At 47.6% G+C, this 57,533-nt stretch carries 56 protein-coding genes and 1 tRNA gene (1 of these 57 running past the window's edge); 24 read left to right on the top strand and 33 right to left on the bottom strand.

The window, feature by feature from the left end; translation table 11 throughout:
• Positions 1-102 carry part of the coding region annotated (locus COW20_08970; protein ID PIW48623.1) for a hypothetical protein on the bottom strand (this coding region is incomplete at its 3' end). Its footprint begins 510 nt before the window's first position, so 102 of the 612 annotated nt are shown.
• Between the two features lie 164 nt (positions 103-266).
• On the opposite strand from COW20_08970, the gene COW20_08965 reads away from it, so the two are divergent.
• Positions 267-3,419 carry a hypothetical protein gene (locus COW20_08965; protein PIW48622.1) on the top strand — a complete coding sequence of 1,051 codons (3,153 nt, stop codon included), beginning with the start codon at positions 267-269 and terminating at the stop codon, positions 3,417-3,419.
• 28 nt (positions 3,420-3,447) lie between these two features.
• Here COW20_08965 and COW20_08960 read toward each other — a convergent pair whose 3' ends face one another.
• On the bottom strand, positions 3,448-4,287 hold the full coding sequence (locus COW20_08960) for a GntR family transcriptional regulator (protein PIW48621.1): 840 nt from the start codon (positions 4,285-4,287) through the stop codon (positions 3,448-3,450).
• Positions 4,288-4,538: 251 nt separating this feature from the next.
• Between COW20_08960 and COW20_08955 the strand changes: the two genes are divergently transcribed.
• The 3 genes from COW20_08955 (at position 4,539) to COW20_08945 (ending at position 7,736) form a co-directional block, all read left to right on the top strand.
• Positions 4,539-4,793 (top strand): hypothetical protein, encoded by a 255-nt coding sequence (locus COW20_08955; protein PIW48620.1) that lies wholly within the window; start codon positions 4,539-4,541, stop codon positions 4,791-4,793.
• A 384-nt stretch (positions 4,794-5,177) separates the two neighbouring features.
• Positions 5,178-7,097, top strand: coding sequence for a hypothetical protein (locus tag COW20_08950; protein ID PIW48619.1), 1,920 nt, complete (start codon positions 5,178-5,180; stop codon positions 7,095-7,097).
• 51 nt (positions 7,098-7,148) lie between these two features.
• Positions 7,149-7,736, top strand: coding sequence for a GNAT family N-acetyltransferase (locus COW20_08945; GenBank protein PIW48618.1), 588 nt, complete (start codon positions 7,149-7,151; stop codon positions 7,734-7,736).
• Between the two features lie 3 nt (positions 7,737-7,739).
• On the opposite strand, the gene COW20_08940 is transcribed toward COW20_08945, so the two are convergent.
• Entirely contained in the window at positions 7,740-9,203 is a 1,464-nt protein-coding gene (locus COW20_08940) for a hypothetical protein (protein ID PIW48617.1), read from the bottom strand.
• On the opposite strand from COW20_08940, the gene COW20_08935 reads away from it, so the two are divergent.
• Both COW20_08935 and COW20_08930 read left to right on the top strand, forming a co-directional pair.
• Positions 9,203-10,762 carry a hypothetical protein gene (locus tag COW20_08935; GenBank protein PIW48616.1) on the top strand — a complete coding sequence of 520 codons (1,560 nt, stop codon included), beginning with the start codon at positions 9,203-9,205 and terminating at the stop codon, positions 10,760-10,762. The genes COW20_08940 and COW20_08935 overlap by 1 nt on opposite strands.
• A gap of 162 nt (positions 10,763-10,924) precedes the next feature.
• Positions 10,925-11,566, top strand: coding sequence for a hypothetical protein (locus tag COW20_08930; GenBank protein ID PIW48615.1), 642 nt, complete (start codon positions 10,925-10,927; stop codon positions 11,564-11,566).
• Between the two features lie 64 nt (positions 11,567-11,630).
• Here COW20_08930 and pdxH read toward each other — a convergent pair whose 3' ends face one another.
• The 9 genes from pdxH to COW20_08885 form a co-directional block, all read right to left on the bottom strand.
• Positions 11,631-12,275, bottom strand: coding sequence for a pyridoxamine 5'-phosphate oxidase (pdxH, locus tag COW20_08925; GenBank protein ID PIW48614.1), 645 nt, complete (start codon positions 12,273-12,275; stop codon positions 11,631-11,633).
• A gap of 13 nt (positions 12,276-12,288) precedes the next feature.
• Positions 12,289-13,284: a hypothetical protein gene (locus COW20_08920; GenBank protein PIW48613.1), complete on the bottom strand. Its 996-nt coding sequence runs from the start codon at positions 13,282-13,284 to the stop codon at positions 12,289-12,291.
• Positions 13,285-13,352: 68 nt separating this feature from the next.
• Entirely contained in the window at positions 13,353-14,009 is a 657-nt protein-coding gene (locus COW20_08915) for a transferase (GenBank protein ID PIW48612.1), read from the bottom strand.
• A gap of 9 nt (positions 14,010-14,018) precedes the next feature.
• A complete protein-coding gene (locus COW20_08910) occupies positions 14,019-14,516 on the bottom strand; it encodes a hypothetical protein (GenBank protein PIW48611.1) in 498 nt (165 codons plus the stop codon).
• Positions 14,513-15,412 (bottom strand): rod shape-determining protein MreC, encoded by a 900-nt coding sequence (mreC, locus tag COW20_08905; GenBank protein ID PIW48610.1) that lies wholly within the window; start codon positions 15,410-15,412, stop codon positions 14,513-14,515. The genes COW20_08910 and mreC overlap by 4 nt, the downstream gene beginning before the upstream one ends.
• Positions 15,319-16,383 carry a rod shape-determining protein gene (locus COW20_08900; GenBank protein ID PIW48609.1) on the bottom strand — a complete coding sequence of 355 codons (1,065 nt, stop codon included), beginning with the start codon at positions 16,381-16,383 and terminating at the stop codon, positions 15,319-15,321. Before COW20_08900 ends, mreC begins: the two co-directional genes overlap by 94 nt.
• Positions 16,371-17,087, bottom strand: coding sequence for a hypothetical protein (locus COW20_08895; protein ID PIW48608.1), 717 nt, complete (start codon positions 17,085-17,087; stop codon positions 16,371-16,373). The genes COW20_08900 and COW20_08895 overlap by 13 nt, the downstream gene beginning before the upstream one ends.
• Positions 17,088-17,135: 48 nt before the next feature.
• Positions 17,136-18,839 carry a DNA repair protein RecN gene (gene recN / locus COW20_08890; GenBank protein PIW48607.1) on the bottom strand — a complete coding sequence of 568 codons (1,704 nt, stop codon included), beginning with the start codon at positions 18,837-18,839 and terminating at the stop codon, positions 17,136-17,138.
• Between the two features lie 8 nt (positions 18,840-18,847).
• Complete coding sequence (locus tag COW20_08885) at positions 18,848-19,270, bottom strand: hypothetical protein (protein PIW48626.1); 423 nt, start codon at positions 19,268-19,270, stop codon at positions 18,848-18,850.
• Between the two features lie 28 nt (positions 19,271-19,298).
• Here COW20_08885 and COW20_08880 point away from each other — a divergent pair, with 28 nt between their 5' ends.
• Both COW20_08880 and COW20_08875 read left to right on the top strand, forming a co-directional pair.
• A complete protein-coding gene (locus COW20_08880) occupies positions 19,299-19,523 on the top strand; it encodes a hypothetical protein (protein PIW48606.1) in 225 nt (74 codons plus the stop codon).
• A gap of 180 nt (positions 19,524-19,703) precedes the next feature.
• Positions 19,704-20,837, top strand: a complete 1,134-nt coding sequence (locus tag COW20_08875) for a hypothetical protein (GenBank protein PIW48605.1) — start codon at positions 19,704-19,706, stop codon at positions 20,835-20,837.
• Here the strand turns inward: COW20_08875 and COW20_08870 are convergent.
• Both COW20_08870 and COW20_08865 read right to left on the bottom strand, forming a co-directional pair.
• A complete protein-coding gene (locus tag COW20_08870) occupies positions 20,834-21,439 on the bottom strand; it encodes a hypothetical protein (protein ID PIW48604.1) in 606 nt (201 codons plus the stop codon). The two genes, COW20_08875 and COW20_08870, sit on opposite strands and share 4 nt — an antisense overlap.
• 73 nt (positions 21,440-21,512) lie before the next feature.
• Positions 21,513-21,584: transfer RNA gene (locus COW20_08865), tRNA-Gln, on the bottom strand.
• Positions 21,585-21,698: 114 nt separating this feature from the next.
• Between COW20_08865 and COW20_08860 the strand changes: the two genes are divergently transcribed.
• Positions 21,699-23,222, top strand: a complete 1,524-nt coding sequence (locus COW20_08860) for a mechanosensitive ion channel protein MscS (GenBank protein ID PIW48603.1) — start codon at positions 21,699-21,701, stop codon at positions 23,220-23,222.
• On the opposite strand, the gene COW20_08855 is transcribed toward COW20_08860, so the two are convergent.
• Entirely contained in the window at positions 23,219-25,831 is a 2,613-nt protein-coding gene (locus tag COW20_08855) for a hypothetical protein (protein ID PIW48602.1), read from the bottom strand. The two genes, COW20_08860 and COW20_08855, sit on opposite strands and share 4 nt — an antisense overlap.
• 147 nt (positions 25,832-25,978) lie before the next feature.
• Here COW20_08855 and COW20_08850 point away from each other — a divergent pair, with 147 nt between their 5' ends.
• A complete protein-coding gene (locus COW20_08850; GenBank protein ID PIW48601.1) occupies positions 25,979-28,198 on the top strand; it encodes a hypothetical protein in 2,220 nt (739 codons plus the stop codon).
• A gap of 2 nt (positions 28,199-28,200) precedes the next feature.
• Entirely contained in the window at positions 28,201-28,812 is a 612-nt protein-coding gene (locus COW20_08845) for a histidine phosphatase family protein (GenBank protein PIW48600.1), read from the top strand.
• A gap of 9 nt (positions 28,813-28,821) precedes the next feature.
• On the opposite strand, the gene COW20_08840 is transcribed toward COW20_08845, so the two are convergent.
• A complete protein-coding gene (locus COW20_08840; protein PIW48599.1) occupies positions 28,822-30,438 on the bottom strand; it encodes a hypothetical protein in 1,617 nt (538 codons plus the stop codon).
• A gap of 117 nt (positions 30,439-30,555) precedes the next feature.
• On the opposite strand from COW20_08840, the gene COW20_08835 reads away from it, so the two are divergent.
• From COW20_08835 to COW20_08820, 4 genes are all read left to right on the top strand, one after another.
• Positions 30,556-30,843 (top strand): hypothetical protein, encoded by a 288-nt coding sequence (locus COW20_08835; GenBank protein ID PIW48598.1) that lies wholly within the window; start codon positions 30,556-30,558, stop codon positions 30,841-30,843.
• Between the two features lie 73 nt (positions 30,844-30,916).
• The gene (locus COW20_08830) at positions 30,917-31,654 is read left to right on the top strand and encodes a hypothetical protein (GenBank protein ID PIW48597.1); all 738 of its coding nucleotides are present in this window, start codon (positions 30,917-30,919) and stop codon (positions 31,652-31,654) included.
• A 72-nt stretch (positions 31,655-31,726) separates the two neighbouring features.
• Positions 31,727-32,638 carry a hypothetical protein gene (locus tag COW20_08825; protein ID PIW48596.1) on the top strand — a complete coding sequence of 304 codons (912 nt, stop codon included), beginning with the start codon at positions 31,727-31,729 and terminating at the stop codon, positions 32,636-32,638.
• A 200-nt stretch (positions 32,639-32,838) separates the two neighbouring features.
• Positions 32,839-34,467: a hypothetical protein gene (locus COW20_08820; GenBank protein ID PIW48595.1), complete on the top strand. Its 1,629-nt coding sequence runs from the start codon at positions 32,839-32,841 to the stop codon at positions 34,465-34,467.
• Between the two features lie 4 nt (positions 34,468-34,471).
• Here the strand turns inward: COW20_08820 and COW20_08815 are convergent, their stop codons facing one another.
• From COW20_08815 to COW20_08800, 4 genes are all read right to left on the bottom strand, one after another.
• Positions 34,472-35,920, bottom strand: a complete 1,449-nt coding sequence (locus COW20_08815) for an isocitrate dehydrogenase (protein ID PIW48594.1) — start codon at positions 35,918-35,920, stop codon at positions 34,472-34,474.
• Positions 35,920-37,494: a hypothetical protein gene (locus COW20_08810; protein PIW48593.1), complete on the bottom strand. Its 1,575-nt coding sequence runs from the start codon at positions 37,492-37,494 to the stop codon at positions 35,920-35,922. The genes COW20_08815 and COW20_08810 overlap by 1 nt, the downstream gene beginning before the upstream one ends.
• A gap of 115 nt (positions 37,495-37,609) precedes the next feature.
• Positions 37,610-40,120: a hypothetical protein gene (locus COW20_08805; GenBank protein ID PIW48592.1), complete on the bottom strand. Its 2,511-nt coding sequence runs from the start codon at positions 40,118-40,120 to the stop codon at positions 37,610-37,612.
• Between the two features lie 52 nt (positions 40,121-40,172).
• Positions 40,173-40,400, bottom strand: a complete 228-nt coding sequence (locus COW20_08800) for a hypothetical protein (GenBank protein PIW48591.1) — start codon at positions 40,398-40,400, stop codon at positions 40,173-40,175.
• On the opposite strand from COW20_08800, the gene COW20_08795 reads away from it, so the two are divergent.
• Genes COW20_08795 through COW20_08785 form a run of 3 tightly spaced genes read left to right on the top strand, consistent with a single transcriptional unit; the run spans position 40,390 to position 42,601 of the window.
• Positions 40,390-41,019 carry a hypothetical protein gene (locus tag COW20_08795; GenBank protein ID PIW48590.1) on the top strand — a complete coding sequence of 210 codons (630 nt, stop codon included), beginning with the start codon at positions 40,390-40,392 and terminating at the stop codon, positions 41,017-41,019. The genes COW20_08800 and COW20_08795 overlap by 11 nt on opposite strands.
• Before the next feature lie 15 nt (positions 41,020-41,034).
• Positions 41,035-42,345 (top strand): hypothetical protein, encoded by a 1,311-nt coding sequence (locus COW20_08790; GenBank protein PIW48589.1) that lies wholly within the window; start codon positions 41,035-41,037, stop codon positions 42,343-42,345.
• Positions 42,335-42,601 carry a hypothetical protein gene (locus COW20_08785; protein ID PIW48588.1) on the top strand — a complete coding sequence of 89 codons (267 nt, stop codon included), beginning with the start codon at positions 42,335-42,337 and terminating at the stop codon, positions 42,599-42,601. The genes COW20_08790 and COW20_08785 overlap by 11 nt, the downstream gene beginning before the upstream one ends.
• Positions 42,602-42,847: 246 nt before the next feature.
• Here COW20_08785 and COW20_08780 read toward each other — a convergent pair whose 3' ends face one another.
• Positions 42,848-43,210, bottom strand: a complete 363-nt coding sequence (locus tag COW20_08780) for a hypothetical protein (GenBank protein ID PIW48625.1) — start codon at positions 43,208-43,210, stop codon at positions 42,848-42,850.
• Between the two features lie 295 nt (positions 43,211-43,505).
• Here COW20_08780 and COW20_08775 point away from each other — a divergent pair, with 295 nt between their 5' ends.
• The gene (locus tag COW20_08775) at positions 43,506-44,171 is read left to right on the top strand and encodes a hypothetical protein (GenBank protein PIW48587.1); all 666 of its coding nucleotides are present in this window, start codon (positions 43,506-43,508) and stop codon (positions 44,169-44,171) included.
• Positions 44,172-44,391: 220 nt separating this feature from the next.
• Here COW20_08775 and COW20_08770 read toward each other — a convergent pair whose 3' ends face one another.
• The 3 genes from COW20_08770 to COW20_08760 form a co-directional block, all read right to left on the bottom strand.
• Positions 44,392-44,823, bottom strand: coding sequence for a hypothetical protein (locus tag COW20_08770; protein PIW48586.1), 432 nt, complete (start codon positions 44,821-44,823; stop codon positions 44,392-44,394).
• A gap of 165 nt (positions 44,824-44,988) precedes the next feature.
• Positions 44,989-45,978: an NAD-dependent epimerase gene (locus COW20_08765; protein PIW48585.1), complete on the bottom strand. Its 990-nt coding sequence runs from the start codon at positions 45,976-45,978 to the stop codon at positions 44,989-44,991.
• Positions 45,971-46,336, bottom strand: coding sequence for a hypothetical protein (locus COW20_08760; GenBank protein ID PIW48584.1), 366 nt, complete (start codon positions 46,334-46,336; stop codon positions 45,971-45,973). The genes COW20_08765 and COW20_08760 overlap by 8 nt, the downstream gene beginning before the upstream one ends.
• 368 nt (positions 46,337-46,704) lie before the next feature.
• Here COW20_08760 and COW20_08755 point away from each other — a divergent pair, with 368 nt between their 5' ends.
• The 3 genes from COW20_08755 (at position 46,705) to COW20_08745 (ending at position 49,232) form a co-directional block, all read left to right on the top strand.
• A complete protein-coding gene (locus tag COW20_08755; protein ID PIW48583.1) occupies positions 46,705-47,226 on the top strand; it encodes a hypothetical protein in 522 nt (173 codons plus the stop codon).
• Positions 47,227-47,478: 252 nt separating this feature from the next.
• Positions 47,479-48,375 (top strand): hypothetical protein, encoded by an 897-nt coding sequence (locus COW20_08750; GenBank protein ID PIW48582.1) that lies wholly within the window; start codon positions 47,479-47,481, stop codon positions 48,373-48,375.
• The gene (locus tag COW20_08745) at positions 48,372-49,232 is read left to right on the top strand and encodes a hypothetical protein (protein ID PIW48581.1); all 861 of its coding nucleotides are present in this window, start codon (positions 48,372-48,374) and stop codon (positions 49,230-49,232) included. The genes COW20_08750 and COW20_08745 overlap by 4 nt, the downstream gene beginning before the upstream one ends.
• A gap of 100 nt (positions 49,233-49,332) precedes the next feature.
• Here COW20_08745 and COW20_08740 read toward each other — a convergent pair whose 3' ends face one another.
• The 5 genes from COW20_08740 to COW20_08720 all read right to left on the bottom strand — a co-directional run bounded on the left by COW20_08740 (position 49,333) and on the right by COW20_08720 (position 53,361).
• Entirely contained in the window at positions 49,333-50,169 is an 837-nt protein-coding gene (locus COW20_08740; protein ID PIW48580.1) for a DNA alkylation repair protein, read from the bottom strand.
• A 60-nt stretch (positions 50,170-50,229) separates the two neighbouring features.
• A complete protein-coding gene (locus COW20_08735; GenBank protein PIW48579.1) occupies positions 50,230-50,757 on the bottom strand; it encodes an FMN reductase in 528 nt (175 codons plus the stop codon).
• Positions 50,758-50,913: 156 nt separating this feature from the next.
• A complete protein-coding gene (locus tag COW20_08730) occupies positions 50,914-51,501 on the bottom strand; it encodes a hypothetical protein (GenBank protein PIW48578.1) in 588 nt (195 codons plus the stop codon).
• A 122-nt stretch (positions 51,502-51,623) separates the two neighbouring features.
• Positions 51,624-52,352, bottom strand: a complete 729-nt coding sequence (locus tag COW20_08725; protein ID PIW48577.1) for an isoprenylcysteine carboxyl methyltransferase — start codon at positions 52,350-52,352, stop codon at positions 51,624-51,626.
• Between the two features lie 709 nt (positions 52,353-53,061).
• Positions 53,062-53,361: a hypothetical protein gene (locus tag COW20_08720; GenBank protein ID PIW48576.1), complete on the bottom strand. Its 300-nt coding sequence runs from the start codon at positions 53,359-53,361 to the stop codon at positions 53,062-53,064.
• Positions 53,362-53,363: 2 nt separating this feature from the next.
• Between COW20_08720 and COW20_08715 the strand changes: the two genes are divergently transcribed.
• A complete protein-coding gene (locus tag COW20_08715; GenBank protein ID PIW48575.1) occupies positions 53,364-53,639 on the top strand; it encodes a hypothetical protein in 276 nt (91 codons plus the stop codon).
• Positions 53,640-53,708: 69 nt separating this feature from the next.
• Here COW20_08715 and COW20_08710 read toward each other — a convergent pair whose 3' ends face one another.
• Together COW20_08710 and COW20_08705 are read right to left on the bottom strand one after the other, a co-directional pair.
• Positions 53,709-54,497: an NAD(P)-dependent oxidoreductase gene (locus COW20_08710; protein ID PIW48574.1), complete on the bottom strand. Its 789-nt coding sequence runs from the start codon at positions 54,495-54,497 to the stop codon at positions 53,709-53,711.
• An 83-nt stretch (positions 54,498-54,580) separates the two neighbouring features.
• Positions 54,581-54,898 (bottom strand): hypothetical protein, encoded by a 318-nt coding sequence (locus COW20_08705; protein PIW48573.1) that lies wholly within the window; start codon positions 54,896-54,898, stop codon positions 54,581-54,583.
• A 337-nt stretch (positions 54,899-55,235) separates the two neighbouring features.
• On the opposite strand from COW20_08705, the gene COW20_08700 reads away from it, so the two are divergent.
• Complete coding sequence (locus COW20_08700) at positions 55,236-56,405, top strand: cell filamentation protein Fic (GenBank protein PIW48572.1); 1,170 nt, start codon at positions 55,236-55,238, stop codon at positions 56,403-56,405.
• 198 nt (positions 56,406-56,603) lie between these two features.
• Here the strand turns inward: COW20_08700 and COW20_08695 are convergent, their stop codons facing one another.
• Together COW20_08695 and COW20_08690 are read right to left on the bottom strand one after the other, a co-directional pair.
• The gene (locus COW20_08695; protein ID PIW48624.1) at positions 56,604-57,155 is read right to left on the bottom strand and encodes an NLI interacting domain protein; all 552 of its coding nucleotides are present in this window, start codon (positions 57,153-57,155) and stop codon (positions 56,604-56,606) included.
• 97 nt (positions 57,156-57,252) lie between these two features.
• The coding region (locus COW20_08690) for a hypothetical protein (GenBank protein PIW48571.1) at positions 57,253-57,533 on the bottom strand (281 nt) is incomplete at its 5' end.

The following is a 57,533-nucleotide window of genomic DNA, read 5'->3' as shown; positions in this document are numbered from 1 at the left end:
CCAGTTTAAATCCGAATCAATGGCCCAGCGTCTTTTTTCCATCAGACCATAATATTTTAGGTAAATATCTTTGCTGCCCGCTTGAAATGCTTTGATATCCATTGTAGTCCCCTTTTTTAAGCGGGTTGTTTCGCCAACCCTGCGTTTCTATTGTCTCAATTCCAGACTTTAAATGCCAGACCTGTTCAAGCTTTTCAGACGTTTCTTGAATAAACAGGCAGCGATGTGGGTATAGAGTGAGAGCAAAGCAAGACAAGGAAATCTGTATGACCACAATTCAATCGAATCCCTTTTTAATTCAAAAATTGGCTGATTTACCGCCTGTACGGCCCAAAGAGTTGCCGATTTCACCTGTCTCTCCTGTCGATCCTGCGCCAGAGAACCAGACTCCGAATGTACAGGATCAGGTGGCTTTGGGGGGAACGCCTGCTGAGCCTGTTGCCGCTCCCAAAAACATTGAACCTGAACCTGAACTGACCCAAGTCAAAAAAATTGCCGCTGATAATGCCTCTGCAGGGCTGACTCGACCTGTACTCGAAGCCAGTCTGGCCCGAGGGATACGCCGTTTAGATGCTGTGCCGCAATTGCGAGAAACTGCCCATGTGCTGGCACAGGATGCGGCTCCCCTGATTGAAAGCCTGCGCTATCCCCTGGCAACTCCTGCCGAGATTCAGAGTCGTTTTCAGGCTGTTTCAGCCTATCCTGAAGCGGAGTTAAAAACCTATCCGAATTTAGAAGCCGCTCTGGAAGCGGTCAATGCCAAAAACAGTGGCAGTGAATTGGTGGTTGAGGTGCAAACGCCAGAAGGTGGAAAAGCCTTTGCCGTGGTTGAACTGAAAAGCGGTATCCAACCTGAACAATTGCAGGCATCAGTTTCATATCTCAAGGGCAGTGTGTATTTTACCGATCCCAACCGTCAGATCACGGTTTTAAACTTACCAGAGTCAGAAACGACGGCAAGGCTCGATGCGGTCAGGCAATTGGCCCAGGTCGCCATTGCAGATCAGGCAAGTGGTCTGGATCAAAACAGAGCCTCTACGCTGGCAGCTGATCGCTATCCTGCGTATAAAGCCAATCTGACCACCAGCATGACCGTTTTGGTAGAAACCCGTGCCAGTCTTTTAGAGCAAAAGCAAAACTTGGAAGCTCAGTTAGAAACCGCTCGTAAGGCCGCCCCCCCCCAACTAGAAAAAATGGCAAGATTGCAAACTCAGCTTTCTGAATTGGGGGGGCAATTGACTGAATTGGATACCTATCAAACCGTACTGACAGCGCGCATGTCCATTTTGCCCAAGAGCAGCAACCTGATTCCAGGCTCTGAACAAAAAATTGGTGAAAACCGCAATTCGCCAGCCACAGCTTTGCCTCTGCTTGAAGCCCAGCTCAATCGGATCAATTCCCGTTTGGTCTTGGCGACCCATCCTGAAGAAATCAAAAATCTGGAAGCCCAAAAGGCGCTGGTCATGGCTGAACAGAAACGCAATCTGGAAAGTACGGCCCAAATTCAGCACGCGGCTTACAGTACCAAAATGCGCGTGGGTTCTTTGGCTACCCTGTATCAGGGCTTGGACGATACCCAAAAGCGCTTGGAAGGAAATATCGCCAAACTTTCAGATCTTGAAGACAAAATCCAGACCGCCAAAGGCACTGAGCTTGAATCGTATCAAAAACAAGCTCAAAGTTTGCGCACCCAGATTGAAACCGATCGCAAGCAGTTGATTGTTTTGATGAAGTCTGAAGTCAAGGTTTTTCAAGACCATGTGCGTATCAGCTCTGAGGGCGGAAAAAAATCGCTGGAATTTTTGAATCTTCAGATTCGCAAATTGGAAGCCCTGAACCCTATGAATCCCCAGGCTATTCTGGATCTGGTCAAAGAGACCCAAACCCAATTGCTGAGTGATATTCAAAATGCTGCCAAAATCTACGATGGGATTACCCCGCAAGAGGGAGAAATGCTGGCTCAGATTGGCGATAAAGCCGATCAGTATATTTCAGATTACCAGGTGGCCCGAGAAACCCAGGGGCGGATTGAAGTGGATTTAACCCGTAAGCAGCAATTGATTGAGAACCCTCCTCTTTCCGTGATTGGCAAGGAATCGCTTTCTCAAGCGGATCAGGTCTTTATGAAAAAGGTGGAAGCCCTGCTCAAAAATGCGCCTGAGGGCAGCAAGCTTGAAGAATTAAAAAAACTGTATACAGCGCTGGCCATGTCTCAAGATGAAAACATCGATGCGGACTTGCGCAAGCGCATCGATATCTCAAAAATAGAAGCAAAAATTTTGGACATCTCGCAAGAGCCTGAAGTTCAAGCAGCCTTTGGCAAGGCCCGTGAAGAAGCGATACAGGAAGTGTTTGGGCCTGAGGCCGCTCAAAAATTAGCAGATCATCTGCTCAGCCCTGAATTCAATGAGTTTCTCGGCCTGCTTTCAGAGGATGAGCAGGCCCAGTTGCTTTCAGTCGAAATTGGCAAACTGGCGCAGTTGGATCCGCAAAAAGCGCTTGCTGTGCGACAGGAACTGATCGGCAAACAACTTGAACAAAAATCAGCCCAGATTTTATCCGGTGTCAGTCTGCAAGAGCGAAAATCGGCTTTTGAAAAGGTCATGGGCACGATCAATGATCCCAATACAGCCTTGGACAAGGGGGCCAAGATTGCCGATGCCCTGGCACAGGCCCTGGATAAGCTCTCCCCCGAAGAAATGGCGCAACTCAATGACCCCAAAAAAATGTATACCTATCTGTCTGGAAAACTCGATGGAATGGGGGAAAACGGCAAAGCGGCCGCAGGCTTCCTCAAGAGCTTGCAAAAATCCGGTGGCTTGGGTGCCTTTATGGCCCTGACTGCCAGTGTGGCCGCGACCGGAAAACTCCCTGCTGTATTTGAAAATGCTGATTTTAAGAGCATTGCTGATTTCTCAAGTTCGGCTTTGGGGGTGGCAGGCAATGGCAAAAATATTGCCACCCTCTTCAACCTGACCGAAGATACTCTCAAAAGTGCCAAAGCCCTGAAAGCGTTGAGTGCACTCAAATTCATGGAGTTTTTGGGGCCGGTGGGAGATGTGATTGGCATGGGCGTGGATGCCTATGGCTCTTACCAGGATTTTTCAAACGGAGACTATATTGGCGGAACCGCCAAGGGCGTGGGGGCATTGGCAGGTGGAACGGGCGCCGTGGCCGGGGTCTTTATTCTGGCGGGTTCGACGGGCCCTGGCGCGCCGATTGTCTTGGTGGGGGCCGCGATTGTCGGGGGGCTGGCCTGGGTTGCAGATTCCATCTGGGGGGAAAGCGAAGAGGAGACCTTCCTGCGCCAGCTTGATGTGCTTAAACCTGCGCCTGAAAGGGCTCCCGATCCCGATAGGGTGGAATACGGCAGACGGCGCTATGAATTGGATCAAAGGGGGATTGGCCCCAAGTATTAAGCGCTTGGCCTTTCGCCTGAAACCAGGCTTATTTAACAGCCCTTAAGCCCTTCTCTTCAATCAGAATCCGGCGTTCTTTATACAGTTTGCCCACAGCCTGCTTGAAGTTTTTCTTGCTGACTTGAAATTCATCCTGAATCACTTCAGGGGGGCTTTTGTCTGTTAAGGGCAAAAATCCATCGAAAAGTTGAATCCTTTGATAAATTCGGCGCGCGAGCTCTTCGATCCGATCGGGGCTGTAACCCGGTTTTTCAAGGGCGACGTCAATTTTGCCGTCGTCTCTGAGCTTTTTAATATAGCCTTTGGCTTTTTGACCGATGTGCAAGGGTTGAAAAATTTCATTGCTGTAAATTAAACCCCAGTGGCTGTTGTCGACCACGGCTTTGAAACCCAAATCGGTTTCTTCGGCAATCAAGAGATCGACTTCCTGTCCATAGCTAAACTGCCCTTGATTTTCATCTTGAATAAATTTTTCAAGGCGACTTGAGCCAATAATACGCTGGTCTTCATCCAGGTGAATATAAACCAGATAGGATTGATGGGGAACCATCAGTTCAACTTGCTCCCGTATCGGCACCAAGAGGTCTTTGGTCATATTCCAGTCAAGAAAAGCGCCTATGCGATGCACTTCGACCACTTTTAACCAGGCCACCTCACCGACTTGCGCACTGGGAATCCGGGTGGTAGCTGTCAGTCGGCCTTCTGCATCATGAAAGATAAAGACATTCAGGAAATCGCCCACCTCGCAATGTTCGGGCTGGTGGCGTTTGGGCATGAGAATATCGCCATCTTCTCCCCCATCAAAGAAATAGCCTACGCTGCGCTCCTTGATGATTTCCAATTGATTAAATCTGCCAATCGCGACCATATCTCATTCCTTTTTTTGCATGTCTTTCTTTTCAGTTTACCAGTCAATTGAGATTCGGGTTGAGTTGGCGTAACCGGCTAAGAATTTACTTTTTTTCCTGTTCATTAGCCCGGTTGGTAAGCTCAGCAGGATGTTCAACTGCCAAGTGAGAGTGGAATTCCTGCGTTCAATCATGGCTGGGATCCTTCTCAAGGACAGTGTTAGAAACACATGTTAAACTACTTCAGGAATAACAGATACAGAGGTTCTGCATGGAAGGCATTTTGGCGTTGATGATTCCAATTGTAGCCATTGTGGTGTGGTCACCGATGGGCAAAGCAATTGCCCAAACCATTACTGCTGGAGCAGGTGCTCAGGCTGATCCAGCGGTTAAGGCCCTGTCCGTGCGGGTTCAAGCACTGGAATTGCGGCTGCGAGAACAAGACGAGCAAGTGCGTCTATTACAAGAAAACAGTGCCTTTTTCAAAGAGTTGCTGGCCTCCCCTCATGAGCCCCCCAATACTTAACCCCTTTTTAAAGGCAGTAAGATATTGACACAAAATAGACCCTAAGACTCTTATTTGAGCTTGTATTTGGCGGTTAGGTCGCAGATCCCCATCATAACTTCGGCCTGAATGTCTGTTAATTTGGGTCTTGCATGATTTTTACCAGACCCTGAGGTCTTGGCATTGGACATTATTGAAAACTTAGAAGCTGGTTTGGAGAGCTTTAGAGAAGTTGTTGCTTCTTTTTGAGGATAAGTAACCCTAGATTTTTGAACCACAGATAGTAAATCTCGCTGGTCATGAGAAAATAAGCCAAAGTTGGACGAAATGTGAGCCACTTTCAGTAGCGTGCTGGGGGGCTTGAAAAGCTTGAGAGCTTTGAATTTTCAGGGGATAATACATTCAGTGCGAGCATTGGAGAGAGATTTGGGCGAAGCGATGCATTCGGGAAAACTAAAAATTGGTTTGGTACAATTGAACAGTGGGGCCCGCCCCTATCTGCCCTATGTGGCAGGACTCCTTCAGGCCTATGTTCAGGCCTATGCGTCTCAACCTGAACGCTACCAGTTTCTTTTGCCTCTCTGTGAATTCAGTTCGGTGTCTGAAGCCTGTGAACAGCTTCAGGGCGCTGATCTTGTTGGTTTCAGTGCCTATGTCTGGAATATTCAGCGTTCCCTGGCGATTGCGCGCCGCTTGCGGGAGCTTTCGCCGCAGACCCTGATTGTTTTTGGTGGGCCCCAAGTACCCAACCAGGCCGAAACCTTTTTACGCGAAAATCCCTGTATAGATCTCTGTGTCCACGGCGAGGGAGAGGCCCGGTTTCTTGAAATATTGGAAGCCTTGCCGCTCAAGGATTGGTCAGGGCTTTCCAGCCTGAGTTGGCTGGATTCTGAGGGGAATTTTCAGACCCGCCCCCCCGCAGCTCGCAGCAAAGATTTGGACCGCTTGCCCTCGCCCTATCTTGCAGGTGTTTTTGAGCCCTTGATGCAGGCAGAGCCTGAGAAAAAATGGGCTATTCTCTGGGAGACGAACCGGGGCTGCCCTTTTACCTGTAGTTTTTGTGATTGGGGCTCAGCCACCCAAAGCAAAGTTTACGGCTTTGATCAGAAACGCCTGGAGTCTGAATTGAATTGGTTTGCCCAGCACCAGATTGAGTATATCTTTTGTTGTGATGCCAATTTTGGGCTATTGAAACGGGATTTGGAGCTTGCCCGTTACGCTGCAAAGGTGCGGCAGGCAACAGGCTTTCCCCGTGCTTTGGTGGTTCAGAATACCAAAAATGTGACCGATCGGGCCTTTGAAGTGCATAAAATTCTGGCTGAAGCGGGGCTGGATACCGATGTCACCCTCTCGATGCAGTCGCTCAGCCCTGTGGTTTTAAAAGAAGTCAAACGCCAGAATATTTCCTTGGATTATTACCGCGATCTGCGCCAGCGTTTGATGCGTTCGCGCATCAAAGCCTATACCGATATGATCCTGGGTTTGCCGGGTGAAACGCTGGATTCCTTTATTTCGGGCATTTGTACTTTGATTGAACATGGGCAATACCATGAGATTAAAATCTATTCTGCCAATATTCTTCCCAATGCTGAAATGGCAGATCCCGCCTACCGCGCCTTGCATGGGATGCAAACGGTGCAATCGCGTACGGTCTATCTGCATACGCCTGTCTACGCACCAGACCCTGAGCGGGATGAATATCTCGAACTGGTGATTGCCACGCAGACCCTGCCCCGCAAGGACTGGGTCAAAGCCAAAGCCTTTGGCTATCTTGTGCATTTTCTTTTCTTCACCCCAGGGGTGGCCCGTATGGCCTTGATGATGTTGCATACGCAATGGGGAATTCCCTATCGCCAGCTCTTTGAATGCTTTATGCGGCAGGATTCCCCCTGGCCCTTGCTCAATCAGATCTGGAGACAGTTCTGCGCCAAGGCTGAAGCGATCCAGTCAGGCGATCTTGAGTATTCCGAAGGGCCTGAAGCCTATCTACAGAAAAAATGGTGGCAACCCTATGAATGGGCGCTGCGGCATTTGGTCTATCAGGGTTTGCTTGCGCAATTTGGCCGTGAAGCTGAAGCTGCCTTGAGCGTGGGTTTAAGCAATCTGAAGCTTCCCCCTGATTTATTAAAGGATTGTCTGGCCTATAACCGGGTCTTTATACAATTGTTGCACCACCAGGAAGTTGCTGGTTTGGGCTTGGGGTATAATCTCTGGGAAGTCTATCAGGGGCTTTTAGTGGGGGAAACCTTGCAGCTTGAAAAAAAAACAAGTGTGTATCGCAAAAACTGGCGCGGGGCTCCCTATACGCTGGAGCGCGTCAGCTGAGCTATAATGTGCCTGATCAGCCCATTTCACGCAAAAAGGTAAACTCTATTTATGTCAAATCCCGGCCGCTTAAGTTTTGAACAGATTCCCAGCCTTTTGCACAGTTTCGCGCGAGAAAAAACACCCCGCTTGACTTTTCGTCCCCTGACCCTGTCGGATGCAGAGGGGCTGTTTGCGATCATGTCAGACCCTGAGGTCTCCCGTTATAATCGCTGGGAAACGCAAACGACGCTGGCAGAAACCCAATCCTATATTCAGGCCGTGATCGATCTCTATGATCAGGGCCAATATCTTGAATGGGGTATCTTCACCGCCGATCATACCTTGATTGGATTTTTTGGTTTTATCTGGTGGTTGCCTGAATTTGCCAGTGCTGAAATTGGTTTCAGTCTGGGGCAATCCTATTGGGGCAAGGGCTATATGCAGGAAGCCCTAAAAGCCCTGATTGACTGGGGGTTTAAAAGCATGGAACTGAATCGCTTTGAAGCCCAATGTGAAAGCCGCAATCTGCCTTCACAGAAGTGCCTGGAAAAACTGGGCTGGTTCTGTGAAGGCTTGATGCGTCAGAAAGCCTTTTTCAAAGAGGAGTATCACGATATCAAGCTATACAGCCTGCTCAAATCGGATCCTGCATTTTAAGCTTTAAACGGCAAGTGGCAGATTGAGCTCTGAGGGTTCTGTTGGCTCGATATGCAAGAGAATTTCCCTTTCCAGGTTGGCCTGTGAGAGAATTGGGGCCTGGGCAAACCCATTGAATTGTGAGGCTGCCACCATGCTGTAGGCACCAATATCGGGGCTGAAAAGGTATTCTCCCACTTCCAAATCCTCTGGCAGGGAAATATCACGGGCCATGATATCGACGCCATCACAGGTTGGGCCACAGACCACTGATTCACTTACGTTTTCTCTCAGACTCTCAATAGAACGGTTGACAGGCAAAAACAGATAGGGTTGGTGATCATAGAGTACCCCATTATAGGCTCCGTAGACCCCATCGCTCAGATAAAACCAGGGACGTCCGTTGCGGTTGGCTTTGCCAATCACGGTGCTGACCAAGGTATAAGCCCCTGCACAGATCACGCGTCCGGGTTGGGCCTGGAGTACATAGCCTTCGGCTTGGGCAAGACGTGTCATTTCACCAACGGCATTCAAGAGCTTCATAACCTGTTCTGGCCCGCTGCCATCTGCTGAGCCCCAGGGAAAGCCTCCGCCGATATCAATCAGTTTCAATTCAAGGCCTGTGCGGTAAGCAAATTCTTTTAAGACCCAGATTGCTCCTTCGAGATGGCGCGCATAATTTTCAGGGTTCCAGGACTGAGTTCCGACATGGAAACTGATGCCTTCGGCTTTCAGACCCAATTCCAGACACATTTCCAAAAGTTTGACGGCTTGAATGGGAGGGCAACCAAATTTGACTCCGAGATCGGTTTGTACCCCTTCTGAAGGCAGGGTAATTCTGATCAATACTTTGGGCTGATGGGGAGCGTTTGCAAAGGCACGTGCTAATTTTTGTAATTCTTCAGGTGAATCGGCAGTGGTCATGCACACCGCATGGTTTAAGATGCTTTCAACCGTGGGTTTGTCTTTGAAGGGATTGGCAAGAATAATACGTTCACCACTTACGCCCAATTCTGCAAGTTTATAGACTTCTGCAGCAGAGGCAGCATCAAAGCTCCAGCCCCGATGGGCGAGAAAACTGAGAATTTCAGGTCGGTCATTGGCTTTAATTGCGTAGAAAGGAGTAACGCCGGGCAGGCAGTTTTCAAAATTTTCTGCAGCTTCGGCCAAGGCGGTTTCGCTAAAAAGATAAAAACTGCTGCCATAGTATTTTTCGGGGACGGCACGCAGGTTTTCCTGTAATTGATGAATTCGGTTAAAAGTCAATGACGACGGGATTTTTTTCACTGGGATGTGGATTTCCTTCCAGAATCTTGATATTGAATCTGATAACAGATTAAGGCCTATTATTGACGCTTCTGCTCTCTGCGTCAATGGGTTAGAAATTTTAATTTTATTGGCGATTTTTTTTGATTTAGGCTGGAACTTCGTGATTCTTTTCTGCGTCTCTGTATTCAGTCTTGCCCATTGATTTAAGCTGGAGTCCAATGCGTTCTGTTTTCGTAATTAGCCTGTTCTTTTTTATGGCCCTTACCTCCCCTGTTTTAGCCCAAAATAGGGTCTTGATGGCTGAGTATCAACTGCTGAATATGGTGAACCAGTACCGGCAACGCATGAAGCTGTCCCCTGTCAAATTGGATCGCCTGGCCAGCGAGGTGGCTCGTCAGCACAGTGATGAGATGGCGGCCAAAGATTTTTTCGATTTGCGCTCACCCAACCGAGGTTCGCTTGAACACCAATTGGCCTATCAACGCGTTACGGGGCGACAGGTCAATGCCCTGATTGTCTTGGATTATTCTCTGACCGAAGTTTTTTCTCAGCTTCAAAAAAATACGCAACTCTTAGAAAAAACGGCGACCCATGCAGGTGTGGGGGTTCATCTGCGCGATCCCGAGCACCCTGAAAAAGGGATTTGGTTTACCTTGATTTATTTGCAGCACTTTGCACAGTTTGAACCGATTCCACGCCAACAAAATCCCGGCAATCTTCTGCGTATCAAAGGACGTGTCTTTGAACCCTATTTTCGCCCCCGCATGCCCGTCACCTTGCCCAATGGCCAGGTCAAAACCTTTCCAAATTTATTGAGAAGTAACCAGAGCTTTATTTTTGAGATCCCGATGAACCAAGGCAAAGGCAAATACACTTTGGAATTACTGGTGGATGATCCCATTGAGGGGCCGCGTGTGGGGAGCATCTTGCCCGTTTATGTTGGTAAAACCTACCCGCTTGCAGAACCCTCCCCCAGCCCTTTGAAAGAACAGTTTGCAACCACTTTGGAAGCTGCCCGCAAACTGGTTTTTCTGATCAATCAGGAACGGCTCAAACACAATTTACCTGAGCTGAAAGAAAATGACCTTTTGGACTATGTTTCCTGGAAACACAGCGAAGACATGGCCAAAAATCGTTTTTTTGCCCATTTGAATCCCAAAGGTGAAGATCCCAATGAGCGTTTCCACCGCGCAGGCGGAACAGGGCAGGTGGGTGAAAATATTGCCTTTGATCTCTCTGTAGAAGGGGCCCATCATCGGCTCATGAACAGTCCTGGGCACCGAGCGAATATTCTCGATTCCCGCTTTACCCATTTGGGCGTGGGGGTCTATTATAATGGAACCTATTACTTTATAACCCAATTGTTCCAGCGCAAAGCACCTTTGGTGGATGCCCAAACTTCCTCAGAAAAAATATTAAAATGGATGAACCAGCAGCGTATGAGCAAACGTCTCAGCCCCTTTATTGAAGATGCAACACTTCATGAAGCAGCCCTGCAGCACAGTTATGCCATGGCAATGGAAGATCAACTAAAATACCAGGTGGGGGGGCAAAATTTTAACCAACGCTTGTCGCAGTTGCGTTACGGAGAAGAGGTGCAGGCCATTTTGGTCTTGGCTGACTCTCTTGATGATGCACTTGAGAAATTATCGAAATACAAGCTGCAAATCGTTAAACGCAAGGTAAACGTGGCTGGTATTGGCATCTATCAGGCAAAAAGTTCAGATTATGGCGAAAATTCTCTTTGGATTACGATTGGCTTGTCTTCCAGAAATTAAGCCCCTGTGCTTTGGGTCACTTTTGAACTCGCTTAAATCTGCTAATTTAAAAAAATAATCCTGAAATTTTTAAAATATCGCAAAATATTCAGACTAAACGCTGGTAATTTATCCACTCCCAAATTAAGATCAGGACATCCAGTCTGTGTGGGAGAATGAACCATGGAAATTGAGTCCGAAGTCCAAGAGAACGCTGAGTTTAAGCGGGCCTATCGCTTGATTTTAGGCATCTTTGGGATTGGCATGTCGGGTCTTCTGATTGCTGGGTTTGCTGCCGCCATTTATTTTGTGGACAAACATGATCGCAAGTTTCAGACGGTCCAAAAAATGCAGCAGCGCAAGCATGTCGTCAGGCATGACCCGCTCGTGAATGCTGAAACCCTGCAATTTGAAATTCCCTATCTGCATGGGGGAGATCCACGTACTTTGCGTTATATTGCAGATCTCGCTACCAAAAAATCGGGCGAAGTGAAGGGTGGATTTCAAATCAAGGGGCTCTACCGTTCTCAGAATGTACAGATCCCCACAGCATTGACCCTCAGCTGTGATAAAATCTGTACGCTCAAATTTTCGGTGCCTGCACGTCTTGCGCTCTTGCCCTGGTATAACGGTGAAAAAATGATTCTTCCTGAACGTGAGTTTCAGTTGGAAACCCAGGGCTATTTTTTTCAAGTCAAACAGTCCAAACTTCAGAGTTTGCGTTTTGGAGCTGAAACGCCAGCTCCCTTTGATTTGAGTTTGAACTTACGCAAAAATTACCATGAAACCTATTTGGATGCCCAAGGCAAGAAGATCCCTTTCTGACACTGGCTCAATCTACCCATTCAGTCAAAAAGCCCCTCAAGGGGGGGCTTTTTCAGAGCGTTCTTTAAGGGCTGAGTCTGAACACTTGCCACGCCAGAGCGGCCGATTTTCGGAAACTGAGTCGATCATGCAAACGGTTGGGTCGGCCTTGCCAAAACTCGATTTCCGAAGGCTTTACTCTGTATCCCCCCCAAAATTCAGGACGGGGAATGGAGCTGTCCGCAAATTGAGTTTCCAAGCTTTTCAGACGGTCTTCAAGCGTTTCCCGCCCTGAAATCACTTCACTTTGTTTGGAAGCCCATGCGCCCAATTGGCTTCCCCGCGGACGGGAAGCAAAATAGGTATCTGATTCCTCTGTTGTCAGTTTCTCTGCCTGCCCTTGAATTCGCACCTGTCGCTCAAGTTCTGGCCAATAGAAGAGGAGTGAAACCTGTGCATTTTCTGCGATTTCTTGTCCTTTGCGACTGGCGTAATTGGTAAAAAAGACAAAGCCTTCAGTATCGAGTTCCTTCAAGAGAACGGTTCGGCTGCTTGGAATCCCTTGAAGCGAGGCTGTACTGAGAATCATGGCATTGGGTTCGGTGAGTCCGGCCTGGATACTCTGAGCAAGCCAATAATGAAATTGTTCAAAGGGATTGGCCTTGAGATCGGCTTCAGTCAAAGTTTCTTGGCGGTACTCTTTTCTTAATTCAGCAAATTTTTCCTTCATTTTATAGTCCCTCCTATATCAGAGATTCATTCCGTTCATCCAATAAATCCTGACAGGTTTCAACGGTTCCTACCAATTGTTGATAATCGTCTTCGATTTCAGCAATAGAAAAGCCATTTTCAGAAATGGCATCGAGCATATCAGCAATCCGATCGCATTCATCGAGCAGTTTTTCAAGGGATTGTTCCTGAAGCTTTGCTTCTTCGCGGGTTTGAATCGATAGGATTGTACGAAACAATTGCTGTGCAGATTTATTTGCCAGACGGGAACTGCTTTGAATTTCCTGTAATGATTTTGTGGTGCTTAAGACCTGTTCCATCCGTCTTTTCATGACATCCAAAGGACGCAATCTGACCCTTAATTCTGAGGTGTCGATCTCTTGATCGAGAATGCTTAGCTGTTGATCGAGATGCTTGTATATTTTACTGAGTTGCGTGAGGCGCACTTCTATTGGACCTAAGTTTTCTGCTTGAAGTGAGGGGCGGGCATCAAAGGGTTCATCCATTAGCTTTCTGGATTCTTCCATCAAGAGGGCTTCCAAATCGTCATAGAGTGCGTCAAAATCATGATCTGGCCCCAAGACAGGGAGGTGATCGCCAGCAAAAGCGATCGTTTCTGCAAAGGGTTGCTCCTCTGAGACCTCACCCGTCATCTCTTTTTCGATTTCTTCTTTTTCAAGAATAGAATCGAGTAAGAGTCTTGCGTTCTCATGGCTTGGTGCAACTCTGCGTGCTTCGTTCAAATAACGGATGGCTTTGTTCGTATTGTTGAGGAGCAAAAACAGGTAAGCAATACCGACATAGGGGTCAGGATTCATGCGGTTGTTTTGGATGGCTTGCATAAAGGCTTCAGACGCTTTCAAGAGCAGTTCCTTGTCTTGAAATTGCCGCTCATAGGCTTTTTCCAGCAAATTCATGCCATTGAGAAAACTTACATCCGATTCCCTGTGGCGTTTTGATGACAGTGAGCCAATTTCATCACGCATCGTCATCAGTTGTTTAAAATCCATTCAACTCACCACGCAGTTTGAAAAATTTGCTTCTTTTAAACTCAGAATACCATATCGTTCTTCGCAGTTTATTCAAAATCCTTCTCTAACCAAGCATAGGGTTTGCTATAGAAGCCGGGCCAACAGACCAGTTCGTCAATCGGTTTAAGAATCCGGGCAGGATTCCCTGCCGCAACGCAATTGTCAGGTAGATTCTCAGTCACAACCGAGCCTGCGCCAATCAAACAATTGCTGCCAATCACCAAACCGGGTACCAGCGTTGTATTTGCTCCGATGCGGGTTCTGAAACCTATCCGTGTGGGCGGCTTACAGTCCTGGTAACGCGGACAGATGGGGTGGGGATCATCGGTAAAGACCACATGGGGGCCTAAGAACACCTCATCTTCAAGCATGACTCTTTCCAGAAAACAATGGCTGTGGATACGCACCCGGTTGCCGATCCGGTTGCCATATTCCAAGACCGAGTGGGTGCCTATACTCACATCTTCGCCAATCAGATTGTCTTCACGAATCATGACACCGTGGCCCGTTTGCAAGCCTTTTCCGATTGTGCTGCCGGCATAGAGCGTGCTAAAACTGCGCAGAGTGGCATGGGGGCCGAGATAGAGGGCCGATTCTCCAGGCGCTTGATTTCGTGGCGCTTTTCCCAAAATAACCCAGGGATCGACCTGGCTGTTTTCGGGGTGCCAGTGCACATTGGGGTAAATTTCGAGTTGGGGATGCACAGGGTCTCCTTAATAGGATCGTTCACTTAATGTATTCAGAAAAGGTCTAAGACTCAAATAGAGCAGATTGATGAAAATCAGGTGATAGGCGAGCAAGGGCAAAAGCAGATGCAAAAAATGATTCCAAGCCATGGGGCCAGATTGGACAAACCAAAGGATGGCCAAAGCTTCAGAAAGCAGCGTGATTAAAAATCCGAAAAGATTGATTTGCAGGATTTTAGGCAGTGATTCTGCGACATGCTTGAGAAACCAAGCTGAACCCAGGCAAAGCGTTGCAATCACAAATTGAAAAAACGGTGTATTGCTCCAAAGATCCAAAAGGCAGGCCCCTGAGATGGCAATCATAAGCCCTGTCGGAAGGGGCAAGGTCAGGGTAAACAAGAGCCCAGCCATCAAGACCAGTTGCGGAGGGGCGTTTAGCCAGGGCAGGAGTTCACCAATTTGAAGTTGCAGCAGGGCAAAGCATCCGATCAGGGCGCCTGGGATCAAAATCAGCAGACCGATCATGGTTCAGGTACCAATACGACCAAATACTGGAGTGCCTGGTTGAAGGCTGAAAGCTTTACAAATACTTCAGGCACAGGGTGGCCGGGGTCCTGTTTGACTTCTGTAACCGTTCCCAGCAGCAGATCGGGGGGGAAATTTCCGCCCAAGCCCGAGGTTAAGATTTTTTCACCGGGAACGACTTTGGTATAGTTTTCAAGGTATTTTAATTTGGCGGGTTCGCCTGGAAAGGCCCCATTTAAAATCGCAGGGCGTCTGTCTTTTTCTGTTATACAGGCCACAGCACTGTTTTGATCGGTCAATAATTCTACCATCGCAGTGCGTGCTGACAATTCACTGATTTTTCCCACTACGCCCTCTTGGTTCAAGACAATGCGGTTGATCGAGAGACCGTCTTCAAAGCCTTTGTTGATCTGCAGGCGACTGGTCCACTGATTGGGGGAGCGTGCAATCACTTCTGCACCAATTTTGAGATAGCCTTTGGGGGTGGGTAAATTTAAGAGGCTGCGCAAACGTTGATTTTCAGCTGCAACAATTTCCATGGCCTGTTGTTGTTTGCGCAGTTGGGCCAGTTCACTTAATACGGCTTTTTGATTCAAGGCTGTTTGCCGGTAAAGCTGCCACTCTGTTTTCAGCGCAGGAAGGGTTTCCATCAGCGGTTGGAGTTTGCTCAGCAGGGGGCTGCTAAAATCTTGTACCAGTGGAACCCAGGCACTGCGCAGCCAAATCAGGCTCAAGAGCAATAAGAGGGTTAGGATTCCTCCCAGCAGTCCGAAATTTGAAAAACGACGGCTGGATCTTCTGATCATGAATATTTCATACCCAATAAGCGGGTCCAATTGGAGGTACGGGAGCGTGAAAGTTCTTCCAGTATTTTTCCTGCGCCTAGCGCAACGCATATCAAGGGTTGCTCTGCAATATGCACCGGAACTTGGGTGGTTTGACGCAACATTTCATCCAAGCCGTCGAGCATGGCACCACCCCCAGCCAGAATAATGCCCCGATCGATAATATCTGCTGCCAGTTCGGGGGGGGATTTTTCCAAGGTGCGACGCACGCATTCCCAGATTGCTTTCAGGGGTTCTTGCAGGGCTTCACGCACTTCACTGGAGGTGATTTGAATCGCGCTTGGCAAGCCGGTATTGAGATGAATGCCTTTGATGGTCATGACTTTTTCATCCAGGCCGCGCCAGGCAGAGCCAATCTGAATTTTGATCTGTTCTGCAGTTCGCTCCCCGATCATTAGACTGTGTACTTTGCGGATATATTGGGCAATGGCGTCATTCATTTCATCGCCTGCAATGCCGAGCGATTCGCTCACGACAATTTGCCCCAAAGAAATCACCGCCACTTCTGTGGTGCCTCCGCCAATATCCACAATCATGCTGCCGGTAGGTTCAAGAATGGGCAAGCCAGCACCTACCGCAGCAGCAAAGGGTTCAGGCGCAAGAATCACATCGGGTTTAAAACCGGTGGTGGCTTTTTCGGCAGCTTCCAGAACAATTCTGCGTTCTACCTGGGTCATGCCGGAAGGAACGCCAATCACCATGCGGGTGCGCATGACCATATGGTGTCTGGGTTGGGCCTTGCTGAGAAAATAGGAAATCATCATATGGGCGGCATCCAGATCGGCAATCACGCCTTTTTTTAAAGGCCGTATGGCTTGAATGCTCTCTGGGGTGCGTCCCAACATGGACTTGGCTTCTTCCCCTACGCTCAAAGGCTTTTTGGTATGTTGATCAATGGCTACCACAGAGGGCTCATTCAGGATAATGCCTTTCCCTTTCAAGTAAACAAGGGTATTGGCGGTGCCTAAATCCATGGCAATATTGAGATAAACAGGATTTAAAAGACGGGTCAGGAACGACATGGTATTCTCCAAAGCCTTGAATGGCTTTCACGCAAACTGTTATATTTCTGATTTCCCAGAATCAGGTGATCCAGCAATTCAATCTGAAGCAGGCGTCCTGCTTCAATCAGACGTTCAGTGAGCTGAAGATCCTCTGGGCTGGGGGTGGGATCCCCACTGGGATGGTTATGGGCGACAATCAGGGCATGGGCCTGGTGTAAAATGGCGTCGCGAAACAATTCTCGCGGGTGGGCCAAGGTCCCGTCTAAAAGTCCCAAGGTGACTGTTTTTTGTGCCAACAATCGGTTTTTGGTATCCAAACAGAGCACCACCAAATGTTCTTGTTTTGCATCTGCCAAGCGGGGCATGAGCAGAGCAGCAACTGCTTCTGGCTGGTTCATGGGCTGACCTTCTGGCATTTCACTCAGGGCCAAGCGTTTCGCGATTTCAAAGGCCGCCAGCAAACGGGTGGCCTTGGCTGCACCCAAGCCTGGATAACGGCAAAGTTGAGGCAATTCCTGGCTGGCCAGACCTCTTAAGCCTGCTGGAGAATTCAAAAGCAGATGACGCGCCAAATCAAGTGCTGTCTGACCCTGGGAGCCTGTACTCAGCAGGAGGGCCAGCAACTCAATTTCGCTCAGACTGGCAGGGCCTTCTTTTTGAAGACGTTCGCGGGGCTGAAGCTCTGCTGGATAAGCTTTTAATGAACGATGCAAGGTAACCATAGCTGAAGCATTGTAGCAGATCCTGAAGCTTGCCAGTGTTGGACAGCTTCAGGAGGCTTTTGCCATGACCGTACTGTACCATTGGGCATGGGCGACCATCTCCCTTGCACTTTCAAGGGTCAGATCAGTGATCTGTCCGTTGCCCATTTGGGCCAGTCGGGAAATGCGATCAGGTGTCGAGAGCGAGTGTACCTGCACAGTGGTCGTCTCCTGATCACTTCTTTTTTCAATCCAAAGCTGCTGATGGGCAGCGGCAGCCAAAACAGGGAGATGGGTAATGCAGAGAATTTGATAGTTTTGTGCAAGGCGGGAAAGTTTTTGGGCGACAGCCAAGGCGGTGATGCCACTGATGCCCGTATCAATTTCGTCGAAGATCAAGGTTCCAACAGGTTCCTGGCGTTTGAGGATCAGTTTCAAGGCCAAAAGCATGCGTGAAATTTCTCCCCCAGAGGCAATCTTGGAAAGGGGGCGCAAGGGTTCTCCTGGATTGGGACTGAGCATAAATCTGACCTGATCGAATCCATTGGGGCCCAGCATTGAAGGGTTTTGCGTGACTTGGGCTTCAAAGCAGGTTTTTTCCATGCCCAATTCCTTGAGCTCATTTTCAAGCAGGGGTTTTAATTGGGCTGCAAGCTCAAGTCGTGACTGACTGAGTTTATTGGCAAGCTGTTCAGCCTGAATTTGCAGGCCTTCCAATTCGGTTTCTAGGCTGCCCAGGGTGGTCTGACAGGATTCAAGTGTGCTTAATTCTGCCTGAAGCATTTCTGCATGGCTGAGAATCTCAGCAATACTTGAGCCATATTTGTGTTTCAGACGTCGAATCAAATCCAGTCTGGATTCAATTTTTTCAAGTTGTTGGGGGTTTAAATCCAGCGTTTCCTGGTAGTTTTGTAGTTCATGGTTGACTTCATCCAGTGCGAGTGCCACTTCATCCAGTTTGATGCACCAGGGCTCAAGCGTATTGTCGATTCTGCAGATCTGTTCAAGCTGCCGTTTTAAAAGGCTGAGCCGTTCCTGAAGATTGGGTTGATCTTCTCGCTCCTGGATTTCATAGCAGATGCTTTTGACGGTGTGCATGAGTTTTTCAGAGTGGCGCAATCTCTCTCTTTCATTCTGCAATTCAGTTTCTTCATCGGGAGAGAGTTCGGCTTCTGTAATTTCATCCAGTTGAAAGCGCAGAAAATCTTCCCGGCGTTGCAATTCGCTGGTCAATTGTTTTTTCTGATTCAGTTCACTGCGAAGTTGAGACAATTGGAGCCAGGTTTCTCGCATCCCTTGGCAGTTCTGACGGTGGCTTTCACCGCCCAATTCATCCAGCAGTTTCAGATGATCTTCCTCACGGAAGAGGGTTTGATTTTCGTGTTGCCCCACGCTGTCGAGCAGAAGTTCACCCAGCTCCTTGACCAGAGATTGGGAGACCAACTGGCCGTTTAAACGGGATTTACTGCCCGAGCGGTGTAGGGTTTTACTGATCAAAAGCAGAGGTTCCTGGCACAATTCTTCAAACCCTTGGGCCGTTAAAAATTCACGGCTCAACGCATTGAGCGCGAAACCTGCTTCTAAATAGGCAAACTCTGCTCCCTGACGTATTTGATCCGGTGAGGTTTTTCCTCCCAATACGCCTTGAAGGGCATCAATGATCATTGATTTGCCTGCACCTGTTTCTCCTGTCAAGGTGGTTAAACCCTGAGCAAACTGAAGATTGAGTTCTTGAACAAGTACAAAATTTTGAATAAAGAGTGATTTCAGCATCTTAATTCCTATCGATCAACAATATCGCCTTTCATGCTGCCCAGGGCCTGAAGGATTTCCTTTTGCTCGCGCTCAGCGACTTTGAATTTGTTCATGGATTGAATCAAATCCTCAACCAAAGCGTTGAATTGGGCTTCAGTGATATTCATGCCCGTATGTACGGTTAACATATCCCGACCAGAATATTTACAGGGGCCACCTGTGGCTTCACAAATCTGCTCGGTCAGGAGTCTGTTTATTTCTTCTGGATTTGAACCAATGAAAAAACCATTGATTCGCTCGTCTTTTGCAATATTTTTATACAAATCCTCGACAAGAGCTGTGATGGCGGGTAATTGACCTAAACGGTCATATAAACTTGCATTGGGGTCTATTTCAGGTCTTTGTTTTGCCTGTGATGCGCAACCCACTAGCAGCAGCAATGTGAGCATGCTCGATTTGAAGAATTTTTGAAAAGGCATGGCGTTTAATCACCTGTCACTGTATTTAATTCTGAGAAAAACCCTCAGAGACTTGATGAATCAAGCTCTTGGGCTTGAGTATACAGCTTTGTACAGGGAGTGGTCAAGTGGTAAATGCACATTTCAGAGGGTAATCATAAGAAATAAGCAGAGAAGACACGAATATATGGGAGGGAAATCTCTGGCTGATCTGCATACAAGAATACAGTGGATTGGGTTCTGATGGAGGGAGAAGGCCTCAGGCTCAGGAATTCTCAGGGTAAATTTGCTTTTGGGCGGGTGATTTTTCTTGATCTCCATTTTAGAATCGTGTAAGCTGGAAGTATAATTGTAAAGAAGTGTAAATTAACCTGTGCTGTGAATTCCTCCACCCAGTACATCACTTCTGAAAGAGGTTCGGGCCATGGCAGTTGTTGAAGAAAAAGACAAACGCCTGCAGCAGCATCTGCTCCGTGCAGAAAAACTTCATGAGCGTGGCGATCTTGTCAATTCACTGAAAGAACTCAGACAAGCACTTGGTTTGGCGAGAGATCAATCCGAGCGAACTGAAATTCAGGACTCTATCCGCGAAATCCGCGAAATGTTGGAATATGTTTCAGATATGACGGAACACGATGTTTCTCTTTCGGAGTTTGCGGTTTCCTTTTTTAAAGACAATGCCCGTAGAATTTATGGTGTGCTGATTGCCAGTACGGCTGTTGTGCTTCTGGCAGTCTCAATTGGCCCGCTTCAGCAAATTCTTTCCAGTCCTGCCCCAGAACCTGAACCCTCTGTTTCTGTAAACAATGGCGAAGATAAAATTGTAATGGGGGATAATAATGTACAGGATAATCCCGATTATGGTGCGCATTCAGGCAATATGAGCCCTGTTTTGAAAATGGAAGAAACAGACTCGCGGGTTACCATTACCTTGCCCGATCAATTTCTGGCTCCCTATCCTGAAAAATATATCATGCAAGCAACCGTTCTGCGCAACGAAGCCGATCTCAAAGCGGGTGCTGTGGCTCAATTGAAAGTCAATGAAAGTGTGAGTGTGCGGGGGGTGTCTCCTGATAAAAAATGGGCCCAGGTCTGGAATCAAGAAAACCGATCGGGCTGGGTTCCTGTGCTTGTGCTGGGAGATCAACGCAAATTGACGGCCCAAGAAATCGACAAGGCGATCTTTAAACAGATGGGTCAAAAATACTGGGAAATTGAAGTGCGGGGAGAACGCCCGCCCTATGCTTATTTTTTGCATGTCAATGCCCCCGATGGAAAACGAGCCGTTCAATCGCTGCAGGATGCCTATTCAGCCTATGCGGGGCGTCAATTGGTCAGCCTCGCCAATCAACAGGCCCAAATTAAAATAAAAACCTTTGAAGTGGAACCTGAGCCCGCGCGTTTTGCCATGGGGGATAAAGAAATCACGCTGAAACTCAATCTCTTCAGTATCAACGAAATGAATCTGCGCAAACAGGCAGGTCATAAAACCCTGCTGATTCGACGTGACCTCAATTCGGGCCGTTATATTTTAAAAATGCCCTTAGAGGGCACTTAAAAAATCACGCTGATGGCGTTTGCGCTGGTGTTGACTTGGCGCATTTGCCCTTCAATCACTGCATCCTTTGTGAATTTTTCGACAATCAGATGGAAGGCATTTCCCTTTTGTTCAATCCGTCCGAAACGATCTTTGAATTTGGCGAGATTTGCCAGTTCCAGCCCAAAGATATCCAGTAAACCTTTGACGGGAACCCCTACCACGCGAATATCTGTCGCTTCATAGCGAATAATATTGCCAGGACGCACACTTAAGCTTCCGGTCATTTGGAAGGGAATATTGGGTAGGTATTGGCTGGCATCCAATTTGCCTTTGGCTTGTAGAACGCCTCCGGGCAGGGTTTGTAAGACGGTGTCTTTGAGTCTTTTTTCATTGGAGAGAGCAAGAATACTTTGAAACTGCTGGTTCAATTCCTGGCTTGAAATTTCAATTTCGGCCTGTTTAATGCGCAGATGAATAGGGGGAGACTGGGGCTGAGAGGTGGCTTGAATAGATTGGGCGTTCAGCTGGGCTGGGCTGGGTAGATTGGGCAGACTGCCACAGGCGGTGAAGCTCAAAAGGGAAAGAACAAGTAAGCTTTGGCTGAAAAAGGATGCGCGCACGAGAAAACCTCTCCGAGAAAAGACTCATGCCTTAGTATAGCTGAAATAATTCAAAAAGTGGAGAGGAGAAAAGCAGGGGTGCAGGGATTCGAACCCCGGAATGTCGGATCCAGAAACCGATGCCTTACCGCTTGGCGACACCCCTGTATAAGACAATCCTTAATATAACACAGTCTTTTTTGAGATGTGTATGGTTTCTGATGAAAATTGAATTTATTTTTCTGGCAGGGGGAGAGGTGATTATGCGATAAACTAAGTTATGAATAAAATTTTAGAATTTTGGAATCCGATTTGGCTCGAGTTGGAACTCACCCATTTCCCTGTGATTTTGTTGGGAAGTTTTTTTGGGGGGGTCTTATTGCGTGGGGTTCAATACCCCAGACAACGTCTGAAACTCGTCATGCTTGCCTATTATGCAGCCTTGTTTTCAACCCTGCTGGTTAAGTTTGTTTTGCCTGGCTACCTTGCGCCACTGCGTCTTGCCACCTTGTTGATTGGCTATGCCGTTTTAGGCAGTCAGTTTACCCATCTGATTTTTGAACGTCTGATACCCCGTTTGGGAGCGGTTCCGCCCCGCATTCTTCAGGATTTATTTTTTGCAGGCCTGATGCTTTTCAGTGGCTCGATCTTTTTTTCAACTGCTGGCTATAATCTCTCAGCTTTGATTCCCACTTCAGCCGTTTTAACCGCAGTATTGGGCTTGGCACTTCAGGATACCCTGGGGAATTTTATCAGCGGCATGACCCTGCAAATGGATCATTCACTGACCGTTGGCGATTGGATTCGGGTAGAGGGGCTTGAAGGGCGCGTCAGTGAAATTCATTGGCGCTATCTTGCGCTTGAAACCCGCAATTGGGAAACCGTGATTTTGCCCAACAGTCTGCTCATGAAAAACAAGGTTTTGGTTTTGGGCAAGCGCCAGCACCAACCTCAGCAATGGCGCAGGTGGGTCTATTTTCAAGTCGATTATCAGACCCCGCCTTCGGAAGTGCTTGCAGCAGCGGGCAAAATGCTGCAGCGGGAAGCTGGATTTTTGCCTCAAGTCTCCGATGCGCCTGCTCCGAATTGTATTTTGATCAGCTATGAATTGGGCTATGCCAAATATGCGATCCGGTATTGGTTGACCGATTTGGCCCTCGATGATCCCACCGATCATGAAATTCGCACCCGCCTCTATTTTGCCCTGCAGCGGGCAGGTATTCAGATGGCGATGACCCAGCAGCAAATTTTCATGAAAGAAAAGCTTGAAAATTCAAGGCTTGAAATCACGCCTGCTGATGTGACTGAGCGCATCAACTACTTGGCTCCCCTCGAACTGTTTCAGACGCTGAAACCCCAGGAGCGGGAATGGCTCGCCCAAAAATTGGTGCTTGCCCCCTTCGGAAAAGGGGAAGTGCTGACTCGACAGGGCGCTGAAGGCCATTGGCTCTATATTATTCAGTCAGGGAATGTCTCTGTTCAGATGAAGAATGAACAGGGGCTGAGCAAAGAAGTTCGCCAGCTTGGGGCCGGTGATTTTTTTGGGGAGATGTCACTTCTGACCGGTGCACCCCGCACAGCAACCGTGATTGCCTTAAGCGAGGTGATCTGTTATCAACTTGACAAAAATACCTTTCAAATGATTCTGCAGAAGCGTCCTGAATTGGCTGAATACCTTGCCGATGTTTTGGTGCGACGCCAGAGTGAATACCGCAAGGTGAAAAAAGAACTTGCCCAGGAAAACGAGCACTCCCCCAGTCGTGAAAATCTACTTGAAAAAATATCGCGTTTTTTCAGCCTTTAGGTGAATGGGGCAGCCAGGGCCTGCATGCGCAACGCTTTCTCCCCGCCTGCGGCTTCGACAGCCTTGAGGATCTCCTCGGCATTCAATTCCCGGCTATAGTGAACCTGGTCGCGCTGAAACAAACGCTGGTTGATTTCTTCAACAAATTGAGGGTTTTCCAGCAAAAGACTCATTTCTTTATTAAACAGCGCTTGTGAAGTCTTTCCTTCGCTGTCCTGTCTGGTAAAGGGGCTGCCCAGAGAGCGGCCAATTAAATTGGCGGAGCCTACCAGGGCTCTTTTGCCATCGACAGATACGGCCTTGGCGTGAATTTGACTGCTGGCTTCTGCTGCGGGACGCGCATAGCTGAAATAGTGAACATCTCCCAAGGCTCCTGCTGCTTTGCGTTTCGCCAGGGCATGGGCCGAGAGTAGGTTGGCCGCGCTAAACACCCCACTTGCCAAAGGGGTTTCAGCGACGACAATATTGATCCTGACGCCCCGATCGATCGCAGCGCTGAGGTGTTTGAGGATCGTTTCGTCTGAGAAAAATGCCTGTTCGATATTGATTTCGCTTTGGGCTTCATCAATCAATTTGACCAAGCCCCGTTCAATATCAACCTGGCGGTCGTCGGTGACCAGGGTTTGAACCTGGGCTGTATTGCGAAAATGGCCTTGGCTTTGCAGGGTCGCTAAGCGGTTGTTTAATTCTTCAGGGCTTTTCAATTCGGCCTGCCAGTCAGTGGGCGGGGTTTCTTTGCGAAATTCGTACCAGTTTTCTAAAAATTCTCTTTGTACTTCTCTCACTTCAGGGCCGGCCATGCGAATGCTGAGATCGTGGTAGGATTTCTCGCCGAGATAGTGTTCTCCCAGATTCATGCCGCCTACACTGGCCTGTTCCCCATCGATCACCATCACTTTGCGGTGATCAGAGCGCAGTATGCCTTCTGAGAAAAAAGTCCAATTTAAATTGCGCTCCAAATTCGAAAGGGCAGCTTGTTTTTGAGGGGGGGTCAAAGCTGAAGCTTCAATCTGCTTGGCAATTTTCTTGCGGGCATTTTCCAACATGCGTGCACTGGCTTCGCCATCTGCGGCATTGCCTTTCCAGGAATTGAAGATAAAGCGCACGGCCACCCCAGTCGCTGTGGCCAGTTTTTTGCCACTGGCGTCCAGCCCTGCGGCTTTTTGAGCCAGGAGGGTGGCCAATTCATTGCCGACGGCGTCGTCTGTAAACATAAAGGTTTCAAGATCGACTGAATGCTGGGCCGATTGGATCATGGCTTTCATTTTCGGAAAAAACTCTTTGCCGTCGATAAAGAGTTCGACACCATTCTGGGTGGTATTGAGTTTCAGGGGATCATAGCTGTGATCTGCTGTTTCGAGGATCAGACCCTGGTTTTGATCAAAATGCAATTGCAGGGAGGTTTTCAGCTCCACAGGTTGTCCCTGACCGAGATCTGCATTTTTGACGCTGACTTCGCTATGAGCCGCCAATTGCGGGCTCTGCCCGGGTACTTGTTTCAGATGCAGCGAAAAGTCTGAAACCAAGGTGCCAGACTTTAAAAAATCTGAGAGACGATCGCTGCCCAATTTGACCTGGGGGGTTTCTTGGGCTGAAAGATCGAGATGGAGTTTGCCTTTTGCAAAAACTTGGCGACTTTGATCTTTGCCCAAAGCCAGATCCACATGCAATTGCATTTTATCTGCCGGCCCGGCGATTTGGCTTTCAGGCCCGTCAAGCTTTGAACTGGCTTGAAAGGGAATCTGCTTGAGGTTCACGCCCAGATTTCCGGCAGCATCAAACTTCAGGTGGGCTTGGGAGGCATTGACCCCTGTCAGGGTCAGGCCTGTTCCTTGCCCCAACGGGATTTCAAGCTTTTTGATTTCAGGTTCAAGAATCAGTCGGTTGTCTTGCTGGCGGGTGTTTAAACGCACGGTCTCCTGAACCGAGGCGGGTACCTTTTTGCGCATGGTACTGCGAATACTGGCCTCAAGCTGGTTCAGAATTTTGGCATCAGGAAACCAATTGTCTTTTAAAACGGCTTCCAGCTGGCCTTGGGAATTGGCTTTAAACTGTACTTGAAAATTATCCCAAACAGGAATTTTCAGGATTTTTTTGGTGACTTCTAAATCCAGGATATAGGCCTGGGTATGGGCATCAAAGCGGATATTTTTAATTTCAGTGCTGGTATTTGTGGCTGCGTTTTCCTGCTTTTGACCCTTTAAGGCTTGCAGCGCAGGCAAAAAACTGTCCCTGTTGAGTGTCAAACTGCCAGATTGGATTGTGCCCTGAATATCTCCCTGGCTGCGGGTTTGAAACCCATCATGATCGGTCAGTTCGAGATCCAGAGTGGCCATGAGGCTGCTGTTTTCAAGTCTGGCATCAAACTGACTGGCGGGGATTGGAGCTGGTCGCATTTCAAAGCTTGTCGAGGGAGGGGCTTTACAGACAAGTTCTTCTCCCGGATCAATAAAAGACAGTTGTGGTTTGCTTTTTCCAGGCGATGGGGGCTTGGGAAGATGATCGCGGGTTGGGGCTGGTTTGGGCGGCGGAGCAGCAGGAGCTTCACAGACCAGGGTTTCAGGGGGGGGAGCTTCACAGACCAAGGGCTCAGGGGGATAATAGGACATGGGTCCACAGCTTAAATCACTCACAGCGATTCCTCCGCGGCAGGGCTATTCTTAGTATATCGAAAAAAGGTAACAGACTTGCGCGATATTTGAGGGTTTTCATGCTATCTTGGTAAGAAACCAGTGAGGTTCTCAGCAACCAAAAGCATGAACGATCTGAAATTTATTCTCCCGGTACGTCGACTTCTGCTGCCTCTGATCTGCGCTGCCAGTTTGGGTGTTTTCGCTCCCCAGGCCGTGCTGGCTGCCCCCCCGCCTTTGGCGACACAGTCTCCTGCTGCCCAGTCTTTGCGTTTGGTGGTCATGCCCTTTCGCAATCTTTCCCAAAATCGCGAAGATGCCTGGCTCAGTGAGAGTTTATCTGAAAGTTTGACCCAGGCCCTGACAGGGGTAGAAAATCTTCAGTTGATTGAACGCAATCAAATTCAAGTGGTTTTACAGGAACAGTATTTTACACAGTCGGCCTTTGCCGATCCCCAATCTGCGCCCGAACTGGGCAAGCTCTTGGGAGCCCAGCAGATCCTCTTGGGCAATTTCCAGAAACAGGGGCAGACCCTGTTGATCAGTACCCGCGTGGTGGATGTGAAAACGGGTCAAATTTTGCCTGAATTTGCTACCCAAATCAAAGGTTCTTCAGCAGATATCTTTGCCCTGCAGGAAGAATTATCGCGCAGTGTTTTAAAAACCTTGCGCCAAAGCCCACGCCTGCAAATGGCGCGCATGACCGAATCTTCTCCGGCTTTGCAGCACTACCGGGAAGCACGTGATCGGGCCCGCAGTGAAACCCCAACAGATTTGCAAAGCGCCTTGAAACAGGTGAATCAGGCCCTGGAACAAGATCCTGATTTCGCTCGGGCCTATGGCCTGCGCGCAGAGCTTGAAGCCCGACTGGCGCTGATTGAACCGGGAACCCGACAGCAACGGCTAGAAAGCGCCTTGCAGGATGCCAATCGGGCACTGCAAAAAGGGGCTCCCCTTGATCAGGTCTATCTGGCCTTGGCACAGGTCTATTTTGCGCGTGGTGAGCGTCAAAAGGGCTTGGAGACCCTGCGGGAGATCTGGCTGCGGGATGCGAAAAATACAGATGCGATTTTGAGTTATTTACAGGCCAGCGACGAAACACCTGAGCTTCAGATTCAGGCTTTGCGTCAGGCAGGCGCAGATCTTGAAGACCCCTGGGTCGCGCTGGCTCTTGGCAATCGTTATTTGAAACAGGCTCAATATGCGCTTGAACCTGACACTTCTTCTGCACTGTTTTGGCTAAAGAAGGCCCAGAGCCAGCTTCCTGATGTGGCCTTGATTCCCTTGCGCATGGGCGAAGTCTATACCCTGGCTCAGGATTTTGAGCGAGCAGAACAGGCTTTACAGGCCGCTCTGCGCCTTGAACCCGAGAATTTTCTTTTGTATTTCCTGGCGGCCCGTGTTATTTTTGCCAGCCCCAATCCCCAACTTGCCCAGACCTGGTATGAAAAAAGTATCGCTTTGAATCCCCAATTTGGCTTCAGTCAAATGAATCTGGGCTATGTCTTTTGGCGTCAGGGTCAGACCGAACGCGCGCTTGCTCTGTTTAAGCAGGCTGAAGCGCTCTTTCCTGAAAGTGCTGCGTTCTCCTTTGTCAGGGCCAAAACCTTGTTTATGCAAAGACGCTTTGAGGAAGCGCGGGTCTATCTCTTACAGGCCCTGGAGCGCTATGAAAAGGATCCGACTGAGAATATTTCACGCGGTGCGATTTATTTTAAGCTCGGTGAGATTGAAAGCAATGCCAATGATTTCGAGGCGGCTATCCGTTATTATATGTTGGCAACGCAAGAAGAGCGCCAGTTTCAGTCCTGGTCGTATCTTAAACTGTCTAGAATCTTTGCCTTGCGCAAAGAATATCCAGAAGCCCTTGATTATTTTCGCAAACACTTACGCAGCAGTGGTTTTCGCCCTGAAGACGATCAAAAGCGCGATCAGGCCAGTCTTTATCTTTTAGAACAGGTACAGCTCAACCCGGATAATGTCTTGCTCTTGAATGAACTGGGCCGCTATTCGCTTCAGGATGGTGATTTTACCCTCGCTGACCGCTATTTTAATCAAGCCTTGAGTTCGGGCACTGAGAATCTTTCGATCCGCTATAATCTGGCCTTGAGTCAATTTTACCAACGCCGCTGGCAGCAAGCGACCCAGAATTTTCTGGCCGTGCTTGCCCAAGAACCCCAGCATGAAAAGGCGCGTTATATGTTGGGCTTGAGCCAGCTCAGAGCCGGCCAGACCGAAGCCGCGATTCAAACCTGGCAGGAACTGCTGAAAATGAATCCCCAGCATACAGAGGCGAAACTGGCTTTAGAGGGCATCAAGCAGCCAGAAGCGGGGAACCTGCCTTGAGCATGGAACTCTTGATCATTCGCCATGGCCAGTCGCAAGCGGAGCTTGAAGAGCGCCATGAGGGAAGGGCAGATTTTCTCTTAACCGAATTGGGACGCTTCCAGGCCCGCCAGGCAGCAGCCTTTATTTATGCCAAATACCCGCTCCAGCACGTGATCAGCAGCCCATTGAAGCGGGCCTTTGAAACCGCTGAAATCATCGCCAAGCCCTTGGCCTTGGAGGTGCATACTGATGCGCGCCTGATGGAGCGTGACAATGGGAAACTGGCTGGCATGCTGCGCTCTGAAGCGCTTGATAAATACCCCTATCCTGCCGAAGGGCGCAGAACCTATGAAAAATTTCAAGGGGGAGAGTCAGACATTGAATTCAGATCCCGGGTTGAAAATTTTTTTTCTGAGCTTTGCCACCACCCCCCCGCGCATCGGGTGGGGATTATTGCCCATGGAGGCAGTATCAATATGCTGTTTCGGGCCTTTATGAACCTGCCGATGGATGTGAATATCTACCTGGGTACGGGAGATACGGGGATCCATTTCTGGCATTTGAGTGAGCGTTACCGCCAAATTCTGTTCAGCAATTATCTCGGACATTTGCAAGACAAACCCACCCAATAGTCTGGGCTTTTAGCTTGATATTTTCTGCCAAAGGCGCAGGTAATGGGCTTCTGTTTCACGCACATAGCGCGGCATATCACAGAAAACAGAATTTAAGAGTTTTTGCCTGAGACTGAATTTGAGTGGGTGCAGAATTTCAGGCTGCCGGTAGATTTCAGAGGCTTTTTGAACATAGGCCTGGGTATCTGGCATGAGCCAGTCCTCAAGGCCGAGCCGAAGCAAGATACTCTCCGCACAGCGGATTCTGCCTGCCATGGCGAGCACGGGCACCCCCATCCACAGGGCCTCGCAACTGGTGACTCCGCCATGGTAGGGAAAGGGATCGAGGGCGAGATCAATGCCATTGTAAAAGTTTTCAAGGTGTTGCCGTCGCCCTTCGGTCGCCTGAAGCAGCAAACGATTAGGATTCACGCCACGGGCTGAAAAAAAATCGTGATAATACCTGCGGGTTTCGGCTGAAGCCAGTGGGGCTGCCTTCAGGCTTAAATAACTTTCAGGACAGGCCTTGAGTATCTCTGCCCAGGTGTTCAGGCATGGCTCTGAAAGCTTGTAAAGGCCATTGGCTGAACCAAAGATAAACGGGCGTTCTGCTGGCCGTGAACGGATTGGAATCTCTTCTTCTGGTGGGATCCAATGCAGGGCCGAACTGAGATAACAGACTTCTTCAGGAATCCATTCAGCCAGTTCTGCAGGAAAGATTTGCGGGTCTGTGATAAAGCCATCCATAGCCTTGAGTGCGACGGGGGTTCCAAACCCCAAGCCTGTGATTTGCAGGGGGGCAGGTTTGCCTGCAAAAAGCAGCAGACGTTCGGGATGGGTATGGCCGCCCAGATCGAGGAGAATATCTATTTTATGGCCTTTGATCAGCCGGGCCGTTTCTGAGGCCTCGCAGCCATAGACTGAAACCCAGCGATCAAACAGGGGCTTAAAATTTTTGTCACTGGCTTGAGAGTCTGGCGCATCTGAAAAGGCGATCAATTCAAAACGCTCCCGATCATGACCTGCGAGCAGCGGTGTCATCAGATAGCTTGAAGAAAAGCCGCCAAATTCCTGCGAAAAATAGCCCAGGCGAATTTTGCCTGAGTGGGTCACCGCCTGCGCAGGCGGGACAGGCAAGAGCGGATCTGCCCATTTGATCGCCCAGGCGCGCAGCAATTGTAAAAAATCCTGCTCTGAAAACTCTGCAAGGGCAAACGCGGTTTTAAGCACCCAAGATTCTGCCATCATCTGACGCTTTCTCAACTGAAGCTGTTCAGCGGCTGTCCAATTTGAAAAGGCCTGGGGATTGCCTTCTGGCAAAGTTCGCAAAACAGTTTGCAGGGATGCTTTGACTTCGCCTTGCCAATACAGGCACTCAGCCAGCAACATCGTGGCTTTCAGATGGGCTGGATTCAGCGCAAGTGTGCGCCGGAACCAATAAATGCTTTCCCCTGTCTGTTTGCGGTTGGGATAGTAACTCAGACCGAGGTTAAAACAGGCCTGAAAGAGCGAAGGTTCGAGGGCCAGGGCCTGATGGTATAAACTTCGGGCTTGTACAAGTTCGCCTTTCAGCTGTGCAGACAAGCCAGCTTCTGCGAGCGCTTGTGCTTGCAAAGGGTGATCATCAGCGGGCTTCTGTACATTCAAATTTTCTCAAATCCTCTTTTAATGTAACGGATTGTATGTTAATATTAAGTATTGTAAACAGCTTATCGGAAAAGGGTATAAATTAAAGCTATGTTATCACGTGAAGAAATCCATGGAATGATTGAATCGCTCTCAGAAACCGATCTCAAAGTGGTTGGCAGGGTATTGGAAGGGCTTTTGGCCCGCCCTGAAAAACAGTTGAGCCCGGCACAGTTTGCTCGGATGCACTCTCCGGTCAGACCTCCGCATGTTCCTTTGGCCAAACAATTTGGCGCTTTATTGCAGCAACCGGATCGGCCCACCGATTATGAGCAGCTCCTCAAGCGCAATTTATATACACGCCTCTCAGATTTAATGGCGTGGATCAACCACAGCAATTTGACCAACCATACTCCCCAGAAATAATCCCCGCTCGGCTTTTCGCTGATTGAAAGGGCCGTGCTAGAATAGGACATCCGTTTTTTGCGAGGTGTCCTTCGTGTTTTCCAGCCGCTTTGTCTTTCTCTCTCTTCTGAGTTCTTTGGTTTTTATGCTTGAGCCGGGTTGCGGAATTCGCAAACCCACCACAACGCCTTTGCCGAGTGCCAGCCCGAGCATCTCGCCCAGCAGTACACCCAGCAGTTCTCCCTCCCCTGGAAGCACTATGATTCAGGCCAAAATTCTTCCCAGCATTGAAACCAATGATGCCGTTGTTGCCGAAGCCCAAAAACTTCAGGCCCAGGGCCTGCTCACCGATCTGATTATCCTTGAATCCTATCCGGTTCAGATTTCAGCCAAAGGCACCCCCGAAGCGATTCAGAAACTTCAGAATCTGGCGAAGGGCACCACAGGAAGCTCTGCTTTAACGCTCGAAACGCTTTCTACCCGCAGCAGCCGGATTTTATCCAGTGAAAATCTTGCCGTCAGCGATGAAGCTTCCTGGCAGGAACTTTGGCTGCGTCACTATGGCTCGAACAGCGATCGTCCCATGGTCAATTTTGAAACCGAAACCGTTCTTGCTGTTTTTGCGGGTCAAAAACGAACCGGTGGCTATTCGATTCGGATCACCCAGGTGGCCATTAAGGGCAGTGAACTGGTGGTCTCCTATCAGGAAACAGCCCCTTCTTCCAGCAATCTGGTCAGCCAGAGCCTGAGTTCGCCTGCGCATCTTGTAAAAGTGCGCAGCAGCAAACTGGCAGGTGATTTTAGCTCTGTTCGCTTTGAAAAAACACTCTAAAATATTTCAAAAAAAGAAGCAAGTTTGACAGCTGCTATTGCGATAGGATAATATATTCTTAATCAAGATTTAATGAAAGTGAATCCTATGAAAAAAATCATTGCCGGTTTGTCACTCCTGAGTCTGCTCGCTGCCTGTTCGCAGGTTCCCCAAGCATTGCCCCAAATGAACGCCCAAGCCAATCTGGGTGTACGTGCAATGTCTGCTTCTGTCAGCAAAGATAACCCAGACTTTGTGAGAAAAATGCGCAATCCTGGCCAATACCGTTTTTTGGCAGATACCAATATTCAAAGTATCTGTGGCAAAGACGATATGCAAAACGTCAATGATTATGATGGCAGCCTGGGCCAACCCGTTGAATTTGTGAAAGCTCACCAAGCCGCCGTAGGTGCCTTGGCGATGGGCAACCCTGACAGCTCTTCGCGTAAATTTTGCAGTGGCACCCTGATCAGCGAAGACATGTTCCTGACTGCCAGCCATTGTGTGGATGCTTCGATCACCCAGAAATTTGCTGTCTTCAACTATGAAAAAGCAGCAGGTTCTTCTGAATTGCTTCCCCAGGAACACTTTAAAATTGCCGGTGTGGTTGAAGATCATATCAATGGCCTGGATTTCGCCATTCTCAAACTTGATGGCAAACCTGGCCTGAAATACGGCTGGACCCCTGTTCGCCCTGTCTTGCCTGAAAACAACCATCTGCTGACGATTATTCAACATCCCAAGGGCAAGGCCAAAACCGTCGAGTCTGGCCCCAAAGTGGGAGAGTCAGGCAACTATATGGAATACGCAGATTTGGATACTGAGCCCGGTAGTTCAGGTTCAGGCGTATTGGACAAAGATGGCTACCTCGTGGGTGTTCATACCAATGGCGGTTGCTATTCTTCAGGCGGTGCCAACCGTGGCGTGAAAATGAGTGAAATCGTAAAGGGTTCCAAGGTCATTCAAGCTTTGGCACAATCTGGCCGTGGCTTGGTTCGCCGTTAAACCTTTGTAAATCTTGATTTGAGAAGCCCACCTTTCGGTGGGCTTTTTTTATGGTTCTATTTGCTATCGGCTTTAATTATCAAGATCCTGTTAACTTAGATTAAGACTTCGTCAAATCAGGGAGGATTTTATTTCTCAGGGGGATAAGTCAGCTCAGATACCGCAAGATCTGTCTTGTGGGCGCAGAGAGGATAGAAACCATGACAGAACAAGCTTTTCCCCCCTTTGATTTAAAACCAGAAGAAGCTTTTTCTTTTTCGCTGATGCAATTGCTCGCAGGAAAAAAGCCCAGTCTTTCACTTTCTCCAGAGGCCCTTAAAAAAGCTGAAAATTTAGCTCAGGCCTTTCGCCAGGGCAACAAAGTGAAAGCCTTTCAATTCTCAGCTGAGCTTTTTGAAAAGATTTTGGCGCCTGAACTTTTAAAATCTGCCTATCTGCTGGTCGAAAAAACCAATCCGCAGCATCCAAGCCCTGAATACCAAATTGTGATGGACAGCTTGCGAGATGCCTGTCTTGAATCAAGTTTGCCCCTTGTTTCCTTGCCCTTGGAGCGTGCCCTTCAGTTTTTATTGCTGAGCCTGACGCGCAGCGATAAAAACTCAATCTTTTATAACCGCATAGATCCTCAAACGGGAAAACAACGCCCAACAACTTTTCCTTTGACCGAAAAGCTGATTGAAAGTTTTTTAAGTGCCTTTCCTGAGGCCTCTGCCCAGGCCCGCAAGGTTTTGATTCGCTATAAAGGGCAGGTTTTGGGCAATCCTGCTGCTTTGATCGCCTCGGATTATAAACTGCGTTTGGAAAAATATCAGCGGGAGCGCGAGAAATGGGAAGCCCAACGGCCAGTTTCTCAGACACGTGAGCTAAAAGCTGCACCCAAAAAAGAGGCCCAGCCGCAGCTGATCTCAGAAGAACTGATGAAGGTGCTCAATGGGACGCGGGAACCCGCAGAACGCGAAGCACTTGTGAATAGCTTAAAACCTGACAATTTTGCTCAGTTGCTTTCTACTGCAAGCCTGCCTGGTAAGGATTTTAACAGCCGGTTTGAAAAGATAATATCCCAGGGGCTTTCACCTGCAAAAGCGAGTTTGCTTTCAGCGCGCATGGCCCTGCGGATGAAAAACCTGATGGCTGAGATGGGGAATTGGAAAGAAGACTATTGGCAAGAATTTCAATCCAATATGCAAACCCTGGGAATTTGGGAAGGGCAGGAATGGCTTGAAAAATGGCGTTCAGATAAACAGGGCAAACAGCATCTTGAAAAATCTGGCAAAGCCTATCTGATTGAAGATCAAGGCGATCCTTTGAAAGATGCATTGGCGAAAATGGATACGATGCAAAGCAAACAAAAAGGCCAGAAAATGCTCAGTGCTTGGCAAATGCAGCCCTTAAGATCTGCATCTGAATACAAAGCGAGCCCTGAAGAAAAAAAATTGCTTTCGATTCTATCGCGTGCCGATCGCTTGGACGAATTTCTGGAGCTTGCCATTTCTGACCAGCATTTTGAAGAGATGCCAGTAGCGATGCAGGGACATTTGTATCAGGTCTTCAGTCTTTTATCGGGTACAGACTTGGATTGGATTAAAATGGAGTTTTTAGCTCCTTGGGAAGCCGATGAAGCCTCGATTGCCCGTAAACTGATTGTCAATATTGAACGTGCTTTTCAACGCTTGCTGCCGCTGTTTAAGCGGGATTTTCGCATGACCTTTCCTTTGGCACTGAAAATGATCAGAGAACAGGAAGAGTTGATTCGTCAGCAACAACGCCGCAATACCCGCGAGTTTCAGAATACGCCAGCGGCTGTTTATCAACGCTACCAGGAAGGCTAAGGCCTTAAGCTGAAAAAGCGGGATTGCCACCAAAGGCATACAGATTTTCAGTCTTAATAAAATCAAATCCCTGGGCCTGCAATTCAGTCAATAAATCGAGAATGTCTCTTTCGCTGATCGACAGGCCTGGCTCCTGGTGCATAAAGCGACAATGCCAGTGATCAGAGATACGCGTTTCTGGAATAAACTCGGGCCAGACCAAGACGCCCAGATTGCTGATCAATTCTAAATCCAAAACCCCTGCATTCAAATTTTTGAGTTTGTGTGCCAGTTTTTCAGGGTTATGGGCAGGATAATCCAGAAAGATATCCACCCCCATCAGCGTGCGTTCACCGATTTCGGTTTGAGGGGGCTTGGGTTTAAACGCAAAAAAAGCATCAGAATCACTTTGCTGGTAATTGACCGCCTGAAAATGACGGGGACGCATGCCCAAATGGGGAATAATCGCATTTGCAAATTCAAGGGTGCCCACCTGGTGCAGGCTCTGTTCCTCTCTGAAAATGTCTGGGGTATGAATGCCGGCTTCCAAGGTGGCCAGCCAGGCATTGTGAATCCGTTCAGCGGCCTCATGCTGGTGAATATGAATCAGCAGATAGATCGCTGCCAGCAGCATGCCAGAAGGGTTGGCTAGATTCTGACCCGCCAGAGCGGGGGCCGGATCATGCGCTGCTTCAAACAGCATGTGTTTTTTGCCCAGGGCGGCGTAGGCACTCATGCCCGGCTTGCTGAAACTGACTTTGGTGATCAGGGCCGAGAGAATATCCCCATACAAACTGGGAATGACAATCACGTCAAAATTTTCTGGATGATCGGTTAGCAAGGCCGTGCCCACATCCAGGCTTTGATGCTCATATTTTAATTCTGGATAAGAGGCAGCCAGTTCTTCGAGCAAGCTGTGAAAATACCCATCTGTAAATTCCATGACCTTGTCTTTGCTTAAGACCGTCACTTTTTTGCGCGAGCAACTGCGAGCGAGATCAAAGGCATAACGTAGGATTTGATAGGTACCGGGTAAACTGATCAGTTTCAGGCCCTGGCAGACATTTTTGGTTTGGCGGTACTCAAGATCCCCATAGAGTTCCTCTTCATTCTCTCGAATGACGATTACATCCATTTTTTTAAATTGGCTCGGGATATAGGGGGCATAGGAGATACAGGGCTGCAAACTGGCATAGAGCCCCAGGCGAATTTCAAGCGCCTGGGTAGAAGCCAGATAGCCTCTCCCCTCCCGAATCTGGGTGGGGCCTTTCAAGAGCACGCCCGTGCGCTCAATGCTTTCCCAAGCCTGGGCAGAAATTCCATCCAAACAGGTTTTGGAATAGGCAGCTTCGCCGATCTCCACAATTTCAGGGGAAATTTCTGCCCCTCCGGCTTCAAGCACCCGAAGAACAGCTTGGGTTATTTCTGGGCCGATCCCATCTCCAGGGGCAAGCGTGATCGGCACAGCATTCATCAGCGGCCTTCCTGGCCTTCTTTAAGTGCGAAAACAGGAATAATCCCTCCCCCAGCACTCACGTTGATCACCTTGGACTCAGAAATCCGCCCCAGGCAACCCACGTATTTGCCATCAAAGACATAGGGGTTCAGATTGAGATTTTTCTTTTCCAGAACCACTTTATTGTCTTTGATCACGGGGAATTCGTATTCAGGAATTTCAACGGCTTCCTGAATAATCCACCAGGGACAGCCCATCGCGCTTTCAATCGCATTGCTCCATTTTTCGCGGTCGGTGTATTTGCCGACATAGACCTCATACCCCCCTGCGGCCCAGGTGGGTTTGAGCACCAATTCCTCACGGTGCTTCATGACATAATTGAAGAGTGAGATATCCTGGCCTTCCTTTGAAATGGTGATGGTTTCATCCATTTTGCGGGTCCAGGGGATGTATGCTTTGACAGCCGCTGCTTCTTCAGTTGTAAAGTAGTGGTGGTTTTCTTCATTGCTGAGGAAAGAGAGCATTTCTTTTTGTGAGCCCAGGGTGGCCTTGAAACTGTTCACACAGCAGACAGCACCATCTCTCAGGGCATCGAGAAAATCTTTCATTTCACGGGGAAAGCGTTTGAAGAAGGTAAAGCGCAGACACATATTGACGATATCAAACTGCACATTGCCCGAGTAGAGTTTGCCATCGCGGTACTCAAACTCACGGGGATCGACAAAATTGGCTTCAATGCCATGTTCGATCAAATAATCCCTTACAATTTCGCTGTCAGAACCCGAAAGGAACTGTTTGAAAGAGACCAGGGCCACGCGGGGTCTTTCTTTGGTTCCTCCCCATTCGCGGTAACATTTCAGCAGTGCCTCCTTGAGGGCATGCAGCATGGGACGATCAGAGGTCTGTGCATATTCTGCAATCAAATCCTTGTAAAGCGGGGAATGAATCAGCAGGTCTTCATAGGTGTCTAACCAGCCTCTGCCGCCTGGATTGTCGGTATTGAATTCAATAAATTTGAGGGTTTTGCCATCATACAGCGCATCGTGGCGGCTTAAAACTGTCGGTTTTTTATAGCGGTAATCCCAATTGATCCACTCCAGGGGAATATCGGGATAGGGAAAATAGCTTTTGACGAAGTCATCCTGAAAATACAGTTCGATCGCTTTGTCCAAGACCTTGTCGAGGGTTTCTGCGACATTGGCAATCAATTGCAGTGAATCGTGCTTGAGAAACATGGGGGAGAGGGTGACGGGTAAAATGCCCCCTTCGCCGTAACTGCAGCGCTTTTTCAAGAGCTGTTGCATGAATTCCTGGCGATATTTGATCACGTCACGGGGATGCTCAATCATCCATTGGGTCAGTGCTTTGTCAGCCTCATTAAAATGCTGCTCAAAACTCGGTTTCATGGTGGGGGCTTCGGTGCGGGGAGGGGTGGGGTTTGCCTGTGCTTTTGCCTTCGCAGCCGTTGCGGGCTTTGCCGGGGCTTTGACAGGCGCTTTGGCACTTGCACGTGCTGTGGTTTTAGCGGCAGGTTTTAAATTGCTGCTATTGCTTGGTTTTGAAGATTCTGGAGTCTTTTTAGCCATTCCCATGCCTCATTGATTCTGAATTTGAGATCAATGTAGCACGGAACAAAGCCAGTGATAAGCAGCAAAACAGCCCCTGATTCAGATTTCTGAATCAAGGGCTGAAGAAATTGCAGGGAACTTAAGAAGTCTTACGCTGGGGGGCCGTTGGCTGAACTACCGGTGTTTCGGGTGGCTTGGCAGGAGCCGCAGGCTCTTCTTCAAGCGTGGCACTGGCGGGCGCCTGGGCTTTTACTTCAGGCTGAACGGGAGCTGTTTCTACGGCCGGTGCGGGGGTTTCAACCACTTGGGAGGCCACCGGGGCTTGGGGCTGCACCACGGGTTGAGGGGCCACTTCTTCTACGCTGGGGTTGGCGGGCGCCTGAACCTTGGGCGTTTGTGGCTGTTTCACGGGATCCAGGGGCAAAGGGCTACGTGAAAGAATTAATTCTTTGTACTCAGCGTAAGCATCCAATTTTTCAGCATGGCGATTTTGAACACCGCGCTGCTGCATTGCCAATTCCAAGCCGGGGTTCAGTTGGAAGATTTCATGCACTCTGAATTTATCGCCCAGTTCTCGCTCGGCAATGCCCAAAGGATTATCGCCCGGCTTGACCGTATAGGTATAGCGTTGCGCAGCGGCTCCTGGGGTATTGACGGGGGTGCCGGGGCCGGTTGCTGAGGGCCCTTGAATACCCCCGGCTTTTTCTTCGGCTTCTATCTCATTCAGGGTTTGAATGATTAACTGTGCTCTTTGCGCATACTCAGCAGTCATATAGCTTGAGAGATCGAGGTTTTTATAGGTGACACTGCTGGCCACTCCCGTGCTGCCTGAAGCGCTGGCTGCGGACTGTTGCTGGGCAATGGCCTGAGATTGGAGAGCTGCATATTTGCTGACAACGGCTCCTGCCAATTCTCGAATTTGAGCGCGATCTTCGCGTTTGACCAGGCGCAGGGTATCTTTGAGCTGGCGTTCATCCACTTTCATGAGAATATCAAACTGCTGTTGAATATTCAGCTGGCTAAAGTTGGAGAGGGTTAAGACTGTGCCATTAAAGGTCAGGGGTTTGCCTTTGCTAACCAGCACATCGGCTGGAAGTCCTTCTGTCACTTCGCCTAATCCAATGCCTGCACCCGGTGAAACGGGGGGGGCAGCGGCAGGTTGAGCCGGAGCTTGCGGGGCAGCGACAGGCGCTGTGGGTTGTGCGGCAGGTGTTTCTGGCGCAGGGGTTTCGGCTGCGGGCTGTTCAGCTGCTGGCACTTCAGCGGCAGGTGTTTCTGCTGCTGGGGGCTGGGCGGGCGTTTCAGGTGCCGTTGGGGCCTGTGCCAGGGCTGTCTGCAATTTTTCAAATTGTGAAACTCTGGCCTGGAGGGTGCTTTGATCCTGTTCCGTATTGGGCAGGCTGTGGGTTTCGCGTAAGTTTTGCAGGTGGTAGCTCACGCGTCTGTTGACCTGGGTTTTTTCATCGGCGCTGAGCAGGCCCAGGTATTTGCTCTGGTCGGCTTGATTCATCTCGGCCAGGGCCAGTGTTTTTTGGGCGATGTCCATTTTGGCGAAAGCTTCTTCACCCGGCCCTGTACTGGCAGCAACAGGTGTTTCGGGGGCCACGCCATCGCCATCGCCTTGATTGACAGCCGCAGGGGTCTCTGGTGCTGGTTTGGCGGGCTGCTCAGCTGCTGTGCCCTCTTTGGCCGCTGGAGTTTCCCCTTTGCGCAGGGCCGCCAGATCTGCTTTGGCTTTTTCGACCTGTTGCTCAAGGTTTTTGACCCGTGCCTGGCTGTTTTCAACTTTGGTATTCAGCTTTTCTAAATCTTCAAGCGAATAATGGGTGGTCAGAATCGGACCGTGTTTTTCTTTGAGCTTGCTCTGCAGTTCGGTTTTCTCTTTTTGCAGCCGGCTTAAGTCACCCTCTGCACCGCGAATGGCACGCTCCAACAAAGTCTGCTGCTTGGCTTTATCTGCTGCGGGCATCTCTTTGTTTTCTTTTAAAGCTGCAAGATCTGTTTTGTATTTCTTGAGGTCTTCAGTGAGAGCGGCGGTTTGCTCATCGTTTTCTTTCAGCTTGGCACGTGTTTCTTTCAGGGTGTCTTGCGCTTTGCCTCCGATTCGATCGGCTGCTGTGCCCTGTTCGTCTTTTAAATCAGCATGCGACTTCCGCAATTGCTCCAATTGCGTTTCAAGCCCTTTGAGGTCTTTTTCGGCTGCCGCGATTTTCTTTTCTTGTACCTGCACATCAAAGCTGACTGAGGTGACATCTACAAATTTAATATTGGCAGGCGAAGTGCCTTCGGGCAGATGCTTCTGTTCAGTAAGATTGAGGGTAAACGCTCCATTTAAATGACGCAGTTCAACCCCATCGCCCTTGGCTAGGCCCAGTTGGGTATCTGCCAGATCAAAGGTCATGCCTGCAATAGCTGTAGGATTTTGAGCCAGACGTTGAACAAAGGCTTTGACTTCTGCCTTGTCGAGATTTTTTCCTTCGGGGTGATTGGCGATAAATTTTTCAATGCCTGAATCGGTAAAATCGCGCAGATAGGCACTGCCCAAATGAAGTTGGATATTGTTTTGAACCAGGGGGCTGGCGGTGGCGTGGTTCAAAACTTCAGGTTTGATGGGTTGGCCTGCGCTGCTGTTGAAACGAATGCTGCTCAAGGGGTCCTCCTACTGGGACGATCTGGTTTGCTACTTTCATTTTAGCCCGGTTTTAAGAAAACTTGCCCATGCCCAGGTGATAAAAATTGGCTGCCCGGTCTGAGTTTGCTAAGGTTTTGAACGCAATACCTGCGCTTTCATATCGCTGTAACCTGTCACTGAGGAGTGGTTTTAAAGCGGATATCTGCATTTTTGGGGGGGCTTGATGTTCTAAAAGCGGAAGAGTAAACTGCTCAAATCTTCGACAGGATTTGAAAAGGTGGGCGTCTATGAACCGCATGAATTTTGGGGTTTTTGCTGCTTTACTCAGCCTTTGCGCCTTGCCTGTTTGGGCCGGTATTGAATACAGTGGCGAAGCCAAACTGGCGCATCAACACCAGCCCGCATTGCAGAAAGTCATTTGTAGCCCCCAGGTTTTTGGTCAGATTGGAAAAGACTGTCATTTAGATGCCGTTAGAGTGCTAGGAGACTGGGCCTGGGTTTCCTGGAGTGGGGGCGAAGCGGGAGGCATGAGTGTGCTCAAGTATTCTGGGGCACAATGGAAACATATTTATGGGGGCGGCGGTGCGATGGGCATTCAGGACAGCATTCAGAATGGGGTTCCCCAAGCTATTGCTGAGCGTCTGGTGCCCAGTTTGGGCATGGCCTTTAATACATCCAAATACCGTCTCACAAGTGAGGAGTTAATCAGCTTTACCCCCTGGGAACTGGTCTTAACCCGCAATGCGATTTATGCACGGCATGGGCGCATCTTTCAATCCAAAGCCTTGAACCGCTATTTTTTAACCTGGCCCTGGTACCATCCCACTCCCAAATACCACGATGGCATGTTGAATTCGATTGAATTGTACAATCTGAACCTGATTTTAAAATACGAAAAAAGCAAGGGCTATCTTTGAGCCGGGTTTGAATCAATGAAACGTCAGATTTTTCTTGTTATTTTGTGCCTGATGGGCCTGGTCTGGGCAGAAAGTCAGGCCGAAGTTTGGGCTGCTTATCCCCAGTTTGAATCTTTCCAAGGGGAGAACGGGAGTACGTTATCCGACCAACAGGCAAACTTGAGATATCGAAACCATCTGCGCCGGGCGAAGTGGCTCTCAAAGGTCCTGGATCAGCCGGCTCTGGAAGCAGAGCTGAGCAGACGTGTAGCGTTGCTGGAACAGGATTCTCTGGGTTTAGACCAAAGTGAGCAGTCGATTTCAAAGCTAAAAGATCCTGCCAAACGCGAAGCGCTTCAGCTCCTCTTGGCTGATAGCCGGGTTTGGTTGAAACAACCTGTTCAGGCACGCGGATTGTATCGCCGACTTCTGAAACAAGGCAGTTCTGAAACTGCGCGACAGGTGATTCGACGTTGGTTGCATATGGGGGAGCGTGAAGATCTCCTGTACCTGAAAGTGCTTCTCGAACAAGACGGTCGTCCCGAACTCATCACAGAACTCATCAGGGTGTATCCTTTGCTTGGAGAGCAATCGGTACTGCTTGCCCGATTAAAACAAGAAAGCAGGCCTGAGCTGCGACGTGCGATGACACAGGCCTTGATCCCGATCCTTGGAACGGCACATCAAGGGGATGTGATTTTTCAGCTCAGCTTTTTGCTCGAAGATGCTGATCCGCTTATTCGCGGGGCTGTGGCAAAAGCCATGCTGTACAGCGAAGATCCTGGCCTGATCGCACAAGCTGTTCGTCTGTTGGATGATCCCGAGCTTGCCGTGCGGCGTGAGGTTGTCTCTGGTCTCTCCAATTCAGAGGATTCTCAGCTGAAGGAACGCCTGCTCAGTTTTCTCGACAGTCCTGATGAATCCTTGCGTTTTTCAGCGCTTTACGCTGCAGGTTCTCTGCATCGACCAGAACTGCTCCCAAAAGTCCTGCCCCTGCTTCAACTTGAAAACCGAAACGAGCTGATGCTGGTGGTTGAACTGGTGAAAAAATGGGGATCGGCCAAAGAGATTCCCCGACTGGAAGCCTTGCTACCAGAACTTGGGCCGCAGGAGAGGTCTACTGTCAAGCGCGCTATAGCTTATTTACAGGGGCCTGAACAGTGGCTTGCAGAATGTATTCTTCAGTCCGAAGCTTCAACTGCAAGCGGGTCAGAATTGGGTTTAAACCTGTTTGAAGCCCTGAAAACACGTTATATCACCCAGGAAATGTTGACACCCTATTTGAATCACCCTGACCCGCGCATTCGGGATTCGGTTCGCGAGGCGCGCAGGTTTCATGTGCCTTGATGAAATTACGCTTCAAAAGGCCGATGTCTTTGACAAAAAAAATGTACTGACTGTTGAGTTCTCAAAAGGCCGTGCCAACTCAGTGATTGGTTTTTTGAGAATGTATCTGAGACCTACAGGGGTTTCAGAGATCCAAATGGTCGGCAATTTTTACAAAAATATACCTGTCGTCCTGAGCAAGCAAGAAACAGCGCAGATCTTAAAAACTGCTACGAACTATCCCCACGACTCGCTCTTAGATCAGATTTTGGGTTAAGTTTCGAGAGCCAACAGGATGGTTGGCTGCATAGCATTGCCGAAGCCCTGGGGCAATCTTCCCCAGGGCTTTAAAGCAGCAACGCGCATGATGGGGTCTGTAAGGTCTCGAATTCAGTCTCTCCTCAGCTCTGGAACCCGTGGCATTCTTTTGCGCTGAATTGAAACGCTTGCTCTGACCTCGAAACGGCGTTGGATTCGCTTTTTTGTTCTTTCCTCAACAGACCGATTGCAGGAAGAGAATTTCTTACATCTGTGGCATGGGCAGAATTTCCATGATTTCAACGGACTCACCCGGGAAAATCGAAAAATGAGGGTGATTTTCAAAAAGAGCCGCTGCAGCCTCGTGGGATTCGGCGTAAAGAATGGTATAGCCTGAAATTGCGTTGTGGGTGTCTGCTATGCCCGTTTCATTGACAACTTTGGTTTTACCAATCGGGGAGCCAGGGTCTGCAAAGGTCTTTTCATGCGCTTGCATAAATGCAAACCAGCCTTCCATGCCAGCCTTTTCTTTTGCCTTGCGCTCTTCAGGTTCCAGGGCGTTCCACTGTTCCATTTTGGCGCCAGTAGGCGTTCCAAGATAAATCGCTAAAAACTTTTTCATGATCATTACCTGCATTGTTTTAGATTGGATTCAAGTTCGAAATAAACTTTAGCATACACAAAACATACATGCAAGTAGGGGGGGGATCTCCAGTGCTTCAGACTGAAAGTGCCAAATCTGTTCTAAACAGCAAATAGGATAACCGGATTGATTTGAATTTTAAGCATTTCTTGTATTTCAATTAATTAAAATATAATCTTTTTCTGCGAATTTTGAGATAGAATCAGATCATTCAGGCCTGGGATTGAGTGTATCCCCTTGAGAAAATGTTTTCTTGAACGAGTGAAGTGGAGAATCAGAGATGTCAGAAATACGCGTGAATTTAAATCTGAGTTTGCCCCAGGTCAAATTGCCGGAGAGCAAAGCATTTAAACAAATTCAAACAGAAGCCCATAAACTGGCCCATGAGATTGATAGCGCAGCAGCCAAACATCTCAAAGCGCTCCGTCAGGAGGCTGAACATAACGGTATTGATGTCAAAGGAGCTGAAAAAACCGTCAAACACTGGCATGATGCGATAGATAAACAAACTCAAAAGCTCTTAGACCAGGTTCCTGTCAAAGGGCAATTGCATGTTAGCGCAGATCATATCAAGCTCTCAGGTCGTGTTGCTATTCCTGAACGGGAGTCCAATTCCCCCCTGTTTCTTGATTCCCCCCATGTGATTGACGGTTCAAAAGCTGAATTGGGAATTCAAGGCCTTACAGCTGGCGCAGGCTTTGTGGGAGGATTGGCCCTGGGGGCGACCATGGGGGTAAAACCCAATTCTAAACTGGCTGTTTTTATGGGCACCAGTGCCCTGGTAATGACAACGGGTGCAGCCATTTCTGGGGCCTATAAATTGGAGAGAGAAGAAGCCAAATTGGGCAATTATGCAGCTGCCGGAACAGGTTTTTGTTTTGGGATGTTGGCTGGTATGGGGATCGCCAAATTAGCACTTCACTCTATGGGTGCCTCAGGGATATAAAATACTTTAAAATCATCCGGGCCTATTTTTTTAATTAAAATAGACGCTTTCAAGCGACTTTCTCCGCATAGTTTGGCTTACAAATAAGTCTGCTGAGTGACTCCCAAATGCTTGATGATGACAGCAATTGATTGACCTTCAGCTTGACGTTTTTCTGCTCAACGCAGTTTATTGACGATTTGCTTGTCGCTGAAATTCTCATATCTTTCTTTACTGCGTATTACTTTTTATTACGCCAAGTCTCTCCGCAATTTAAGCAATTGGATTCGTGCATGCAAAGGACTTCTCCGCAATTGGGACAAGACCACCTTTGCTCTTGTTGCTGTACAAAGCGATTTAACCCATCTTTTCGAATTTCATTGAGATTTTCGAGCACACTAATGCCATATGATGCCTTGTAACGTTTGTCGAGACTGAGGATGTCTTTGCAAGGGTAAAACGAACATTCGTGACAAAATTTAACTTCTCCACTTCGAATGTGCTCACAATTTTTAATGTGGCAACTCAGGCAAGAGGGGAGTTTTTCAGCATCATCACCGCGGCATCCAGGACAAGGATTTTTCTCTCTTTTAAAACGCTGGCAAAGTTTGCAATCCAGACCGCAGGGGGCAATTAATTCAAAGCGGTCAAGCGCTTTTGACTCGTGGCTCATCCCGTTCTCATGGCTTTGGGGGTATACCAGAGGTGAAACTCTGGACTATCCGATTTTTCCTGAAGCGTTAGATTGCTGGGCCAGGGTAAATGTGCAACGGTGCGTTTCGCTTGTTTCATGTGGGCATTGTAACAAATTAAACGCCAAAAGCGGATGAACCCGTGTCTAGACTTTCAACTCCGCCAGCCCCGCCTCCACACTGATCACCGGCACATACCCCAGCTCATTGCGGGCTTTGCTGTCATTGATCGTCACTTCTTTAAAAAACAGGTTTACGGCTGTTTTGGTGATCGGCGGCTCGCCTTTTAGCCCCAAAATTTTCCATACCATTTCGCTGGTGGCTGCAATCGCATCAGCCAGCCAGATTGGTGCTACTTTATTACCTGGCTCTACGCCCTGGGTACGTATCAGAGCCGTGACAAAGTTGCGAAAATTGACCTGATCACCATCGGTGAGAAAATAGATCTGCCCACCGCGACCATGACAGGCTGCCAGAATGACACCCTGCGACACATTCCTGACATGACACGTCGACATTTGATGCTTGCCGCCGTCAAACCACAACCAGCTGCCAGTACGCGCCGCTTCAGCCAATTTGGGCAATAAGGTAGTGTCGCCTTTACCCCAGATAAAGCGGGGTCGCACGATAATTGCCGCCAGATCGCCACTGTTAGCTGCCAATACCGCCTGCTCTGCCAGTTTCTTCGATAAGGGATACATACCATTGGGCTTGCTCGGTAATGGCGTGTTTTCATCGGCATTGATGATGGCCGAACCACCAGCCAAGACCGCTTCGGTGCTGATATGCACCAGCCGTTTGATGCCCGCCTGACGGGTCGCCGCAATGACATTTTTGCTGCCCTGTACCGTCATGTGTTCAAAATCTTCCCACTTGCCCCACTGCTCGACCTTGGCGGCGGAATGAATCACCGCTGCACAACCTGCCATGCCTGCCGCCATCGCGGCGATATCATCCAGATCACCCCTCACGGGCATTGCTCCCAGACTTTTAACTGTTGCCGCAGCCTTGTCGGAACGGGCCAGGGCTTTGACCTGAAAACCTTTTGTGACTAAATCTTGAATCAATTGACGACCTAGAAAGCCCGAACCACCTGTGACGAACACCGATGATGACGCTGGCAGATAGTTAAGCATAGACATGGTATATAACCTCGGTTAATATTTCTGACGTATAAGTAACAATCAGACTTTGGCCTCTGCAAGAGCAAAACCGCTGGCCAAGTATAATTTTCACAAAGAAATCTTGCGCAAATACGGCTAACGAGTTTGTAAAAGATGCGCTGCCGATCGCATGCCCGATCAGGCCCTGTTCATTGTGGTGAAAGCCCTGTGAATTCTTGCATTTCTCAGCATATTTCAAAGGTGTTAAATAATCCATACTGGCATGTGGCCTTTGCTCATTGTAATGTCTACAGAACCGTTCAATCAAGACCTGAGTCTCGGTTAAGAAGCTGGTAAGTGCGTCTTTGTCCGATCTTACGTTTCGATTCAATGCTCAATCTCTCGTCCTGGCCTCCTCAGAGCGAAAAGCTCCTGCCTGTGCTTGAACAGACCCTGGGACTGGATTGCGGTAGGCCTGAAACCCCCTCCCGTCTGTGCTTCCCGAGCAGAGGAAATGAAGATACTTGCCGCTTTCCACAGCGCTTCGCTCGATACTCAAATTTGGCATCTCGATTTCTGGGGCGCAGGAGAGTTTGGGGCTGATCTCACTGTCAGATAATTTGGATAGACAACTTTCTTGACCTGCTTTTGGATTAGAAAAGTTGTTGGACACGAAAGTTTGATTTTTGATACTTTAAACGCATCTATTTGATTTTGTTTTTTTCTTTATCACTCTTTCCAAAGGTAGATCTCAAAGCCATGATTATTTCAACGACACCTCAGCCCAGCACCTCTGTTTCTGCATTGCCTTCTGCGCCTGTTGCCAAAGCATCTCAGGCACCAAAACCACATAACCTTGCTGCCGAAACTGCACTTTTAAGTGGGGATCAGATTAAAATCCAAAAAGGAATCTTACCGACTCTCAAAGGAGCGGGCGCAGGATTTGTGGTGGGTGGAGTTGCTGCAGGCTTATCGGCGCAGGCAGCAGCAGAAATCCTTGAATTTGTGACGGGCAATGTGGATGACAATAAATCCTTGGCCTTTTTGATGGGGGGCGGACTTGGCGCCATCGCTGGCGCTACCATTGGGGCTGTTGTGGCCAATCAAACCCTGGATCAAAAAAAGGCTGCTTTATATGGCTCTGTGGTGGGCGGCGGCGTGGGTTTATTACTGGGGGCGATGGGGGGCGGACTCCGCTCTGCCGTTACCTGGGGAGCCTTAGGCGCTGGAGCAGGAGTCGGCGGAGCCTGGGCCGGTGCTGCTGTTGCCCAACGACAATAAGGCACGGATTTTCACCTAAAAAAACATCCTCTGGCCATGATGAATGGCTGCCTGCTCCTTTTCCTTTGGGTTTGAATGCGCTTTTCCGTTCAGACGATCAATGCTATACAATGTCTGAAACAGCGTTGAATTCTTCTTCAGAGAAACCCTTGTAGAAGGATTTTCTATTTGCGTTTACTTGGGAGCGCTCAGTTGCTGAGCCAGAGGGTTATCAGGGGCATTTATCTGCCGCTTGTATGAGGAATCTGTCAGTTGAATAGGCTTAATTTTCCAGGCATCAAAAGAAAATGGTTGATCTGCTTCCTCGAAGTGAGTCAAACGCTTCATCTTTCGCAAGCGGCTGAACGGCTGCATCTCACCCCGCGTTCATTGCTTCGAAATTTACTGGCCCTTGAAAATAAACTGGCGACCCGCTTATTTATTTATACGGATCGTGACGATGTGGTCTTAATGACAGAAGGCATTGCCTTGCTGAGATTATTGAGCCCAATCAATGTACAGATGCAAAATTTGAAGGGCTTGCCTTCAGATTCGGCTCTGACCTTTTCACAAGAGCTTGCCTTGGGTTGGTGTAGCGCATGGCCGATTGAAGTTCTCCCGAAATTGTTGGAAAAACTTGATTCAGAATTTCCGGATCTCTACCCCCGTATTCATCGCTGTAGTCAGGCGCAAGATCTCGAACAACGCATTTTAAAGGGGGGCTTGACGCTTGGCTTAAGCTGCCGTCAACCGCAAGATCCCCTGTTGGCTTGGCATGCGGGCAGTGCCACCCCCTATGTCATTGCGGGTTTGCCACAGGCAATCAGGCCCTGGCATGAATTAAATTATGTTGCCAGCACACACAGTCAAGCTGGGAGTCTGCACGGCCCCTGGGATGATCTGAAATTCCCCCGACGGATAGTATTGCGAGTTGAAAGTTTTAGCGGCATTTTAGACCTGGCGAGCAGTGGCTTGGCTGCCGCCTGGTTGCCTCTGTGCCTGGTTTCTGAGTTTTTTAAATTGCAGCAAATGGCGATGCTTGCAAGTCCTCCCCAAGAGGCAGCCCTGATCCCTTATTTGATCTGGCGCGCTGATCGAGAAATTTCCCCCCTCGTTCAACGTACCCGTAGCTTATTGGTGCATTATATAGAAACTGAGTTGGCACGATGAGTGAGTTTAGCTTTGAATCCCTTTTTTATTTTTTGACGCTGGCAGAAAGTCTGCATTTTAGTGAGGCTGCGGATAAGCTATATATCACGCAGCAGGCACTGAGTAAACGTATCAAACAACTTGAAAAAAAACTTGGCTATCCACTTTTTCAGCGCAGCGGACGCAGGCAAGAACTGACCCTTGCGGGTCATCAATTCGTAGACAAAGCGAGGGCCTTATTAAGCGAACTCCAAAATATTGAAGATCATTTTCAAGGCCATTCTTTGCCGTTTTCAGAACAAAAGATCCGCATTGCAGCTCCCATCATTCCCCGTTTACCGACATTTCTGGTCATGAAACAATTTATACGTGCCAATCTGCCTGTTTGTTTTGAATACCAGCAGGAACTCTCGCTTCAGGTAGCAGAGTCTCAATTATTGAAAGGGCAACTTGACTGTGCTTTTTATTTGATGCCCCCAAACTCACCTGACCTGTGCTCTCAAATCGTGGATCTCAATCGGTTTGTGATGGTGGTTCAACCTGAACTGGCACACCGCTCCTGGGATGAATGGTCCTTGATTTTACTCAACCCTGTTTTTGCGGCTTATCGTGCTCTGTATTGGCCATCGGCGTTGCGGCATTTACCCGTCGTCGCTGAAGCGGATCAAGACACGGCATTGCATTTATGCGAGCTGGGCAAAGGCGCCATGTATTTGCCCGAGAGCAATGTTTTCAACCGCTTACGTCAAAATAAGTTGGTGGCCTTGTCCTCCCTTCCGTTTGAACACTATCTCATAAGCTACCTGATTTGGAATCCTGAAATCAGTCCAGATAATCCGGCAAGTCATTTTATCAAGCAGGTTTTGGCGCGCGTCTGAGCCCTACAGACCAACCCTTTCCTGAAACGAGGTCTTTAGAAAGGATTGTCTCCTTCAATCGAGACTTCATTGGTTTCTCTCTTTCGGAATTTTGCGCTGTTTATTTTGCGTGAGTCCGAAGCTGCAAGGCAAGCTTGTTTCCCTTTTTGCACGGATATCTCAATGCATGACGAATGACCCACCTTACTTCCTTGCTTGCATCGCCAAGCCATTTTTCACAGAGTTCAAAGACCCAATCTGGATGAGCCTTCGCAATATCGCCAAGACTATTCGCGACGCTGCGACGCACGTAGATGCTCTCATCATTTTTAAGCGCTTCCAGTATCGGTAATAGGGGGGTTGGATCTTCAATGAAAGCAGGAATTCGCTGTGCCCAGGGAAGTCGAGGCCGTGAACCTTCGGAACAGAGACGCCGAACATGAGGATCGGGATCAGAGACCCACTCCTTTAAACGCGATAGCGTACGCTCCTGATCATTTATTAAGAATGGCCGAATTGAAAATTCAGAGGTACTTCGTTTTGTTAGTTCGTACTGAGCTTTCATAGAAATTTCAAAGGGATCCTCTCCTCCGTTATATTCCTTTTCAAGGCCATATTTGGAAATAAAGCAACTGTACGGCAGATAAAATAAGACTGCGAGACCAAGCCTCTCTGTTGCAATATTTGGAGGTGGCAGAGAATCAAGAATTACTTGAATGGCTTCTTCGTATTTTGGGGGTAAATATTGTTGAAGTGCGCTGGCAATATGCCCCCCTCTTTCCATAAATTCCAGTGATTCAAGTCCCTCTAATGCGCTTTTCTTGAATTCTGCATGAGGAAAAGCTGGATAGACATAAGAGATATTTCCCGCCAAACAGTCTACTGCATCTAAACCCAAAATATTTTTTAAGGGGTATCCCTTTTGGATCGAACTTGGGGCGGCTGGAATACGTAACATCTGATTTTCCTTTTTTGACTAACAAGTTTGTAGAATAAGCACTGACGAAGGAGGCTTATTTCATATGGATTGTTCAAATTGTATCATAAGCTTTTTAAGCTTTTCTTCTAAACTTTCATCTATAATATCCCCATTTTGATTAAATTTTCCTTTTGATCCACTTATTAATAAGCATAATTCTTCAGAAATTTTCGCTTGTACTGTTTTCATGATTAATTTTAGTTCTTCGTGGCCTTTTTCTCCACTTGCTGAAGCTGTAATGATGCAAATGGGTTTATCTGAAAATACGGTGGTTGAAACACACCATTCAATAATATTTTTTAGTCTACTTGGAATACTAAATATATATTCTGGCGATGATATAATGATTCCGTCAGAGTTCAGAATTTCATTGCGTAAATTAACTATATCTTCCGGCACATTTGAATCTGTCAGTTCAGTTTGAAAATGTGGATATGTGTTAAGATTATCGATGATTTGATAATCACATTCGATACTAAGATATTTATATATATTTTTTAAAATATTTCGATTCGTTGAATTTATGCTTGCGCTGCCATTTATTCCTAATATTTTTTTTCGACTCATTTTTTCACTTTCCTTTCTAACTATTTTGGCCATTTACTTTCAGAAAGCCTAAAACGAGTTTGTAGATCTGTTTCGTGATGCTTTCGAAGAATATTGCGCACTGTTTTATCCAGTTTTTCTGTTTCTTGCGAAGGTCGGCATGGGTGAGACTTTCCTTCATTGTGTGTTTGGTTTCAGGCTTGCAATAAGCGCAGCTTCCATATCTTCTGGCAGAGACTCTACTCCCTTGATGATGCCTGGCCCTCCGTTTTCCCAGCGCACAGAAAAGGTCTGTGATGGATGCCTTCTTTGTGCTCCATACTCGCTTATACTTAGCACGACTTCTGTTCCACCATCAATAAAGGCGAGTGAAGAGAATAGTTTTACAACAGGCCCAAGTTCATGAACTACAATTATCAGAACCCGGTCAGGCTTGCTGTTTGCACTGTTTATGAGCCGTTCAAGCTTTTCTTTTGAGCTTAATTCTTCAGCTGAAGTTTTTCGTATTTCTGCTTGAGCATAACAGCCTGAGGTATTGAAGAAGTGAGTAATGCCTTGCTCTGCAGCGACCTCGCGCAGAGGGATATCCTTTTGGTCTGGACGCCACTGTGTGGCCCACAGGACGAGAATCGCGCTGTTTTCGCTCTTTGCCCGACATAAGTAGGCTGGTGGCTCATCAGGGGTGAATGTGACGCGCGTGCTTGCACACGCGCTTGCCAGCACCCCGATGCTCAGGGACAAAACAACGAATGATGAAATTCGCATGGCGTTGTTACCTCTCTAGATGATGTCTGGTACGCGGCTTGTTGATCTGCAAGTGAGGACGGGAATTTAGTCAACATAACGCGCGATGTCAGAGCGACCTTTGCTTAATCTGTAGTTCCTGATTAATAAATACCAATGAATAATTTATAATGTACACGTTGTGCATAATCAGCATAACCAGGTAGTTCTTCTTTCAATGTTTGATCTTCTTTTTCTGTTCTCATAATCGTTATCATTAAAGCGAATAATGTTGGAATAAGAGCCCATATGGAATTTAAAAATAATACAATTCCAAATAATGCGAAAACATTACCAGCATAACCTGGATGACGAACCATTCTATATGGACCAGAATCGCAGACAGAGTGTCCTCTCTCTGATTGAATTCGCACAACAGTAGAAAAAAACTTATTCTCAGCTAAAGCCCATACTGCAAATAAATAACCAGAGATTATAAATATGAAACCCATTAGCGATAGCCAAAATGAGAAGATGGGCGACCACATAAACCGATGATCAAGACCGGCAATTATTGGCAAAGGGAATCCAATACTAAAAGCCATTAGTGGAGCAAGTATTTTATCCCATACTTTTATATTCGATTTATCTATTTTGATTGACGATAAACGTTCTTCTACTATTCCTGGATGTTTTTTTTCTGCCCAAATTCTACCACCAACACCTGCTATTACTATTGCAATAGAAAATATCCAGGCATTAACCCATTGAAAATCTCCAGCACTTATAAAGAGCGCAACTGGAACTAAACAATATACAAAGGTTATTTTTAACCAATCAACAAAAGGCACATGTTGAGCGTCATTTTCTCTTCTGCTATTATTATTCTCCATACAATCCTCCACATTAGCTCTATGTCTTACCCGAAGGATCCACCTGTAGTTTCGGAGATTTTTAAATTCAAAAGAAGGACGTACTCTCTAAAGGGTTCGTCACTTTAGAGAACTCCCAGTGGAAAGTATACCCGAATTTTTGAATCAGTTTGTCGGAAACTTTGCGTGTTCTGCCTTTAAGTATTTTGAACGCCTAATGAAAGGTTTTTTAGAAGTGCCTGGGCCAAAAGCATTGACTGAACTGAATCGTAAGAGACGGAGTTTCCACTTGAAATTAAAAAAGTTATTGTATTCAGGGACTTCTAATTTAATCTCTGCTAAAACAAAGAGTGAGCGGACTCAATCCTTCTGTTCCCCTCAAGGGTAATTTGTAAAGTACCATGACGTTTGTCAGCCAATTTTCTTGGACTTCTTTTGAAAACCAGAATGTGACACTTCCCCTTTGATTTAAAGATTTGCTATACCCAGGCCAGTGACCCAATTTTTCGGTTTTGGGGCATTAATGTTTTTTTATACCCTGAGATTACCAGCTTTTTGGCCTTCTCGGGGGCTTTTTTATCTCAGTATTCATGCAACAACGCCATGGGGTATTGTCATTTTGCTGCTTTCTGAATAATGTTTGTGGCCCATTCCCAGAGAGCGCCTGAGTGGTGGCGTGATACATATTGCCGAAACAGGTTCAAGCTCTCCTCCCGCAAGAGCCCCCCGTTTATTTGGGGCAGGTGATAATTGGGAAAGTCGGCCTCTGGGCGCTGCCAGTTTTGCACCAAAGCCACGGCACCATCACTGGGCATTTCAAGGGCATAAGTGGCTTGATTTTATCTGCTATTTCGAGGGCCAGCAATTCAGCATGCACCAGCAGACGCCCCTGAGCATATTCTTGGGTATGGGCTGCGGCGATTATCTGCCCTTGAAAGACAACCACAGCGCCAATCGGTAATTCACCTCGTTCAAGGCCTTGAGGGGCCATTTTGAGGGCTTCTTGCATGAAATAGCGGGGCTGAGACATTCTTGACTCCAGATAAGTGGGTGATAAGTGGGTGTGACCTGCCCCAAGCAGTAGAGATGATAGGCCAGCCCATCCACATGATACATTTTTCCTGGGGCGGGGTGGGTTTTGGAATCGGCGGCGGTGGCCCAGCTCTGGAAAATCCCGCTGACGAGGACTGCAAGGACAAGCAGCAGGCCGAAGCAGGCAGGAGCCTATGGGTGAGCAATGTGCTCGTACCGAGCAGCAAAATCGGTTTGCGTATGAGTGTGGACAGATTCATGCAAGAAATCCTTTAACGCGTTACTGTCCAGGGTTGTAGGGTTGAGCAAGCTTCACCAACAAGCCCGTTCAGCTCGAACCCATGGTTATATGCTCTCATTGAAATCTATTTTCATTAAATCAGGGTGTTTAAACTTGTAGTTTAACAACTGCTTTACTTTATTATTTTTGATGATCTTTCCAAACCTGGCATCAGTTTCTCCAAACTCCGGTGGACTGCCGCCCATCAGATTCACTGCACGCATATAAAACTCTTTTTTAGTTGGGTGCGTGTCTGCACAACAATTAAAAATTTCTCCCCAAACTTGCTGCTCAACTATTTGCTTGATAATACCAATACAGTCATCTTGGTGAATCAGATTAACCGGTGAATCAGGATTTTGAACGACTTTTTTTAAATTAATAAAATGTCCTGGGTGTCTACTGTAACCGATTAATCCTCCAAATCTTACGATTGTAGTTTGAAATTTACGGTTATGTTGGAATAATTTCTCTATCTCCAGCAAAGGGGTTTCCGTAAAATATTCAGTATCTGACTCTGTAATAGACCTTTTCTTGTTTTCATATACAGATATAGAACTTACAAACAATACTTTCTGGATATCGGAACCTTCAATCCTGTTTACAAGATTGCGAAAATTTTCAATGCTTTTTGACGGTATATTTACAATCAGGATCTTTGATTGAAAAAAGTGTTGAACGTTGTTTGTTAATGAGTCTATATTTACGATGAATGGATTGGCACCGATAGATTTTAAGTTCGCAATTCGATCTTCTGAAGTCGTTGAAACGTTGACTCTATAACCCGCTTTTATGAAATTCAGTGCTAATGGAAAACCAAGCCAACCGCTACCTAATAGGCTGAGGGTATTCAATACTTTTCCTTTCTATCTACCAGGAGTCTACATTGTATATAATATTCCAATTCAATTTGCACAGTCTGGTGATAGGCTTGATTTTACTTTGTATCGGACTTATTCGTTTTTTTAGCGATCAAAACATCTTGCTGCCAATTACTGGGTTTCTTGTCAGTACGATGTATGCATCCTGCCCAACAGCAAGGTCGTTTCTTTCCTTCCTGCAGCTCTTCTATTGTTCGAATAATACGTCTTAATCTTGTCTTTTCTTGTTTGGCATCCTCAACCCAGCAAATGAATTCGTTACGGCCAATTGGCGACAAGGTTTCCCAAATACTCAGTACGTCTTTTTCAGTTAATGACTTGGCCAAATCAGCAGGCAATTCATGTACTAATCCCCCAGAAATATTTGATTTCATATCTAAAACCTACATTCTACAAAATTTACAGTGACAGTTAAATATTTGTTCAGGATTTATTTCTAGCTGATACTTGATGTTGCCACAAAGGCAGCTTCCTTCAACCATCTTGGTTTTCCTCATTGTGTAAAATAATCAAACTGTGCCGCTCTGTCGGTACGATACGGCAGCAAGTAAGAGCCTTCTAAGTATCACACTTCAGGCTCTGCTAGCAGTTCTTAATTTCGAGAATCAAATTTATGCTATAAGCTCAAACTAAAATTTGGCTCAATCTTATTTTAGGATAACACAATATGATAAAATAAGATTTAAGATTATTTTAGGATCGATTCTGTCTATGCTACGCGAGATTCAAGGGTACTACGTCACGATTTCAACGGTTGGAGAAAAGGCCAAGGCGTATGTTCCTGCTGCTTTACCCCCACAACCGCCTATCGAATGGACTCCAGAGCTTCGCAATCGTTTTGATCAGGCTTTGTTGGCTTTAGGCCGTCTGGACAGCGTTACCAGACTGCTCCCGGATACGGTCCTTTTCCTATACATGTATGTGCGCAAGGAAGCTGTACTCTCTTCCATGATCGAAGGTACTCAATCCTCCCTCTCAGATTTGCTACTCTTCGAGTTGGATGAGGTTCCTGGTGTTCCGCTCGATGACGTTGAGGAAGTGAGTAACTATGTTGCAGCCTTAATGTATGGGCTCAAGAGGCTGAAAGAGGGCTTTCCGCTCTCGCTACGCCTGATCCGTGAAATTCATGAAGTGCTACTGAGCCAAGGGCGTGGTAGCCGACAATCGCCGGGTGAGTTTCGCAGAAGCCAAAACTGGATTGGGGGAACGCGTCCTGGCAATGCGGCATTCGTTCCGCCTCCAGCAGATCTGGTTATGGAATGCATGGGACATCTGGAAAGCTTTCTTCATGACCAACCTGAACCCACTCCGATTTTGCTCAAAGCCGCTTTGGCACATGTCCAGTTTGAAACCATACATCCATTTCTAGATGGCAACGGTCGATTGGGGCGCTTGCTCATTACGCTACTACTTTGCGAGCAAGGCGTTCTAAGGGAGCCATTGCTATATCTGAGTCTTTTTTTTAAAACACATCGCCAATACTACTATGAACTGCTGACCCGTGTCCGCATGACAGGCGATTGGGAAGCCTGGCTGGACTTTTTCGCTGAAGCTGTCGTCATGACGGCAAACCAAGCCGTCACGACTGCTGAAGAGCTATTGGCACTGGCTAACGAATCCAGGGACAAGATCAATACACTCGGCAGAGCAGCTCCATCTTGCCAAGCGATTCATCGAGTATTACTTGAAACGCCTCTTTCGACTGTAGCGAAGCTCTGCGAGAAGACAGGCCTGTCTCCTGCTACTGTGAATAAGGGCCTGGGACATCTAGGGAATTTGAGCATCGTCAGCGAATTAACCGCTCAAAAGCGAAATCGTTTATTCAGTTACACTCGTTATATAGAGATTATGAACCAAGGAACCGAATTGCCTACACGTTAGAGTTCTAGACTTGAGTTTGCATAAGTGATTGCTATGAACTCGGCAGCACAGTCTGCTGAGCAGGGATTCTTTGCTGGCCTTAGGTCGAGGAAAACGGCCCGCCATTAACTTGCGCTACGCAGCAAGACAGGTTGAGGAGCATCGTTGCGGGGCTGATTTAAATACAATTTTGAAATTTGTATATTCGAAAATCTTTGATCAAGCATGATTTGATATGAAATTTCTCCAGCCTCTTTTTTCTACAATACGAATATTTATTTCAAACTGTAATTTTTTTAGATATTCAATTAAAAATAATAACTCATTATCTTCAACTTCACCAAAATAAGGCTTTACTCTAACTAGATTGCCATAATTTTTAATATGTTTTTCTGGTGAATCATCCAGACATATTACATGGTTTAAATCATAACCTTTGTTTTTAATTTTCTTAAAATTTTTAACAGGAATATACTCTAGAAATTCTTGATCAAAGTAATTTGTACATTTCTCTCTTGTCCAAATAAACTCAAAGTGATCGTCTTCTTTAAATATTGATTTAATTATATCTTTTGCATAAAATGCATCTGCTGAAGTCCAAATAGAAATAAAAAAATTTTGTCTACAGTACTCTAAAAAATCGTCAAGATAAGGTCTTTTATAGACATAATAATCAGCAGCAAAAAAATCTTGTTCTCTATTTAGTTTTGACTCACTGGAATAAATAAGCGTTTCATCTAAATCTAGAACCAATAATTTCTTTTTTTCCATTTTCATTCATCACCACTTGCGCCAGTCAAGTGGGTGACGGTGTTGCAAGGCAAGCTGGACAGAGAAATGGCTTCTTCTTCATGAACTAATATTTGAGTCATACTGACCATTTTCGCATCACTGCAATATTTTCAAGCCGTAAAGTATTATCATAATTGGATTTCAGACCTGCTTGTTCTACAAACATCCAAAACTCTAAAATTTGTTCTTGAACCTTTCTATTATGACCAAATTTTTCAATACTGTCTCTCATCATTCCCACTTTTACCTCAACTCTCCGTATCGGTGAACTGTAGTTTCGGAGATTTTGAAGTTCCAAAGAAGTGGGCGTACTCTGTAAAGTGACTAAACTATTGGAGAACGCCCAATGGAAATTAT

The organism is bacterium (Candidatus Blackallbacteria) CG13_big_fil_rev_8_21_14_2_50_49_14, assembly GCA_002783405.1.
GTDB lineage: Bacteria > Cyanobacteriota > Sericytochromatia > UBA7694 > UBA7694.
Note: the sequence above shows the minus strand (reverse complement) of the source record. Positions and strands in the feature narration are given on the sequence as shown.

Excerpts from the sequence above, each read along its gene's own strand:
- COW20_08965 (PIW48622.1), top strand. The coding sequence starts at position 267 with ATGACCACAATTCAATCGAATCCCTTTTTAATTCAAAAATTGGCTGAT.
- COW20_08960 (PIW48621.1), bottom strand. The coding sequence starts at position 4,287 with ATGGTCGCGATTGGCAGATTTAATCAATTGGAAATCATCAAGGAGCGC.
- COW20_08955 (PIW48620.1), top strand. The coding sequence starts at position 4,539 with ATGGAAGGCATTTTGGCGTTGATGATTCCAATTGTAGCCATTGTGGTG.
- COW20_08945 (PIW48618.1), top strand. The coding sequence starts at position 7,149 with ATGTCAAATCCCGGCCGCTTAAGTTTTGAACAGATTCCCAGCCTTTTG.
- COW20_08935 (PIW48616.1), top strand. The coding sequence starts at position 9,203 with ATGCGTTCTGTTTTCGTAATTAGCCTGTTCTTTTTTATGGCCCTTACC.
- COW20_08930 (PIW48615.1), top strand. The coding sequence starts at position 10,925 with ATGGAAATTGAGTCCGAAGTCCAAGAGAACGCTGAGTTTAAGCGGGCC.
- pdxH (PIW48614.1), bottom strand. The coding sequence starts at position 12,275 with ATGAAGGAAAAATTTGCTGAATTAAGAAAAGAGTACCGCCAAGAAACT.
- COW20_08920 (PIW48613.1), bottom strand. The coding sequence starts at position 13,284 with ATGGATTTTAAACAACTGATGACGATGCGTGATGAAATTGGCTCACTG.
- COW20_08910 (PIW48611.1), bottom strand. The coding sequence starts at position 14,516 with ATGATCGGTCTGCTGATTTTGATCCCAGGCGCCCTGATCGGATGCTTT.
- mreC (PIW48610.1), bottom strand. The coding sequence starts at position 15,412 with ATGCGTTGCGCTAGGCGCAGGAAAAATACTGGAAGAACTTTCACGCTC.
- COW20_08900 (PIW48609.1), bottom strand. The coding sequence starts at position 16,383 with ATGTCGTTCCTGACCCGTCTTTTAAATCCTGTTTATCTCAATATTGCC.
- COW20_08895 (PIW48608.1), bottom strand. The coding sequence starts at position 17,087 with ATGGTTACCTTGCATCGTTCATTAAAAGCTTATCCAGCAGAGCTTCAG.
- recN (PIW48607.1), bottom strand. The coding sequence starts at position 18,839 with ATGCTGAAATCACTCTTTATTCAAAATTTTGTACTTGTTCAAGAACTC.
- COW20_08885 (PIW48626.1), bottom strand. The coding sequence starts at position 19,270 with ATGCTCACATTGCTGCTGCTAGTGGGTTGCGCATCACAGGCAAAACAA.
- COW20_08880 (PIW48606.1), top strand. The coding sequence starts at position 19,299 with ATGGCGTTTAATCACCTGTCACTGTATTTAATTCTGAGAAAAACCCTC.
- COW20_08875 (PIW48605.1), top strand. The coding sequence starts at position 19,704 with ATGGCAGTTGTTGAAGAAAAAGACAAACGCCTGCAGCAGCATCTGCTC.
- COW20_08860 (PIW48603.1), top strand. The coding sequence starts at position 21,699 with ATGAATAAAATTTTAGAATTTTGGAATCCGATTTGGCTCGAGTTGGAA.
- COW20_08855 (PIW48602.1), bottom strand. The coding sequence starts at position 25,831 with ATGTCCTATTATCCCCCTGAGCCCTTGGTCTGTGAAGCTCCCCCCCCT.
- COW20_08850 (PIW48601.1), top strand. The coding sequence starts at position 25,979 with ATGAACGATCTGAAATTTATTCTCCCGGTACGTCGACTTCTGCTGCCT.
- COW20_08845 (PIW48600.1), top strand. The coding sequence starts at position 28,201 with ATGGAACTCTTGATCATTCGCCATGGCCAGTCGCAAGCGGAGCTTGAA.
- COW20_08835 (PIW48598.1), top strand. The coding sequence starts at position 30,556 with ATGATTGAATCGCTCTCAGAAACCGATCTCAAAGTGGTTGGCAGGGTA.
- COW20_08825 (PIW48596.1), top strand. The coding sequence starts at position 31,727 with ATGAAAGTGAATCCTATGAAAAAAATCATTGCCGGTTTGTCACTCCTG.
- COW20_08820 (PIW48595.1), top strand. The coding sequence starts at position 32,839 with ATGACAGAACAAGCTTTTCCCCCCTTTGATTTAAAACCAGAAGAAGCT.
- COW20_08815 (PIW48594.1), bottom strand. The coding sequence starts at position 35,920 with ATGAATGCTGTGCCGATCACGCTTGCCCCTGGAGATGGGATCGGCCCA.
- COW20_08810 (PIW48593.1), bottom strand. The coding sequence starts at position 37,494 with ATGGGAATGGCTAAAAAGACTCCAGAATCTTCAAAACCAAGCAATAGC.
- COW20_08795 (PIW48590.1), top strand. The coding sequence starts at position 40,390 with ATGAACCGCATGAATTTTGGGGTTTTTGCTGCTTTACTCAGCCTTTGC.
- COW20_08800 (PIW48591.1), bottom strand. The coding sequence starts at position 40,400 with ATGCGGTTCATAGACGCCCACCTTTTCAAATCCTGTCGAAGATTTGAG.
- COW20_08790 (PIW48589.1), top strand. The coding sequence starts at position 41,035 with ATGAAACGTCAGATTTTTCTTGTTATTTTGTGCCTGATGGGCCTGGTC.
- COW20_08785 (PIW48588.1), top strand. The coding sequence starts at position 42,335 with ATGTGCCTTGATGAAATTACGCTTCAAAAGGCCGATGTCTTTGACAAA.
- COW20_08780 (PIW48625.1), bottom strand. The coding sequence starts at position 43,210 with ATGATCATGAAAAAGTTTTTAGCGATTTATCTTGGAACGCCTACTGGC.
- COW20_08775 (PIW48587.1), top strand. The coding sequence starts at position 43,506 with ATGTCAGAAATACGCGTGAATTTAAATCTGAGTTTGCCCCAGGTCAAA.
- COW20_08770 (PIW48586.1), bottom strand. The coding sequence starts at position 44,823 with ATGAGCCACGAGTCAAAAGCGCTTGACCGCTTTGAATTAATTGCCCCC.
- COW20_08765 (PIW48585.1), bottom strand. The coding sequence starts at position 45,978 with ATGCTTAACTATCTGCCAGCGTCATCATCGGTGTTCGTCACAGGTGGT.
- COW20_08755 (PIW48583.1), top strand. The coding sequence starts at position 46,705 with ATGATTATTTCAACGACACCTCAGCCCAGCACCTCTGTTTCTGCATTG.
- COW20_08745 (PIW48581.1), top strand. The coding sequence starts at position 48,372 with ATGAGTGAGTTTAGCTTTGAATCCCTTTTTTATTTTTTGACGCTGGCA.
- COW20_08740 (PIW48580.1), bottom strand. The coding sequence starts at position 50,169 with ATGTTACGTATTCCAGCCGCCCCAAGTTCGATCCAAAAGGGATACCCC.
- COW20_08735 (PIW48579.1), bottom strand. The coding sequence starts at position 50,757 with ATGAGTCGAAAAAAAATATTAGGAATAAATGGCAGCGCAAGCATAAAT.
- COW20_08730 (PIW48578.1), bottom strand. The coding sequence starts at position 51,501 with ATGCGAATTTCATCATTCGTTGTTTTGTCCCTGAGCATCGGGGTGCTG.
- COW20_08725 (PIW48577.1), bottom strand. The coding sequence starts at position 52,352 with ATGGAGAATAATAATAGCAGAAGAGAAAATGACGCTCAACATGTGCCT.
- COW20_08720 (PIW48576.1), bottom strand. The coding sequence starts at position 53,361 with ATGTCTCAGCCCCGCTATTTCATGCAAGAAGCCCTCAAAATGGCCCCT.
- COW20_08705 (PIW48573.1), bottom strand. The coding sequence starts at position 54,898 with ATGAAATCAAATATTTCTGGGGGATTAGTACATGAATTGCCTGCTGAT.
- COW20_08700 (PIW48572.1), top strand. The coding sequence starts at position 55,236 with ATGCTACGCGAGATTCAAGGGTACTACGTCACGATTTCAACGGTTGGA.
- COW20_08695 (PIW48624.1), bottom strand. The coding sequence starts at position 57,155 with ATGGAAAAAAAGAAATTATTGGTTCTAGATTTAGATGAAACGCTTATT.